General features: G+C 64.8%; 51 protein-coding genes (1 of these 51 running past the window's edge). 23 read left to right on the top strand and 28 right to left on the bottom strand.

Annotated elements, in window-relative coordinates:
* Window positions 1–1,212: the 5' portion of a hypothetical protein gene (locus EON91_RS03445; protein ID WP_292091620.1), read on the bottom strand. It extends 1,365 nt beyond the left edge of the window; 1,212 of the gene's 2,577 nt are visible here — the first part of the coding sequence; its start codon is at window positions 1,210–1,212; its stop codon lies beyond the left edge, outside the window.
* On the bottom strand, window positions 1,209–2,279 hold the full coding sequence (locus tag EON91_RS03440; protein WP_292091619.1) for a hypothetical protein: 1,071 nt from the start codon (window positions 2,277–2,279) through the stop codon (window positions 1,209–1,211). Before EON91_RS03440 ends, EON91_RS03445 begins: the two co-directional genes overlap by 4 nt.
* Here EON91_RS03440 and EON91_RS03435 point away from each other — a divergent pair.
* The 3 genes from EON91_RS03435 to EON91_RS03425 are packed head-to-tail and all read left to right on the top strand — an operon-like array spanning window position 2,170 to window position 6,514.
* Window positions 2,170–4,026, top strand: a complete 1,857-nt coding sequence (locus EON91_RS03435; protein ID WP_366250160.1) for an AMP-binding protein — start codon at window positions 2,170–2,172, stop codon at window positions 4,024–4,026. The genes EON91_RS03440 and EON91_RS03435 overlap by 110 nt on opposite strands.
* Window positions 4,023–4,271 (top strand): acyl carrier protein, encoded by a 249-nt coding sequence (locus tag EON91_RS03430; RefSeq protein ID WP_292091617.1) that lies wholly within the window; start codon window positions 4,023–4,025, stop codon window positions 4,269–4,271. Before EON91_RS03435 ends, EON91_RS03430 begins: the two co-directional genes overlap by 4 nt.
* Window positions 4,268–6,514 (top strand): SDR family oxidoreductase, encoded by a 2,247-nt coding sequence (locus EON91_RS03425; RefSeq protein ID WP_292091616.1) that lies wholly within the window; start codon window positions 4,268–4,270, stop codon window positions 6,512–6,514. Before EON91_RS03430 ends, EON91_RS03425 begins: the two co-directional genes overlap by 4 nt.
* A 12-nt stretch (window positions 6,515–6,526) precedes the next feature.
* Here the strand turns inward: EON91_RS03425 and EON91_RS03420 are convergent, their stop codons facing one another.
* From EON91_RS03420 to EON91_RS03405, 4 genes are all read right to left on the bottom strand, one after another.
* Window positions 6,527–7,579, bottom strand: a complete 1,053-nt coding sequence (locus EON91_RS03420) for a class I SAM-dependent methyltransferase (protein ID WP_292091615.1) — start codon at window positions 7,577–7,579, stop codon at window positions 6,527–6,529.
* Between the two features lie 105 nt (window positions 7,580–7,684).
* The gene (locus EON91_RS03415; RefSeq protein ID WP_292091614.1) at window positions 7,685–8,599 is read right to left on the bottom strand and encodes a Gfo/Idh/MocA family oxidoreductase; all 915 of its coding nucleotides are present in this window, start codon (window positions 8,597–8,599) and stop codon (window positions 7,685–7,687) included.
* The gene (locus EON91_RS03410; protein ID WP_292091612.1) at window positions 8,596–9,309 is read right to left on the bottom strand and encodes an acylneuraminate cytidylyltransferase family protein; all 714 of its coding nucleotides are present in this window, start codon (window positions 9,307–9,309) and stop codon (window positions 8,596–8,598) included. Before EON91_RS03410 ends, EON91_RS03415 begins: the two co-directional genes overlap by 4 nt.
* Window positions 9,310–9,355: 46 nt before the next feature.
* Window positions 9,356–11,326, bottom strand: a complete 1,971-nt coding sequence (locus EON91_RS03405) for a hypothetical protein (RefSeq protein WP_292091611.1) — start codon at window positions 11,324–11,326, stop codon at window positions 9,356–9,358.
* A gap of 67 nt (window positions 11,327–11,393) precedes the next feature.
* Here EON91_RS03405 and EON91_RS03400 point away from each other — a divergent pair, with 67 nt between their 5' ends.
* The 3 genes from EON91_RS03400 (at window position 11,394) to EON91_RS03390 (ending at window position 16,638) form a co-directional block, all read left to right on the top strand.
* On the top strand, window positions 11,394–13,574 hold the full coding sequence (locus EON91_RS03400; protein WP_292091609.1) for a hypothetical protein: 2,181 nt from the start codon (window positions 11,394–11,396) through the stop codon (window positions 13,572–13,574).
* A gap of 212 nt (window positions 13,575–13,786) precedes the next feature.
* Window positions 13,787–15,598: a hypothetical protein gene (locus EON91_RS03395; protein ID WP_292091608.1), complete on the top strand. Its 1,812-nt coding sequence runs from the start codon at window positions 13,787–13,789 to the stop codon at window positions 15,596–15,598.
* The gene (locus EON91_RS03390; RefSeq protein WP_292091607.1) at window positions 15,595–16,638 is read left to right on the top strand and encodes an ABC transporter permease; all 1,044 of its coding nucleotides are present in this window, start codon (window positions 15,595–15,597) and stop codon (window positions 16,636–16,638) included. The genes EON91_RS03395 and EON91_RS03390 overlap by 4 nt, the downstream gene beginning before the upstream one ends.
* Before the next feature lie 5 nt (window positions 16,639–16,643).
* Here the strand turns inward: EON91_RS03390 and EON91_RS03385 are convergent, their stop codons facing one another.
* On the bottom strand, window positions 16,644–17,609 hold the full coding sequence (locus EON91_RS03385) for a hypothetical protein (RefSeq protein ID WP_292091606.1): 966 nt from the start codon (window positions 17,607–17,609) through the stop codon (window positions 16,644–16,646).
* Between the two features lie 119 nt (window positions 17,610–17,728).
* Here EON91_RS03385 and EON91_RS03380 point away from each other — a divergent pair, with 119 nt between their 5' ends.
* Window positions 17,729–18,766 carry an SDR family NAD(P)-dependent oxidoreductase gene (locus EON91_RS03380; protein ID WP_292091605.1) on the top strand — a complete coding sequence of 346 codons (1,038 nt, stop codon included), beginning with the start codon at window positions 17,729–17,731 and terminating at the stop codon, window positions 18,764–18,766.
* A 1-nt stretch (window position 18,767) separates the two neighbouring features.
* Complete coding sequence (locus EON91_RS03375) at window positions 18,768–19,946, top strand: LegC family aminotransferase (RefSeq protein WP_292091604.1); 1,179 nt, start codon at window positions 18,768–18,770, stop codon at window positions 19,944–19,946.
* 79 nt (window positions 19,947–20,025) lie between these two features.
* Here EON91_RS03375 and EON91_RS03370 read toward each other — a convergent pair whose 3' ends face one another.
* The 3 genes from EON91_RS03370 to EON91_RS03360 are packed head-to-tail and all read right to left on the bottom strand — an operon-like array spanning window position 20,026 to window position 22,973.
* Window positions 20,026–21,165 (bottom strand): hypothetical protein, encoded by a 1,140-nt coding sequence (locus EON91_RS03370; protein WP_292091603.1) that lies wholly within the window; start codon window positions 21,163–21,165, stop codon window positions 20,026–20,028.
* Window positions 21,149–21,850: a hypothetical protein gene (locus EON91_RS03365; protein WP_292091602.1), complete on the bottom strand. Its 702-nt coding sequence runs from the start codon at window positions 21,848–21,850 to the stop codon at window positions 21,149–21,151. Before EON91_RS03365 ends, EON91_RS03370 begins: the two co-directional genes overlap by 17 nt.
* Before the next feature lie 28 nt (window positions 21,851–21,878).
* Complete coding sequence (locus EON91_RS03360) at window positions 21,879–22,973, bottom strand: polysaccharide biosynthesis/export family protein (protein ID WP_292091600.1); 1,095 nt, start codon at window positions 22,971–22,973, stop codon at window positions 21,879–21,881.
* A 302-nt stretch (window positions 22,974–23,275) separates the two neighbouring features.
* Between EON91_RS03360 and EON91_RS03355 the strand changes: the two genes are divergently transcribed.
* A complete protein-coding gene (locus EON91_RS03355; protein ID WP_292091599.1) occupies window positions 23,276–24,232 on the top strand; it encodes a Gfo/Idh/MocA family oxidoreductase in 957 nt (318 codons plus the stop codon).
* Here EON91_RS03355 and neuC read toward each other — a convergent pair.
* The 5 genes from neuC to EON91_RS03330 form a co-directional block, all read right to left on the bottom strand.
* Complete coding sequence (neuC, locus tag EON91_RS03350; RefSeq protein ID WP_292091598.1) at window positions 24,229–25,395, bottom strand: UDP-N-acetylglucosamine 2-epimerase; 1,167 nt, start codon at window positions 25,393–25,395, stop codon at window positions 24,229–24,231. The two genes, EON91_RS03355 and neuC, sit on opposite strands and share 4 nt — an antisense overlap.
* Complete coding sequence (locus EON91_RS03345) at window positions 25,392–26,012, bottom strand: NeuD/PglB/VioB family sugar acetyltransferase (RefSeq protein ID WP_292091596.1); 621 nt, start codon at window positions 26,010–26,012, stop codon at window positions 25,392–25,394. The genes neuC and EON91_RS03345 overlap by 4 nt, the downstream gene beginning before the upstream one ends.
* Window positions 26,009–27,091 carry an N-acetylneuraminate synthase gene (gene neuB, locus EON91_RS03340; protein ID WP_292091594.1) on the bottom strand — a complete coding sequence of 361 codons (1,083 nt, stop codon included), beginning with the start codon at window positions 27,089–27,091 and terminating at the stop codon, window positions 26,009–26,011. Before neuB ends, EON91_RS03345 begins: the two co-directional genes overlap by 4 nt.
* Window positions 27,092–27,096: 5 nt before the next feature.
* A complete protein-coding gene (locus tag EON91_RS03335) occupies window positions 27,097–27,900 on the bottom strand; it encodes an SDR family oxidoreductase (RefSeq protein ID WP_292091592.1) in 804 nt (267 codons plus the stop codon).
* 171 nt (window positions 27,901–28,071) lie between these two features.
* Window positions 28,072–29,256 (bottom strand): acetyl-CoA C-acetyltransferase, encoded by a 1,185-nt coding sequence (locus tag EON91_RS03330; protein ID WP_292091591.1) that lies wholly within the window; start codon window positions 29,254–29,256, stop codon window positions 28,072–28,074.
* A 147-nt stretch (window positions 29,257–29,403) separates the two neighbouring features.
* On the opposite strand from EON91_RS03330, the gene EON91_RS03325 reads away from it, so the two are divergent.
* The 3 genes from EON91_RS03325 to EON91_RS03315 all read left to right on the top strand — a co-directional run bounded on the left by EON91_RS03325 (window position 29,404) and on the right by EON91_RS03315 (window position 31,121).
* Window positions 29,404–30,114 carry a hemolysin III family protein gene (locus EON91_RS03325; protein WP_292091590.1) on the top strand — a complete coding sequence of 237 codons (711 nt, stop codon included), beginning with the start codon at window positions 29,404–29,406 and terminating at the stop codon, window positions 30,112–30,114.
* A gap of 69 nt (window positions 30,115–30,183) precedes the next feature.
* Window positions 30,184–30,807, top strand: coding sequence for a polyhydroxyalkanoate synthesis repressor PhaR (gene phaR / locus EON91_RS03320; protein ID WP_292091589.1), 624 nt, complete (start codon window positions 30,184–30,186; stop codon window positions 30,805–30,807).
* Complete coding sequence (locus EON91_RS03315) at window positions 30,804–31,121, top strand: hypothetical protein (protein ID WP_292091588.1); 318 nt, start codon at window positions 30,804–30,806, stop codon at window positions 31,119–31,121. The genes phaR and EON91_RS03315 overlap by 4 nt, the downstream gene beginning before the upstream one ends.
* A 161-nt stretch (window positions 31,122–31,282) precedes the next feature.
* On the opposite strand, the gene EON91_RS03310 is transcribed toward EON91_RS03315, so the two are convergent.
* Window positions 31,283–31,714: a hypothetical protein gene (locus tag EON91_RS03310; protein WP_292091586.1), complete on the bottom strand. Its 432-nt coding sequence runs from the start codon at window positions 31,712–31,714 to the stop codon at window positions 31,283–31,285.
* A 108-nt stretch (window positions 31,715–31,822) separates the two neighbouring features.
* Window positions 31,823–32,554 carry a glycosyltransferase family 2 protein gene (locus EON91_RS03305; protein ID WP_292091585.1) on the bottom strand — a complete coding sequence of 244 codons (732 nt, stop codon included), beginning with the start codon at window positions 32,552–32,554 and terminating at the stop codon, window positions 31,823–31,825.
* A 77-nt stretch (window positions 32,555–32,631) separates the two neighbouring features.
* Here EON91_RS03305 and EON91_RS03300 point away from each other — a divergent pair, with 77 nt between their 5' ends.
* Window positions 32,632–34,308, top strand: coding sequence for a glycosyltransferase family 39 protein (locus EON91_RS03300; RefSeq protein WP_292091584.1), 1,677 nt, complete (start codon window positions 32,632–32,634; stop codon window positions 34,306–34,308).
* A complete protein-coding gene (locus EON91_RS03295; RefSeq protein ID WP_292091583.1) occupies window positions 34,305–35,219 on the top strand; it encodes a hydroxymethylglutaryl-CoA lyase in 915 nt (304 codons plus the stop codon). Before EON91_RS03300 ends, EON91_RS03295 begins: the two co-directional genes overlap by 4 nt.
* 29 nt (window positions 35,220–35,248) lie before the next feature.
* Here EON91_RS03295 and putA read toward each other — a convergent pair whose 3' ends face one another.
* Window positions 35,249–38,398, bottom strand: a complete 3,150-nt coding sequence (gene putA, locus EON91_RS03290; protein ID WP_292091581.1) for a bifunctional proline dehydrogenase/L-glutamate gamma-semialdehyde dehydrogenase PutA — start codon at window positions 38,396–38,398, stop codon at window positions 35,249–35,251.
* Window positions 38,399–38,507: 109 nt separating this feature from the next.
* Between putA and EON91_RS03285 the strand changes: the two genes are divergently transcribed.
* Together EON91_RS03285 and EON91_RS03280 are read left to right on the top strand one after the other, a co-directional pair.
* Entirely contained in the window at window positions 38,508–38,969 is a 462-nt protein-coding gene (locus EON91_RS03285; RefSeq protein WP_292091580.1) for an Lrp/AsnC ligand binding domain-containing protein, read from the top strand.
* A gap of 75 nt (window positions 38,970–39,044) precedes the next feature.
* Window positions 39,045–40,130: a glycosyltransferase family 1 protein gene (locus EON91_RS03280; RefSeq protein WP_292091578.1), complete on the top strand. Its 1,086-nt coding sequence runs from the start codon at window positions 39,045–39,047 to the stop codon at window positions 40,128–40,130.
* 59 nt (window positions 40,131–40,189) lie between these two features.
* On the opposite strand, the gene EON91_RS03275 is transcribed toward EON91_RS03280, so the two are convergent.
* The 4 genes from EON91_RS03275 to phnC form a co-directional block, all read right to left on the bottom strand.
* Window positions 40,190–41,248, bottom strand: a complete 1,059-nt coding sequence (locus EON91_RS03275) for a substrate-binding domain-containing protein (protein WP_292091576.1) — start codon at window positions 41,246–41,248, stop codon at window positions 40,190–40,192.
* Window positions 41,249–41,588: 340 nt separating this feature from the next.
* A complete protein-coding gene (gene phnE / locus EON91_RS03270; protein WP_292091627.1) occupies window positions 41,589–42,347 on the bottom strand; it encodes a phosphonate ABC transporter, permease protein PhnE in 759 nt (252 codons plus the stop codon).
* Window positions 42,348–42,412: 65 nt separating this feature from the next.
* Window positions 42,413–43,417: a phosphate/phosphite/phosphonate ABC transporter substrate-binding protein gene (gene phnD, locus EON91_RS03265; RefSeq protein WP_292091575.1), complete on the bottom strand. Its 1,005-nt coding sequence runs from the start codon at window positions 43,415–43,417 to the stop codon at window positions 42,413–42,415.
* Window positions 43,414–44,211: a phosphonate ABC transporter ATP-binding protein gene (phnC, locus tag EON91_RS03260; RefSeq protein WP_292091573.1), complete on the bottom strand. Its 798-nt coding sequence runs from the start codon at window positions 44,209–44,211 to the stop codon at window positions 43,414–43,416. Before phnC ends, phnD begins: the two co-directional genes overlap by 4 nt.
* Window positions 44,212–44,472: 261 nt before the next feature.
* Between phnC and EON91_RS03255 the strand changes: the two genes are divergently transcribed.
* The 7 genes from EON91_RS03255 to EON91_RS03225 all read left to right on the top strand — a co-directional run bounded on the left by EON91_RS03255 (window position 44,473) and on the right by EON91_RS03225 (window position 49,918).
* Window positions 44,473–45,735, top strand: a complete 1,263-nt coding sequence (locus EON91_RS03255) for a type III PLP-dependent enzyme (RefSeq protein ID WP_292091572.1) — start codon at window positions 44,473–44,475, stop codon at window positions 45,733–45,735.
* 101 nt (window positions 45,736–45,836) lie between these two features.
* Window positions 45,837–46,889, top strand: coding sequence for a deoxyhypusine synthase (locus EON91_RS03250; protein ID WP_292091570.1), 1,053 nt, complete (start codon window positions 45,837–45,839; stop codon window positions 46,887–46,889).
* Window positions 46,890–47,011: 122 nt separating this feature from the next.
* Window positions 47,012–47,194: a hypothetical protein gene (locus tag EON91_RS03245; RefSeq protein ID WP_292091568.1), complete on the top strand. Its 183-nt coding sequence runs from the start codon at window positions 47,012–47,014 to the stop codon at window positions 47,192–47,194.
* Window positions 47,195–47,253: 59 nt separating this feature from the next.
* Entirely contained in the window at window positions 47,254–47,562 is a 309-nt protein-coding gene (locus EON91_RS03240; RefSeq protein WP_292091567.1) for a ribonuclease, read from the top strand.
* Between the two features lie 83 nt (window positions 47,563–47,645).
* Window positions 47,646–48,128, top strand: coding sequence for a hypothetical protein (locus EON91_RS03235; RefSeq protein WP_292091566.1), 483 nt, complete (start codon window positions 47,646–47,648; stop codon window positions 48,126–48,128).
* Window positions 48,125–48,949, top strand: coding sequence for a phosphatase PAP2 family protein (locus EON91_RS03230; protein WP_292091565.1), 825 nt, complete (start codon window positions 48,125–48,127; stop codon window positions 48,947–48,949). The genes EON91_RS03235 and EON91_RS03230 overlap by 4 nt, the downstream gene beginning before the upstream one ends.
* Window positions 48,950–48,955: 6 nt before the next feature.
* The gene (locus tag EON91_RS03225) at window positions 48,956–49,918 is read left to right on the top strand and encodes a right-handed parallel beta-helix repeat-containing protein (protein WP_292091564.1); all 963 of its coding nucleotides are present in this window, start codon (window positions 48,956–48,958) and stop codon (window positions 49,916–49,918) included.
* A gap of 141 nt (window positions 49,919–50,059) precedes the next feature.
* On the opposite strand, the gene aguB is transcribed toward EON91_RS03225, so the two are convergent.
* From aguB to EON91_RS03195, 6 genes are all read right to left on the bottom strand, one after another.
* The gene (gene aguB / locus EON91_RS03220) at window positions 50,060–50,929 is read right to left on the bottom strand and encodes an N-carbamoylputrescine amidase (protein ID WP_292091563.1); all 870 of its coding nucleotides are present in this window, start codon (window positions 50,927–50,929) and stop codon (window positions 50,060–50,062) included.
* 46 nt (window positions 50,930–50,975) lie between these two features.
* On the bottom strand, window positions 50,976–51,350 hold the full coding sequence (locus EON91_RS03215; protein ID WP_292091562.1) for a four helix bundle protein: 375 nt from the start codon (window positions 51,348–51,350) through the stop codon (window positions 50,976–50,978).
* Between the two features lie 30 nt (window positions 51,351–51,380).
* On the bottom strand, window positions 51,381–52,385 hold the full coding sequence (locus tag EON91_RS03210; protein ID WP_292091560.1) for an agmatine deiminase family protein: 1,005 nt from the start codon (window positions 52,383–52,385) through the stop codon (window positions 51,381–51,383).
* A 157-nt stretch (window positions 52,386–52,542) separates the two neighbouring features.
* On the bottom strand, window positions 52,543–55,923 hold the full coding sequence (locus EON91_RS03205) for a TonB-dependent receptor (RefSeq protein ID WP_292091559.1): 3,381 nt from the start codon (window positions 55,921–55,923) through the stop codon (window positions 52,543–52,545).
* 181 nt (window positions 55,924–56,104) lie between these two features.
* Window positions 56,105–57,265 carry a capsular biosynthesis protein gene (locus EON91_RS03200; RefSeq protein WP_292091557.1) on the bottom strand — a complete coding sequence of 387 codons (1,161 nt, stop codon included), beginning with the start codon at window positions 57,263–57,265 and terminating at the stop codon, window positions 56,105–56,107.
* Between the two features lie 298 nt (window positions 57,266–57,563).
* Window positions 57,564–57,671, bottom strand: a 108-nt coding sequence (locus EON91_RS03195; protein WP_292091626.1) for a hypothetical protein, incomplete at its 5' end; no start/stop codon positions are given.

Here is a 57,671-nt window from a genome sequence, read left to right as displayed (position 1 = left end):
CCTGGACTGTGATTCCAGGACAACCGGCTGGTCCTGATGCTCCAGCAACTGTGTCGCTTGGCGCAGCCGCAGCGCCTGTCCCTCTTCGCTGATCAGCCCATTTCGGTTGATCTGGGCGACCAGTGTTTCCGCTCCCTCCGCTTCGACAAGATAGGCGTCGCCAAAGGGCAACACAGCCAAGGCGGCGCGGCAACTGCGCAGTGCCTCGACCTGCTCGGTCCATTCCCTGAGCAAGCCGGCGAAGAAGACTGCTCTCTCAGAGTCGGGGTTTTCGTACCGCTGCAACATCGGCGACAGGACCAACAGAGTGTTTTCGGCCTGGGCCTCGGCGGCGGTCAGGATCTTGAGTATGGCTTTCGTCTGGACGGCGATCTTCACCGCGTCGGTAGCGGCGTCAGCCGAAAGCGGCCGCAGCTTCTTGACGGCGAGGTGCATCTGCGTCGCGGGGTTGTTAAGGCCCGCGCTGGTGCGTTTGCCGAGGATAGGCTTGCCTGTCGATCCAGCGCCGAATTCGGGGCGATCATGGGCTTCGACCAACCGCTCGATCTGACGCAGAAGGGCCATCTGTCCCACGTCGTTGAGCACGCCCTGATCGAATAAACGCGTGACCGCCGGCTGGGACATGATCAACGCTTCAAGACGGGAGTTGGTTAGAGCCGATCCAGGAACCCGCAGGCGCCGAAGTTGATCCAGATCTGAACGCCACCCTTCTACGAGCGATACGAGGAAGCGTCCGCGCTCATCGTCCATGTCCGCGAACCGGTCGCTGAAGTGTTCGATCTTGGCGAGCAGAAGTTCGATACGGACATTGACCATATCGAGCATGCGTTCCGCACGAGCGACCACGGCGTTCGCCGCCTGAGAGGTCGCCGGATCACCTTCGTTTTTCAGGAGGATGGCGGCTTCGCCGATCTCGGCGGACAGCATGGCCACCAAGGACAAGTCCTGGCGAGGCCCGTGCTCCATTCGAGACGCAGCCAAAGCTTCACCCGCTTGGGACAGGGTGGAGATATCCACTGTCGGCAAACCGAGGGATGCCCCCATAGCACTGAGACGATCCGCTTCAGCTGTGCGTCCGCTCATGCGCAGGGCGTGGTCCAGCACAGCGCGGTTGCCCGACAGCGTGACCTCGACCCCAGCAGCGGCCACACTGGCGGCCTGAGATTGAAGGAAAGCAAGCCATTCTGGCATCGAAAGCGTTTGGGACGTCACTTCGCCGGCTCCGCATCTACCCCGGATACAGCCGAAATAAGAGAACCCGACCGAAGGAACCGTCCGTAGAGCACCAGAACGCCGGCAGTCAGCGCGCTGAGACCCAAGGAACGCTGACGCCGCGGAACGGGACGCCTGTCGTCGGTCAGTCCCCAGCCGGCGTAAAACGGTCCGCCTAGCGTGGTGACGGGCACCCCCCTCAGCAAGGCGTGAAAACCCAGATTGGCGGACGCGACATAGACGCGGCTAGCGCCCGTCAAAAGCGTCGGCACGGCGTCGGGTGACGCCACATTCCCTAGCTTTGCCAATTCCTCGCGATGCTTGGCCTGGGCCCTGCCAGAGGGGCACACTTGGACGAGCACGATTTCACTGCGGGGGTTTTCGTCGCTGGCCATCTCGATCAGCGCCTCGGCCTCAGGATGAGTAGCGCCGGCGAACAGAGCGGGCGGATCGGATCGATGTTGGCAGACGACCACGACCGGCCCGCTAAGACTGCTTTTGGAAAACCGCGTGCGGATCATGGTCGTCGTGGCGGCCAGAAGTTCAGGGTGATCGATGAAGGGAAACCCGTTCAAAATCGTCTCAAGATCGCTCGTCCGACGCGAGTTGCAGTACAGCCCTGTCCAATCCAGAACATAGCCATGCAGGTGCTCCGTCTCGTTGACGATGTCGATCGGCCCACGGTCTAAATAAAGGACCGGATGGCCGCTGATCCCACGAGATTGCAGCTTGGCCAGTTGCGGTCCGGCCGCGACGCCCCAGGCCAGGATCGCCGTCCCAGGATGCCGGATCAGTTCGTCATATATCCGTCCGGTCTTGACCCGCTTGGCAACAAAGAGCTTCCTGAACTCGGGGAAGGCGCGATCGATGGCGTCATGTTCTTCGCGCGGCGCACCGAGAACCAGCGCGCGCCACGGAGCTACGGTGGCGGCGGCGCTGAAGCGCATGCCCCCGTCCATGAGGGAAAGCAAATGTGTCCGCCGCCCGACCGCGCGCAACGCGGGATTGCGCGCCAGAAAATCACCAATTGCGACGATCTTCTTCCGTGCCGCCAACAATCGCGCCATACCAGTTCTTTGCCCAGACCAACTCGAAACCACTAGTTATGATGCACCGGCAAGCGCAAGCCACATTTTCAGAATCTCTGTTTGGCCAAATACCTATCGCCACGCCGTTCCGCCGGACTCGCGCCTAATGTTTCTGGAGCAAGTTGAACGACACGCACTTGAGAGAGCTGATCACGTCGCCCTGCGCTGGAGCCAGACGAGCGTAGAACTAACGTACAGTGAACTGTGGTCGAGAACGGGCGAGCGGGCGATGCGCCTCGCCGCCCTTGGCCTGGAGGGCGCGCCGCTTCTGATATTCGGCGCGAATAATCCTGATGCAGTGATCAGCTTCATAGCGGCTATGCGCGCCGGATTGGCGCCCTCCTTCATGCCGCTGCCCGCAGCGCGCTTCGACGATCAGGCGTTCTGGAGCGGTCACGCAGCCCTGTTCGATCACCTGGGCCAGGGTGCGGTTCTAGCCCCCCAGACCGCCGTGGACGCCATTCGTCAGGAATGCCCGGCCATCAGCTTGACGCTTCTGGCGAGCGAGCAAATTGACAGCCTGGCCGCATCGCCCTTGCCGGCGCGCCCTGCTGGGACGGCCGTCGCTCTTCTGCAGCACAGTTCAGGCACGACGGGTCTGAAGAAGGGCGTGCCGCTCAGCTATCGCGCGATTGACGTTCAACTGCGCGCCTATGCGGAAGCCGTCGAATTCGACGGCGACAGCATCATCGCATCTTGGCTGCCCCTCTACCACGACATGGGCTTGATCGCTTGCCTGATGCTGCCGCTGACATTCGGCGCAGAGGTGAACTTCATCGATCCGTTTTACTGGACGGCCAATCCGCAGTCGCTGTTCGAGGTGATCGAACAGCGCCGCGCCACCCATGTCTGGCTACCCAATTTCGCCTTCCGACACCTGGAACGCGCCGTTCGACGCACTAATCGCATCTGGGCGCTCGGTAGTGTCAAGGCGTGGGTCAACTGTTCCGAGCCCTGTAAAGCTGATGCCTTCGCCGCTTTCCTGACACGCTATGCTGAACACGGTGTGACGGCCGGAAGCCTGACGTGCTGCTACGCCATGGCCGAAACCGTCTTCGCGGTGACGCAAAGCCCTCCTGGAACGCCCGTCACGATTCGGCACGTCGCGGCCATCGGGCTCGGCGAAATCGGTGAAACCGTCGCGCCGTGCTCGCCCGGCGAAGCGGCCGCCTCCGTTCTCGGCTGCGGCCGCGCCATCCCTGGCTGCCAGATCCGCATTCGCGACGCCGATGGCCAAGATGGAGTCTATGGCGAAATCGAAGTTGCGGCCGAGTTCCTGTTCGACGGCTATTTTCGTGCGCCTGAACGAACAAGCTTGGCGCTGCAGAACGGCTGGTATCGGACAGCCGACATCGGCTTCATCGATTCCGGCGAACTCTTCGTCTGCGGACGGCTGGACGACCGGATCATCGTCGGAGGCCGCAATCTGTACGCCCACCAGATCGAGCAACTGACCGCAGACGTGCCCGGCGTAACGCCGGGGCGGGTCGTCGCCATGGGCGTTCATCACCCCGAATCCGGTAGCGAGCGACTTGTCATCGCAGCCGAAATTTCGGGCGAGTCCGACGCCATTGCAAAGATGATCATCCAGACTCTGGACGCCAGCCTGGGTCTGCGTCCCGCCGACGTTCGACTTTTCTCCGATCGTCGAATAATCAAGACCACCAGCGGAAAGGTCGACCGCAAGCGAAACCGAGAACGCTATCTGTCAGGAGGTTTCGCATGACCACGAACGACGACATTTTAGGTCAACTGGCGACTGTCATCACCGACCATTTCAGTTGCCCTGACAAGACCATCGACCGCACCACTAACGCGAACGACATCGTCGGCTGGGATTCCCTGGCCCACACCATGGTGCTGATGCGGGTCGAAGACGTATTCGCCATCGAACTGCCGATGGAACAGGCTTTCACCGTCCAGAACGTGGGCGAACTGGCCGATCTGGTCCAGGCACAATTGTCGGCATGATCGCGGGCGTCGTCGAAGACAGCAAACGCCCCATCATTGCGTGCGTGGGGAACTGCCAAAGCGGGGCCATACGCGCTTTCCTGATGACGGTGCCTGAGATCAGCCGCGACTATGACGTGGTCCTGATCTATCAACCGACTAAGAATTTCGAAGCCCTGCGTCCGCGGGTGCGGGCCGTGATCCAGCAGGTCACTCACGGCTGGGACGATTTTCGTCTGACCGAGGACGACTTGCCGGCGGACGCGGTCATGATCCGCTATCCCGCGATGCTGCAGAACTATCTTTGGCCGCAGATCCCTTTTCAGAAGCGGCGCATCGCCGGAGATTCGGCGACGAAGACGAAGCTGTTTCCCTACACGATATGCGACGATCTGGTGCTTCGCCTGGTGGGAGACGGCGTTTCCAAGGACCAGTTGCTCGACAGCTATTTCGCCATCGATATTGGCAAGAAATACCCGCTGGATCGCCTCCACGCGATCAACGCCGCTAAGGCGCAGCAGCTCGACGACAAGTCGGATTTCGGTCTGTGGGACCAGATCGAGAGCGGCGTCCACACGATGCGCACCGCCAATCATCCAGGCGGCGGCCTAATGGCCTATGTGCTGGAGCAGATCGTCGAGCGCCTGCCGCTTCAAGATCGCGATTACGCCCTGAAGCTGGCGCGCGCGAGGGCCCGTGGAGTCGGCATCCAAAATCTGGACGCCCCCATTCATCCGGCCGTCGCGAACCATTTCGGACTGAATTGGGCCAAGGACCGGCGCTGGTCCTTCTGGCATGAAGGCGACTTCACCTTCGAGCAACATTTGCTGCGTCTCTACGATTATGGCCACAACGCCACCTACTGGGCGGCCCGTGAAGCGCTCAAGCGCAAGGAAGATGCGACGGCCCTTCTGGCGCAGGCCGTCAAAGAACTGCCTGAAAGCACCCAAGTGTTGAAAGCCTATATCGCAGAGCTCGCGCGAACCAAAAGGTTAGCCGAGATCCTGCAGGCTACGAGGCGCCTGCACAGCCTGTCTCCCACACCGAGCCACGCCGTCAAACTTGCCAGCGCCCTGCGGCGGGCTGGTGAGTACGAGGAAGCCAATCGCCTTTTGAACGCGCTCGATTCGACCGATCCCAATATCCTCATGGCTCTGGCGCAAGGCCTGACCGAAGGCACGCCCGAGCGCATCGAGATCGAGCACAAGGCCGCCGAAGCGGATCCGGACAATCTTCAGGTGCTTCTGGGGCAGGCTAAGGCCCACGAAGATCAGGGCGAGTTGGCGCAGGCCTTGGCCACTCTCGAGCGCGCCGCCTATGTCAGCAACTGGGCCACAAGCGTGAGAAAACGCCAGGACGCCCTGAAGGCGCTCATTGCTGCGCCCGCCGAGAAAGAGCTTCCAACCAAGTCCAAGTCCCCAGCCAAACATGAGACCCCCGTGATGACGTCCGCACCCGGCCCGGCGATGAAGACCATTCAGCAACTCGGAGATTTGACTGGCCGCGTTTGCGTCGTTACGGGCGGCGCCGGCCATATCGGACGCGCCATCGCCGAAGCCTATCTGGAAAGCGGCGCTGCGGTTGTGCTGCTCGACCGCGCATTCGACGGCTCCGCCCACATGCTGGCCGATAGCGCTTGGGACGGACGCCTGTCGAGCCAGTCTTGCGACCTGTCTGACGAAGACAGCATCTACGCGGCGGCCCAGGACATCCTAATGCGGCACCCGACCATTGATGTGCTGGTTCACAATGCAGGATTCGTCGGCACCTCGGCTTCGGACGGGTGGGTGACGCCGTTCGAGACTCAATCACCGGCCCTCTTCCGAGCGGCGACCGAGATCAATCTCGTGGCCCCGTTCATCCTGACCCAGGCGCTGCTGTCGGGCCTACAGCGGTCGGCGGCAGCCTCGGTCATCAACGTGGGCTCGATCTACGGTCTGGTGGGTCCAGACTGGGGGCTCTACGAAGGCACCGCTTCGGGCAACCCGGCCGGCTACGCCGCCTCGAAAGGCGGACTGATGCAGTTGACCCGCTGGATGGCGACTAGTCTTGGGCCGCATATTCGGGTCAATGCCCTGTGCCCCGGCGGCCTGGAGCGCGGCCAGGACGAACGATTCCAGTCACGCTATGTCGCCAAAACCCCCTTGGCTCGCATGGCCACGCCCGAGGATTTCAAAGGCGTGGCCCTGTTTCTGGGATCGGATCTGTCCGCCTATGTCACCGGCCAGGTGCTTGCAGTCGACGGAGGCTGGACCGCTTGGTGATCGCGGCGGGGGTCAGGCTTTCGGTTTGCGGAAGATGAACTCGCCGTCAGGATTGAACGTTGTGCCTTCCGGGATGGGCAGACGCTCGAACTCGGCGAACATTTCATCGACCCACGAACGTGGGATGGGCGCGAAAACGCGACGCAGCCCCGGGTCCTTGATCATCACCCCGAGCCGGCGCGGCGACAGGAGTTCAGCCGTCAGCAAATTGAAATAGACCAGACCTCCAGGTCTGCAGACTCGGATCATCTCGTTGAAATAGCTGACCAATTTTATTGGTGGCACGAAGTAGAACACCCCGCTCGAGAAGACCAAATCCATGCTCGCGTCAGCGACCCCCGTCAGGGTTTCCCCATCACAGGGGAGCGATTTGAGGCCGAGTTCGATCTCCATCTGATGAGCAAGATCGGGGTCGATCTCGAAATTGTAGAACTCGTCTGGCGCGAAGCGGTCCGTGATCGACAACGTAGAGCCGCCCCAGGCGGCTCCGATCTCACAAACCTTCTTGGGCGGGCCGTCAACAAAGATCGAATCCGGCAGGACAGCGTCCATATGAGTTCGCGCTTCGCGATAGCGAGGCGAGTCAGCATCGATCATCGGCTTGCCGGACCGGGCGGCCCGCAGAACGTCCGTCTTACCCCTCAAGAAGAAGGTCGCTGTGTTCTTGGTCGGAAGATGGAAGAAGGTGCCCCGAGACATTTCAAATGCGAACAGGGTCTTTAGGATGGCGAGCTGAACGGACTGTTCCTGCAGATCGACCTTGTCACCCAGACTGGCCTGCGTGCTCGCCGGCAGGCGAATGTGGCCCGAGTGATAGAGCCGAAGCAAGGACAGCTCGTCCAGATTTCCGGGAATGCCCAACTTCTGAAGCGCGGTCACAAAGACTTCCATGCCAGCCAGAGAGTCAGGCGCGTCCAGAGCCAGAAGCGGAAGCACGTCCCGCCAGCGGTTCCTGCTTTTCAACGCGACGATATGACACTCATAGGCTTCGCGGTTCGTTTCTCGGAGTGCGATCAGCACCGCCAGCGTCTCGGCGGACAGAGGCCCTCGACCGAGGTCGATCACGGGAGTCTCAGCATTGTTGTCAGCGGCCGACCTTGATGGCGCGGCGCTCTCTTTTTTGGTCTTGGACAAAATGCCCCCTGCATTGCGATAAACAAAAGACACGGCTTACGGACGCACGAGAACTTCTGCCCCCCCAGGCTCGGCCTCCACACCTGCGATCAACGTCCTGATCACCAGCAAGGTGTCCTCAGGAGCGATCACCGGTTTGCCCGTTCGTACCAACTCTACGAAGTTGATGATCGTACGACGAAATGCCGTAAAGTTATCGCGTATCTGCACCTCGGCATTGCCAAGTGCTCCGAATACTTGGAGGGAAAAAGGCGTCGGCGTCGCGCCCAAGGCGTCGATCAGCAGAAGACTGTGATCTTCCAATCGAACGGCGACACTACCATGTGCGACGGCGTGTCGTTGCACGGCGACCGGCCGGACGCCTAGAGCGCCCATGGCGCATTCCAGCATGTGAATTCCGTACCGGGGCCAGTCGATGGGAACGGAGGCGCGGATCAGTCGCAGTTCGCCAAATTGGTCCGGCGCCCGCCTCCAGCCATCCGTTTCGCCAGCGTATCGGAGCCCCGAACAGGACATCAGTTGTCCCGATCTCAGATAGGGTTCGAACAGGTCAAGCTCGTCCCGGCGGACGCACAGCGGTTTGTCGATGAAGACCGGCAGTCCAGCCTTGAGAAAGGGTTCAGCGAGCGACCAATGGCTGTCGGCGTCGTCCCGCAGAATCATGACGGCATCGACAGCGCCGATCATTTCCTCGGGCGCTTGGCAAATCGTGTCGATCCGACAGGCTGCGGCCAGGGCCTGGGCCATCTTGAGGTCCGGCATCCAGCACTGGGTGATGCGTACGTCACCGACGCCGAACTCGTCCGCCTTTCGCGCGCGCAGATAGGCGTGAATACCGTCCCAGCCAACGCGAGCGAATGCCGTATCGTCATAGCCGTTGACGATCGCACTGAACGAAAAAGGGTGACCATTGCCCTCGGAGAAGCCGAGGATACCGACCCGCAACGTCATCCCAACGGCACCTTGCCCGCGGCGAGCAGGGCATTGGCGACGGCGAAGTCCTGGGCGTCATCGATATCGAAGGACCGTTCACGATTCATCATGACAGCGCCGGCCCGACCGAACAGGATCGACGGCGTATGGGGTTTCAGCGCATCAATGACGAAGGCGTACACCGCCCCATTCAACTGATAGGCGCGCGGCAGAGCCTGACGCGGAAGCCAAGGAATGGCGCCGTCGATAAACGGCGTCGGCGCGCCGTTGTCATCCAAGCGCCAGGCTCGATGCGGATTCAGATGCGCATCCGTGAAGGTCGCGACGGAATCGAGCCCTTCAGCGTGAAGACGCTGGAGGCATTCAGTCACATCACGCGGCAATCTAAACGGGGCCGTGCATTCGAGCAGGGTCAAGTAGCGCGCCGTCTCTCCCTTCGCGCGCAGATCCCCGATCAGGTGCCGCAAGACGTCGGCCACGATGGCTGTGTCGGACGCCAGCTCTTCAGGCCGCCAAGACACTTCCGCTCCCAGCTTCTCCGCCACTTCAGCGATCATCTCATGATCGGTGGACACGATCACGCGGTCGATCTCCGGAGTGGCGAGCGCCACCTCGATAGGCCATTGCAGCAAAGGTTTGCCGCCCAGGTCATGCAGGTTTTTGAGCTTGACGCTCTTGGATCCCCCGCGCGCGGGGATAACGGCGATGCACCGTTCAGAACCGATCATTTTCTCGATCTCAGATTTCCAGGCATAGGAAGAGCCGGCAGCAAACCTACTCTATGACTTCATAATCTAGGGTGGCAGCCAGGGTGTTGTCGTACAAATCCCGGGCCCGGACCCAAGCGATATTTTCCGGCTCGCCACCATTGCCCCGAACCTCAGGGTTCACAATCGCTCGCCTCACGACCTCAGCCGCGCGCTCGGCGGATTTGCCGTCTTGCAGGTAGTATTTCTCGTTGTTGTGCGGTTCCACCAACCCGATGGCCACCTCGCGGGCCAAGGTCTCGGCATCCCGGCATTCGATGGCGACGCCCAGCTTGACAAGGTCGTAGGGCAGCGGCTCGGTCAGGGGATTGATGGCGAAAACCGGCTTGCCAAGCGCAAACCCTTCCAGGCCCGCAGTGCTGCAATAGGTCACGACGGCGTCCGAAACCTTGAGCAGGGGATAGGTGTTCGACGACCTATCGATCCGAACGTTTGGCGCATCCATTTCGTCGATGACGCTCTGGTAGAGATCGTAGAAAGCCTGATGTTCACGCGGGTGAGGCTTGATCAGCCACAGCGCGTCTCCTCCCATTATCTTGGCGGCTTGCACCAACGTGCGAATGATGGGCTCCAGCATTGCCAGGGCGATCGGCTGGGACATGAAGGAGACGATCTTGCGGTCCGCCGGCAAGTCCATCTCCTTGCGCATCAGCTTTTCCGACTTGACCTTCAACGGCGCGAGATGGTGGTCCAGTCGCGGCGAGCCGACCACATAGGTCTGCTCGGGCGGATAGCCGTGATACCCGTTCAGGACCTCGGCGCTGAACTCGTCGATCGCGATCAGATTGTCGGCGGTGGGCGCAAAGAACTTCTTGGTCGGACTTATAGTGCCTGACTGAAGATCGAATGTCGGACGCCCCAACATCTTCAAAGTTTCGCAGGCGACGAGGGATTCCAGAATGCGCCCTGGGCAGAATATCCCGCCGGCGAAATAGTCCCCATTCTCTTCGATGAAAGCGCTCATTTCGAATGCCGACATATATGTAAGAATGAAGCTATTCATCATCATCTCGAGAACGGCTTCTCGAGATGCCACCTTCAGCGGCGTCAAATCCGTACTAAACAATTCTTCAGTGTACGCCATCGTGTGTTCGTACGCCTGAACCAAATCGTGATCTGGCGGAAGACGGAACTTGGTGATACCACGATTGATCTTTCTCCAGGCCCAGAAGATCTTGGAGTTTGCATCGTCGATGCCGTAACTCTCGAAGCTCCACCAGGGATCATCGACGTAAATCTGTTGATCGTAGAGGAAGACGCTGAAATCTTTTGTCAGTTCGCGCACGACGGGCATAACCGCCGAAACGAACATGTCGTCACGCAGTCGGCTTGAGATGAAGATCGTCTGCTCCCCGATCCAGAGGTCCTTATGGGCCTGAATCTGACTGGAAGGATAGCGCCCCGCCAGTCGAGGCACGCGCACCAGTTTCTCCATGGCCGCGATCACTTCGGTCTCGGCGACCTTGTGGTCCTCAAGGTGACCGGTCGCAATCGTGGCCGATAGACCTCGTGCCAGAAAGCCCGCGCGAATCACCCATGCTCGGCGCGGCGACCGCTCGGCGATGAAAATCTCTTCTACCGAGTCATCGATGAAATGGTCGGAATAGGTCAGGGCCCGACAAGCCGAGTACAGGTGATCGCCGACGTTGATGGCGATCGCCTTCTGCAGATGCGGCCGCCAGACTGATCGGTCGTCTCCGACAAGGGCGGTCATCTTCCCGGCAAAGGTGTCCACCATTTTGGCCGCTAGCCGACGCGTCTCGTCATAGATGGGCGGATCGTTGACGGAATCCAGGCTGGTATAATTGGTGACCTCCACATCCGGACAACGCTCCTTGGCGATGTCCAGGAATTCGCCGCGCTCCAATGTGTTGACGACGTAGAAGCGAGCCCTCCGCATCTGATCGTCTGTCAGCGAATCAATCAGCCGACGAAAATCAATGTTCGGCCCAACCCAAAAGAACAACGAAGCTTTCATTCGGTCTCGCACCGCCACTGACGACAATCTCTAGACCATTTTGCGGGCGCCATGTAAGTGACTTCACATGGGCGACAACAAGCACGGGCCGGATAAAAAATTGCGGGTCAACGCTTCGATTTCCTCAAGAAAATCTATAGCTTTGGGATTGCTTTTCTCGGCAGACGAGGCAGCCGCCAAGTCCTTCCTCGACCGGTGCGCGGCTGAAGGGCTAACCGGAATTCTGGTCAGAACCAGCTACGAAGTCCACATGCCCGCCAAACTGGCTGGCGTGACTGTCCGCCAGCCCATGGACTATCTCTCGCCGGAGGCCTGCGACGCACTTCACGAGGAGGTCTTGGCCTGGCAGGAGAAGCTGCCGTCCGTTCGATTAGCGTCCGGCGCACGTCTTGCGGACTGGAGCGCCGGCGACAGTCACCCCGCGTCTCTGTGGGCGTGGATCGCCACCCTTGCCCCCTATGTGCAGGTCACGATGAGGGCTGTGCGGCTGTTTTCCGCGATTGCAGATCAGGAGAAGCCGGCGGCGTTCGACTGCTTGGGCGTTTCGGGCGACTTAGCCTGGCTCGCTCCACTAGCCGTCAAGGTCTTCGGGCGGGCGAGCGTCGAGCCCCGTTTCTGGGGACAGCCGCCTGTCCGCCCGGCCCGCATATTGCCTTGGCCGCGGCTTCGCACCCCCAAGATAGATTATCGCCCCGTCCGCCGCCGCGCCTCATACCTGCGGGTCATCGCGGCCTTGGAGGCCCACGACAGGAAGACGCGCAGCCTCGGCCTCGACGGCTTCAAGGGCCACGCCGTCCTGATCATGCGAGGCGCCAAGGGCGTCGAATGGATGGTCAGCCCTCAAACGGGACGCCTCGCCTTCCTCGACGAATACAGCGAAGGCATGCCCGAGGCCCTGGCCCGAGCCTGCCGGGATCGCCGTTGGCGGTTGACGATCATTTACGAGGGACCCAAGCCCATCGCGGTTGGCTATCGCTCTCTGGCTGAGACCTATCCGTCGTTCATTTCCGAGCTTGCGGGGCCGACCTTTAGCGGATTGGCCGCTCAACTTCGCGTCCCGGCCCGTGAACAATATGAACCGGCGGTCGCCCGACTTGTCGCTGATCGCGCTTTCCGCAAAGCGTTCGTCTTTGACGGCGTCGATATGTTCGATCAGTTTTCTGACTACCTGGCGCGTTCCATTCTGAATCTGTCGGTGCTTATGACCACGCAATCGGAAACTTGGGAGAAGACATTCGGGATCCTCAAGCCGAACCTGGTGCTCGGCGGACGTTTGGAGGCGAAACCCTGGATCAATGTGGCTGCGTCGCGAACTGGGGCTCGGACGGTCTCGATCAAGCTGGGCATCGGGGACGAGATGACGCCATCCATATTGGCGCGCCGCCCTGACGGATCGCACGAAACGGAATCCCAGCCCGACGCCTTGGCTGTATGGGGCGAGCATCAGGTCGAACACCTTCGCCGGCGGGCGCCGGCCTATGGCGGCGTCATCAAGGCCTTGGGCCGGACCCGGTCCGACACCTTCGTTCGGGCGGCGAACGCTCTGGATCAGGCGCGCATTCGCGAGAAACTGGGCCTGGCGCCGAGCGGTCCCGTGATCGTCTGGGCGGCGACCTGCAGAACACGATGGGGCCTGTGGCCCAATCAGACCGCCGGCAGCGCGGTGCTGTCTCCGGACTCATGGGAGACGGCCTTCAAGGCCTTGATTAAGCTCGCTGTACGCCGAGACGCCCAGATCGTGGTGCGCCCGCACCCCGTCGACGACATGGCTTTCATCACCGACCAGATCAAACGACACGGGAAGGGCCGGGCAGTCTTCTCGGCGGGGCGTCAGGGCACACCCAACGTCGAACTCCTGGCGGTTTCGGACATCCTGGTTTCTGGCGTATCGTCGATGTTCGCCGAGGCGGTCCTATCGAACTGCGTCGCCGTCAACCTATGGTCACCTGAAATCAGCCTCATCTACGAAACGGCTCGGTTTGATCATTATTCGGAAATTTCGGAGCCGGTTCGATCTGCCCGCGAAATGGAGCAGCGAATTGGCGCATTGCTGGACAGTCCCGATCAGTACGCGGCAGCGCTTGAGCGCGCGCGCGCCAACCTGCCGAGATTCTTCGGCGGGACTGAGGGTAACAACGCCACGAACACAGCCATCTGGGCCCTGGAAACCACGCCGATCACAGCCAGCCAGCCTGAGGAGGTCGAGACTGTCTCAACCGGGACCGCCATCGCCAAGGCCCTCGCATGACGCAAGCGGAAGCTTCCGCCGGCAGTGAGGAAGGCGCTGACGCCTGTATAAGACGGATCATAGATTGTCCCGTCGCTTCCACTCTGCGGGCCCGACGCCGTCGACTGTCCGATGTCCTGTTCGCCTCGCGACTGCCGTCCGGTTCGCGAAAGCTCCGATCGGCCCGCCAAGCGGTTGATACCTTCCTCGCAGCCGCCGGCCCGCGCCTTTGCGTGATCGGCCCGAACGTCGATGCTGACGTGGCGGACTGGTTTTCAGATGACCAGGCGAGCGATCTGCTTGATTTCTCGGGCCTTGGCCTGGGCATGTGTCGGGACCCGCGCCGCCGGTCGCTCAATGAGACCTGGTACACAACCGCCAAGGCCGGCGCCGAACTGGCGCTGGACGTCATGCAGACAGCAGCGCCGCCACCGTGGAACGCTCTGATCCGCACTCACCGCAACGCCCTGATGCTCAGGCTAAAGCCTGAACTCGCTCTGAGACTGCGCCGACTGGAGATCGCGGATGACGCCGCTCGGACCATGGGCGCACGCGTCGTTCATCTGATCGAAGGCGACGATCCCGTGGATGACCTAGAGGCGCACTTCCGCGCTGCCGGGATTGCGGTCACGCACGATCTAGGCCCGACTGGTCGGCGGGGGGCCGCCCGTTTCGTCGCCCGAAGAGACAGTTCGGCTGATGTTCGCGCCGAGGACGCATGGGCCGCATTTGCCACGGCGGCGGAAAAGTGGAAACCCGGGCGGCTCGATGTCGAGGACAAGGCTGTGATCGTGGGCGACCTGCGCCGGAAGATTGAATTCCGACACAGTCAGACGGTGCGGGCGCTACTGGCGGCCGCTACCTCTCAAGGATCAGTTCTGATCCAACCCTTCACCCGGCGCACCAGCAACGTCGTCCGGGCGACCGGCGCGGCCGCCGCGCTGGGCGCCAAGACGCTCCTTGTCCGGCAACCGCAATCCTCGCAGTCCCGCACCCCGCTAGCCGGGGTCCGCACACTCTTGCTGAAGCAAATCGATCAAGCCCTGGAATTCAGGTTCACGACTGGCCAACGGGCCGCGATCCTTGAGGGGTGCGGCGCGTTCATAGTGTCGAGCCTGGGACCGAGCCTGGTCCTGGCCTCAGAAATCAGTCGCCAGTTTGCGCGGCAACGTCCCCGCTTCGTCGCCTCCGTGCCCCTTGGCTCCCCTTTCGGAGGACTGATCGTATCGGCCGCACGCGCGGCCGAGGCGCCCACCGTCGAGTTGCAAACCCTGATGATCGGCACCTCGGACCGCGACCCTATGCCCGTGGCCGAACGTGTCGGCGTTCTGGACGATTCGCAGCGCGACATCTTCCAGACGCGCTTCGGCGTTGCGTCCGAGCAATTCATCTTCGCCGGTCACGTCGATATCGGTCAGAACAATGACCGCGACCACCATGCAACGCCCCCCCGCAGCGTAATATTCGCCTCGCAGCCGTTAGATGACGTCTCGGCCGCCGCCCTCGATATGGTGGCCGCCGCCTGCAGCGCCCTCGGTGATGTCGTTCTGTCAGTGTCGCCTCATCCTGACGAAACGGCCTCCGACATTGCACGGTCTCGTGCGATCCTCGAGCGTTGGCCAGGTGTCGCCAGCAAGATTCTTCCTGCCGGCGGCACGCATTCGGCATTGATGGATCATGCGGTGCTGTGCACAGTCGTCAGCAACGTCGCCATGCGGGCGGCCCAGCACGGGATGCCGGTCCTGATCATAAATCCGGGGGTCGATGTACCGGTCGATTTTACCCGCTTGGGCGTCGCGCTCACAGCCGAAACGGCGGAAGACGCCAAGAGAATTCTTAGCGACTTTTTCGTATGCGGGCCTGAACGGCAGAGTCTGGAGATGACCCGAGAGGTCTATTTCCAGCAGAATCCCCATTTGCTGGACCATGGGGCGGCGGATCGGATCATCACCGCCATGGCTCCGGAGGACCCCTATTGGCGCGGAAAGGCGCTCGAACAGGTGTCGCGGAACGAAACGCGGGTCTGGATGGGCGTGTCGGCATGAGCGAGTACGACACCGTTCGGCGCGCCGTTGAGGCGTCGCTTGCCAAAACCGGCAAGGAACGCGCCGCCATCTATCAAAGCCTGCGGGCGCAGCGACGCGACAGCTTACGCAAGCTGCCGTCTCGCGTTGCCGCCGGCGCCAAGAACACGGTCCGCAGCCTCAATGCCGCGATCCGTTCCTATGAGCTGGATCTTGTAGGGGGCAGGGTCCGCGATTGGTCCGAAGACCTTCCCGCGGCGCAGATCGACCCCTCGCTCGACACGGTGATGGTGGCCGCTCCGCCCGCGCCCCCGCTGAGTCGACTGCAGACCCTGGCGCCCCTGACGCTACGGACGCTTTTGCTGCTACGCCGCGCAGGCCCCGCCGCATCCGTGTGGATCGTGATCGAGCCTCTGATGCAGATCGGCATCATCTTGGCCATCTATCTCGCGCTTGGGTACACCAACATCGTCGACATGGACCCCCTGCCGTTCGCCGTCGTCGGAACCTCGGCATGGTTCATGTTCCGCATGACTTATATCCGCTGCGCCGTCGGCCCTGTCGACGAGTCGCTGATCCTGATACCGCGCATCCGAGCCGTCGATATTCTGGCGTGCCGCGCCCTCGCCTATGGAGTGATCTACACCCTGGCCGGCATTGCAGTCCTGATGTTCCTGGGCCTGTTTGGCCTGGGCGCCCCCGTCGAGCGGCCCGTGGACGTGCTGCTCACGTGGTGCGTCATCCTGGTAATGGCGTTCTCGCTCGGGATCATCCTGCGCACCCTGTGCGCCTATGTTCCTGTGCTACAACGCGGCGTGCCTTGGACAGCCCGCCTTCTGATCTACTCATCCGGCGTCCTGTTCGTCACCGAACAGCTGCCCGATTTTATCGCCAAACCCCTGTTGCTGAATCCGCTCCTAAACGCCCTGCAGCATCTCCGCTCGGCCTATTTCACGACCTATGAGAGCCACGATGTTTCCCTGGCCTACGCGACCGTCAGCAGCATGGCCATGTTGACCCTGGGCCTAATCCTCTACGCCGCCAATCGCCGCAAGGTCTGAGCCTGTCACGTGATAGGCAGCCTGCCCTGCGCCATCAGGCCGGCGCGATCAAAGGCCGGTTCCAAGGCGACGAACAGCGCATTGTGGGCGATGGCGCTGACAGTCAGATCCGGCAAGCCGCAATCCTGACCCGACAACAGCTTTGCAACCACCTCGGCTGTCAACTCGCTCTGATAGACCGCCCGAACCACGTCGATAATCTCGTCGCGTTCATCCGACATGACCCCGGTTGCCTCGACGATTGTCAGAGTCGTGTCGCCGAATTCGAGCTGAATTTCGGTTTGTTTGGGCGCATCCGCCTCCACGACAAGAGTTAGGCTCGAACCGGACGGCGTGCCGTATGACGAGGATCCAAAAACCTCATAGTATCCTTCGCGCTTGGCCGGGAACGGATCGGAAATACGTGAATCCGTTGGCCGGACCTCTGCCTCGCCAGCCAGCATCTGAAGCAGATCGATGAAGTGAACCCCATTGCAAGCCAGCCCGATGTTGCTGCCACGAACGGTCATCCGCACCGGTGTGCCGGTCAATCGAATCCTTTCGGCCAGCGCACGGTAACGTGGCCACAACCGCCGAGGACAGTTGACCACCCCCAGCACCCCATCCGCTTCCAGACGGGAAGCCATGCGGGTAAAGGACCCGCGCGCGTTGAAGGCGACCTTCTCAATAACCATCGTCCCAACCTTACGGTCAGTTAGGATCGTCTCGATCAAGCTTTCACGCCCGTCCGCCGGCGTGGCCAAGATCACGACCTGGGCGTCACCGTCCAATCCGGACAAATTCTCAGCGAAGCGCCCCGTCGAGCCTGCATAACTGGCCCATTGGCTCCTGGCCCTATCCAGCGCGGCGCCCGACGGGTCCATACCATCCAAGGCGATCTGCTTCGACAACGGCTCCAGTCCCTGCAGATGTCTGAATCCGATATTGCCCAGGCCGATCAGAAGCACCGCCGGTTTGAACTTGTTTTGCATTCAAAGGCCTACTGGAAAAAGATACTAGGCAACTAAGTTTTTGGTCTCCCGAACGCAACGCAGTTTTCAATCTAATGTGGATGGGATTTTGCGACGCGAATGTTAAATGACATCGAGCTATGAAGGTCGGCGTCACAGCCGGCAAATTCCTGGAGATCTTAATGGGTAAGAAAATCGCCGTTACCGGTGGTGACGGCTTCATCGGTTCGCATTTGACGGAGGCGCTTGTCCGCGCCGGACACGAAGTGCGCGCCATGACCCTTTACAACTCGTTCAACTCCGACGGCTGGCTGGACAATTGCGCACCCGACGTCGCCGGCCAGTTCGAGACGATTTCCGGTGACGTGCGTGACCTGTCGACTTGCATGCAGGCGATCAAGGGCTGCGACATGGTCTTCCACTTGGCCGCCTTGATCGCCATTCCCTACTCCTACGCAGCGCCGCGCTCTTACGTGGAGACTAACGTCATCGGCACCCTGAACGTGCTTGAAGCTGCACGCGCCAATGGTTCGCGCATGCTCCACACCTCGACATCCGAGGTTTACGGCACAGCCCAGTCCGTTCCGATCCACGAGAGCCACCCGTTGGAAGCCCAATCGCCGTATGCGGCGTCCAAGATCGGTGCGGACCAGATGGCGCTTTCCTTCCATCGGTCTTTCGACATGGACTTGTTCGTCTGCCGGCCGTTCAACACCTATGGCCCGCGCCAGTCGGCCCGCGCCGTCATCCCCACCATCATCAGCCAGGCCATCGCCAACAATGGCCACATCCAGTTGGGCGCCCTGACCCCAACGCGGGACTTCAACTTCGTGAAGGACACCGTCGCCGGCATGATCGCCGGCATCGAGCGCGCGCCCGCCGGATCGACCATCAACCTGGGATCGGATTTCGAAATTTCGATCGGCGATCTGGCGACCGAGATCTGCAAGCTGGTCGGAGTCGAGCCCGATGTTCAACTCGACCCTGCCCGCGTCCGACCCAGCGCCAGCGAGGTCGAACGTCTGTGGGCTGACAATTCCCGCGCTCGGGAACTGCTCGACTGGACCCCCGGCTACGGCGGCGTTGAAGGGCTGCGCCGCGGTCTGTCGGAGACCATCGAATGGTTCACCAACCCGGAGAACCTCAAACTGTACAAGACGGGGCGCTACAACGTCTGACATGACCGCTTACTCGTCCTCCGCCGTCAAGCGGCTCGCCTCCTTCCTGCGCGAAGATCTTGGCCAACAAGGTCGCGTCCCTCTCCACGCCCCGACTTTCGGGGGACGGGAAAAAGACTATGTCGCCGACTGCATCGACAGCACCTACGTCTCTTCGGTCGGCGATTATGTCGTGCAGTTCGAAAACGAAGTGGCTCGCCGGTCGGGCTGCGCCTTCGGCGTGGCGACGATGAACGGCACAGCTGCGATCCACGCCCTGCTTCACACGCTGGGCGTCGGACACGGCGACCTGGTGATTTGCCCGGCGCTCACCTTCGTCGCCACCGTGAACGCGGTCCTCTACACGGGCGCGCAACCAGTGTTCCTGGATTCGGATCTGGATACCCTGGGGCTATCCCTGGCCGAGGTCGAACGCTTTCTTCAGGCTTGCGAGAGACGGGTCGACGGGGTCTGGTACGAAGGACAGCGCGTTCGGGCGGCCTTGCCCGTGCACATTTTCGGGCAGGTCATAGATGTCGTTCGACTGTCCGAAATCTGCGCAGCGTACGGCGTCGTCGTGGTCGAGGACGCGGCCGAGAGCCTCGGCGCGTCCCGCGACGGACGCCAAGCGGGCTCGCTATCCGTCGCCGCGGCGCTCAGCTTCAACGGCAACAAGGTGGTCACCACCGGCGGCGGCGGCGCGATCGTCACCAATGACGAGGCTCTGGCCGTCCGATTGAAGCACCTGACAACTACAGCTCGGGCCAAGCGTGGCTGGACCTTCTTCCATGACGAAATGGGCTTCAACTACCGAATGCCCAATCTGAACGCCGCCCTAGGGTTGGCGCAGATGGAGCAGTTGGACGGTTTCATTCGCGCCAAACGCGAGTTGGCCGACCGGTACGAGGCTCTGTTCCAAGGCTGCGCTGACGCGCAATTCGTCAAGGAGGCCGCCGGCATCCGTTCTAACTACTGGCTTCAGGCGATCATGCTGCCGGACCTGACCGCCCGTAACGATGCCCTGGAAGCCCTTCATGCCGAGGGGATCGAAGCGCGTCCGTGCTGGACCCTGATGGTCGACCTGCCCTACCTGAAGGACTCTCTGCGGTACGGCGATCTGACCGTCGCACGTGACATCGAGAACCGCTTGCTCAACATCCCGTCCAGCCCATCCTTGATGACGTCGACCGCCATCGCCTGATATCGCCGCAGGAATAAGGACGGCTGGTGGATGGAACCGCACAGGGTTCCGTCCACATTCCGTGGCGGCCCCGCCAGCCTTATCGAACCGGGAAGGCCCGCAACAGCAGCATGCTGATCGCGCCCAGGAACAATCCGACCAGAGCGCCGACCAGGATAGCGGACGGCAGGCGCGGCCAGCTTCGACGGGTGGGCTCGCTGGGCGAAGCAACGGTCAAAAGATATTTGTGCTGGCGTGCGTAGTTCGCCTTGGCCGACGAGACTTCTTTGCGCGCCTCTTCGACGCTCTGCGCCGCGAACTCATGCTCAGCGGACGCCGTCTCGAAGGAGGCCAAAGCCCCCGACACGGCGCCTGCGCTACCGACCAGACGCGCGCGCTGCGCCTCGATCGATCGATCCAGTTGACTAAGTTCGGCGCTCAATCGCTGCAGGCGGGGGCTGTCGGGGCCACCCAGGTTCTGCATGGCCTGCACCTCGGCCGCGACGCCAACCCTCTGAATCTCCAACTGCTGAATGATCGACCCGATCATCGTGGCTTCGGCTGCTGGGTCCAGTCGACCGGTGGCGTTGCGCAGGGTCGCCATATTGGCCTGCGCAGCCGCCAGCTTCTGAGCCGCCGCCGCGAGTTCCTGTTCGGCCGTCGTAACGAAGTCCTGCCGGACGCGGGCATTGTATCGGTTGATGAACTCTTCCGAGACCTGCACGACCCCTCGCGCCAGGCGCTGAGCCTGGGCCGGGGTCCTTCCGGACGCCTCGATGTCCACCACTTGGCGGGTCAGACTGAAGCGCGCGGATACGACCGAGCGATAGAATTTCAGCCTGGCCTCATTCGAAGGATTTCTCGGCAAGGGATGAGCCGGGTCCAGGCTGCCGTTCGGGAACGCACGGAAGAGACCTACCCGCTTGTCGAGCGCCTCCATGGCATCCGGCGTACGCAGATAGTCTTGCACCAGAGTGCCGTCCAGCATTCCCAATGCATCCGCAGCCCCAGCTCCGCGTCGAAGCGGGTTGAAGCCTGACCCACCGCCCTGCGATTCCGTCGCGCCGCCCCGCACGACAACCGTCGCCTGCGAGGTAAAGAGCGGCAGGGCGAGAATGATCGCATAAAGCAGACCGACTACCGCCCCGGCCGCCCCTGCGCCCAAGAGGATAAACCAGACCCTGCCGTCCCGGGTTTTCTGGAAACGCGAGGCGAAATCGAAACTAGAGGAGAATGTCATCTTCAGCCTGTTCCTCGCGTCGGCTAGGCGCTCTGTCCAGGAGATCACCGGTCTCAACCGCTGTCGCCGCCGTCAGAGCATCCGCGACTGTCTCGTAGCATACAACCTCGTCGCTCCTTAACAGGACGACGATATCGCACCAGTTAGCCCAAGGCTCAAACGGAGGCGCGATGGCGATCATGCCGCGCCCCTGGAGGCGAGCGTCGAAACGTTCCGTCCATTCCTGATCGAAAACCGGATCTCCGGTGCCGCCTGCGCCGTAGGTCAGGTAGACGTCGAAGTCCGGCCACAGAACACAGAGACGTTCCAGCCGTGCTCGCTCTTTGGAGGACCAAAGATTGGTGGTGGTCGCCAGCAGGTCCGCGCTGAACCAGCGCTCGGCATCCGCCAGGCAGGCCGAACTGTCCAGATTGTAGATCGACGCCAGGAAACGGATGAACTCGCGGCCTGTGACCAAGCCGCGGACTATGCCGCTCTGGCCGATCGGCCACGACGGACGACCGTCAAGAACCACGGACCCACCAGCCGGACGATGTCCGATGACCAGTCGGAGGAAGGCCGCCGTCAGCCTCTCGTCCTCGGAGAAGACCAAAGCGCGTCGTCGACCCAGTTTGAAGGATAGGTTCTCGAAGACGGGTTCTCGGGTTTCGCCGTCCCACACCTCGACATTGTCTAGGATCAGCATCGCAAAAGCCCGCAGTCGCAGATGGTCATCAATTGCGAACCAGCCTGTCGACCGTGGCCGCTGACGCCCCGACACTGATTGTCCCCTGGATAGCAGCCAGAATCTTGGTCCACTGAGCGACCGGCGCCTCGGTTACGTAGATCGTGTCGTTCGGCAGCACGGGGAAGGCCGTCGCGATGGCGAAGGCCCCCGCGTCGCCCATATTGAGCTGATAGACCAAAGGACGTTGGTCAGCATCATCCGGCGCAGCTTTGCGGAACACGAAGACGCCCCGGGGGTTGGCCCGCGCACCGTCGAGACCTCCTACGGAGCTTAGCGCGTCCAGAAGATTCAAGCCCGCCGTCGTTATGTCCTTCGAACCGGGCATACGCACGGAGCCCAGGGCTTGGAAGCGCGCCGGGGTCGCAGCTACGACAATTTCCGTGTCGCCGGTCAGGCGCGTGGAAGGGCCGAACGCGATCTGGGCCAGGCTGGTAGTCGTCGTTCCGTTCGCCGTCCTGACGATAACAGTCGAGCCGTGTGGGGCCTCCAACGGGGCTCCGGCCATAGAAATGGCATCCAGGACCGTGACAACGTCCTGACCGACGATCCAGCGGCCGGGGGTGCGCACCGCACCGCCCACCGACACGCTGCCCATGTTGCGGCTGGCCACCATCACAGTCGCATCAGGCCGAACGGTGAAGCGGCGGACGTTGTTGATGATGGCCTGCCGAACCTCATCTGCGGACCGCCCCGCGGCGGGAATGGCGCCGGCGTAAGGCAGGCGGATCGCGCCGTCGGGCTCGACAAGAACGTCAGTGAATTGAGAGCCTCTCTGGCCCGATGTGGCGAACACGCCCTCGTCGAGCGCTTCGTAGACGGCGACGTTCAGACGGTCCCCGACCTCAATGCGATTGGCCAAGGGACGAGAGCTGACGCCGCCCGCGCCGATTTCTGGCCGCGCAAAGGGGTGCGTCCATGTCGCCGCCGCCGCCATGGTCAACGGCTCGATCCGAACCGAGCCTTCGTTCGCTGCCGAGGCTATTGCGCCGGTGGACGGTCCATCGGCGGGAACATTCGCACAGGCCGTTGCAAACAACAGGCTGCCCGAAGAGGCGACCAGCGCCATCTTCGAAAATCTCATCGCGCCATCCCTGCTGCGGTAGACGGCGAACTGTCGGCGTTTCCGGGGAAACTGTCCAGCGGCCACCGCGCTAAATGTGACCTTGCCGTGCCATGGCTGAAATGGGCGTTCAAGAGGGGCGGTTCATTCTTCGAGTCTGAACGTCAATGAACCGATGACCTACGCTTCACAGTCGCCCAAACGCTGGTTTTACTGTCTTCTTCGCCTCTCGCTGGCTAGGACGTCAGCCAACGGCCTGGGTCCATCCGGACGACGAGGGCTTACGCGGCGCGTGATGGCAAGCGACTGATGGAGGGATGAACATGCGGGAACGGGTTTGGCTGGTCGGCGCCGGACGCATGGGTCTGTCATATGCGAAAGTCCTGACGACCCTGGGCACGCCCTTTATCGTCATCGGTCGTGGCGATGCTTCCGCTCGCGCGTTTAAACAGGAAACCGGGGTCGAGTGCCGCCCCGGCGGCGTCGCTGCCGCCTTGAAAGCTGCCGATGCGCCGTCCAGCGCCATCGTCGCAATTGATATTCCCGAGCTGGAAGCTGTCGCTGAACAACTAATGCACGCCAACTGCCGTCATATACTTCTGGAAAAGCCGGGCGGGACTGACGAGGCGACCCTCGCCAGAATCTCCGCCATGGCCCTGGAGACCGGCACGGACATCCGGGTGGCCTACAATCGCCGTTTCTACGAATCCGTCCGCCAGGCCCGCGCTGGCCTGCAGGAAGATGGCGGCGCAGTGTCGATGACCTTCAGCTTCACCGAGTCCGCCGACGCCATCGTCAAGATCGGCTATCCACAGGAAGTGCTGGACAACTGGCTTCTGGCCAACTCCACGCACGTCATCGACACCGCCTTTCACCTCGCCGGAGAGCCCCGCGAATGGACGCCGCGCGTCTACGGTTCGCTTTCCTGGCACCCCAGCGCAGCGCGGTTTCAGGGCGGCGGCATGACGCGCGACGGGGTAATGTTCTCCTATTCCGCCGACTGGGACGCACCAGGCGGATGGGCGGTTGAAATCGCCAGCAGAACGCGCCGCTTCATTCTGAAACCGATGGAGCGGCTGGCGGTCCAGCAGCGCGGGTCCTTCGCCATGGAGTTCCCAGAGAGCGCTGACGCCACAGACGGCCACAAGCCCGGCCTGCTGCGCATGACTCGCGCCTTCCTCACCGGCGAAGATGCGGCCGATCTGCCCGACATTCACGACCATCTGTCGCGAACGCGCGCCATCTATGGGCCTATGGCGGGCAAGCCGCCTGCCGCCTAGAGGTCGCGGAAGCGCTTTCGGCCCAGCGTTTCAAAGGTCGCGGTCTCCAGGATCTCGACGATCCGACGGCCCGCCACGCCATCCCCCATGGGATTGATCTGATTGCGGATCAGGTGGCGAAACTCAGGGCTGACCCCCTGGCGTATAGCCTCGCTGATGGCGTCGGCCTCGGCAGGCACATCCAGGACGCTGGTCGCGCGCAATCGCCCCCGCTGACGATCGCCGATGTTGATCGTCGCCACGCGATGCGCCGGGGCCTCGATAACGCCGCTGGAGGAATTTCCGACCACCGCGGCCGCTGCGGAAAGGGCCCATGCGTACCGCCGCCGGCCCAAGGATTCGACAGCGAAGACGCGGTCAGACGCGGCAGCGACATGGTGTGCGATCGCCCGACGGATCGCCTTGTTGCCCTCATCCGCGTTCGGCAGGGTGTACAGCACCTTGAAGTCGGACAAGCTGTCCAGCGCCTGCCGCAGGGCCGCCATCTGAACCTCGGGCGCTTGGGTCCCCAGGGTCTCAGGATGAAAGGTGACCAACAGGAAGGCCGGCGACAGGTCCAGGCCGATCTCGGCGCCGATTTCGTCGACCGAACGCACGCCTTCGGCCATCAGATTGTCAAGCCCGGTGGAGCCGACGGTGAACACCCGCTCGGGATCCTCGCCCATTTGAATGATCCGCTGACGGTAGGGCTCGGCCGCTGTGAAATGCAGGGCCGCCAGCTTGGTGATCGCGTGGCGAACGGCGTCGTCCACCGCCCCCTCGGTCACATGACCACCCTCAAGGTGCAGGATCGGCAACTGCAGGGCCGTAGCCGCAGCGGCCGCGCTCAATAGTTCGGTCCGGTCGCCCAATAGCAGGACGGCGTCGAGATCCAGAGTGTCGAACGCCTCGGCGCAGCCCTTGAGCGCTGCAGCCATCGCCAGCCCAACGGAGAGGCCGTCGTCGCCTGGTTGCTGGATAGGAATGCGCGCAGCGATGGTCTGTCCGTCGTTTTCAATCTCGGCAATCGTCATGCCATGATCAGGCGACAGATGGGTCCCGCTGACGATCAGAACCGCCTCCAACCGTTCAGACTCACGCATCGCCGAGAGAACTGGATACAGCAACCCATACTCGGCCCGCGTGGCGGTAAACACACCGATACGGATCTTGCGTCCGCTCATCGCCGGCTCACATATCCACCGTCCGGCAGGTCGGCGGTGGCGACCGCTCCGGCCGCCACGACGGCGTCAGCGCCGATGCGAACTCCCTGCAAAACGGTTGCGCCCGCGCCGATATAGGCCCCGACGCCGATCTCCACGCCGCCGCAGAGGATCGCGCCCGGCGCGACCATGGCGTGGCTGCCCACCACCGTATCGTGATCCACGCGCGCGCCGGTATTGATCATGGCGTTGCGTCCAATGCGCACGTTGGGCTGCAGGATCGCGCCGGCGATCACCTGAGCGCCGTCTTCCAGCACAACATCGGGCGCCATGATGACGCCGCGCCCGACCACCGGGGGAAAGTGAAATCCACGCTCGACATACTGGTCATAGACCCGCCGACGCAGCGCCGTCCCCGAAGCGCCCTGACGCGGCGTGCCGCCCAGACCCAGTGCCGCCTCGGTTCCATGAGGAAAGCGCCGGAAGGCCGCCTCGTCGTCGCCGATATAGGCCAGGTCGGTTAGATCCGGCGCCTCACGCGCGGTTACGCCGAGGCAGAAGCGGCCCATGGCCAGAAGGCCGTCGAGCACGACGCGTGCATGCCCGCCGCCACCGATCAACAGGACAGACCGGTTCATGGCAGGATCACTTCATCAACGGCATAGGCGCGCGCGGCCGGTCGGCCCAGCAGGTCGAACATGGCGATCGGAGCCATGCCTCCGCCAGCGCGTTTTACAGTCAGGTTCGTCTCGGTCAGCACCTCGCCCACCGCAATATCGCAAGCAGCGACCAGGCATTTGCGCGCGACGGCGATATTGGGAATTTCGGACGGCTGCGGACGCTTGACGCCGTCGCCCATGGCTCGACCGATACGGTCCACCCCCTGCACCAGCGCGCGCAGTTCGGACGGCTCCAGAGAAGCCTTGTGATCGGGCCCCTCCATGTCCCGGGACAGGGTGAAGTGTTTCTCGATCGCCGTCGCACCCAAGGCGGCTGCGGCCAAGGAGATGTCGATACCCGGCGTGTGGTCCGAATAGGCCGGTAACACGCCGAAGGCGCGGGCATAGACGTCCATGACCTTGAGGTTCACCTCGTCATACGGCGCCGGGTATTCGGTCGTGCACTGCATGACGGTGACGCGACTGAGGGCGGCACGTGCCTGGACCGACGCATAGGCCTCGGCGAAGGCCGCGACCGACGGACGCGCGGTCGGTTCCGCGATCATGCCGAAGGCGACTACCGACAGGGCTTCCTCAACCTCCGCCAAACGGGCCATGCCGGTCGACAGGATCATGGGCAGGCCCAGCCGCGTCAGGGCCAGCAACATGGGAGCGTTGGTCAGTTCGCCCGAGCCGACCTTGATTCGCTTGACGCCCAGGCTGTTCACCAGAAAGCGCGCGGATTCGATGTCGAACGGCGTCGACAGGAATTCGATGCCCCGAGCGTCGCAGCGGTCGGACAGGACGCGGTGATCAGCCTCCGACAGCTCCAGCGCCTGCAGCATCTTCAACTGGGTGTCGCCGGCGTCGAAATTACGCTTTTGATAGGCGGCCGTCGGCGCCCGACGCGTAACCAGCTTGGTCGCATCAAAGGTCTGGAACTTGACGATGTCGGCGCCGGCGTCGGCCGCCGCTTCGACCAGGGCTACAGCGAGATCCAGGTCACCATTGTGGTTGACCCCCGCCTCGGCGATGATCGTGCAGCGCTTCGCACTCATTTCCGTCACCAGGCGGCCCATCCACCGTCGACGCAGATGTTCTGCCCCGTCATGTAGCTGGAGGCATCCGAGCACAGCAGAGCGGCGGCGCCCTTGATTTCATGCGGCGTGCCGATGCGGTTCAGCGGATTCTTGGCGGCCAGGCGGCCGATGAATTCCGGCGCCGCAGCGATGGTCGAGGGATAGGGGAAGGGTCCAGGGCTGAGGCAGTTGGCGCGAATGCCGTCAGCCGACAGGAAGCTGGCCAGATAGCGGGTGAACTGCAGCACGCCCGCCTTGGCCGCGCCATAGCTGGGCGGATTGGCGTAGGTTTTGCCGTCATAGAGGCGATAATCCGGAGCCACGTGTCCGTACATCGAGGCGATATTGAGGATGACACCCTTGCTTTCCTTCAGCGCGGGAATGGACGCCTTGACGACCCGGAACACGCCGTTCAGCGACATGTCGATGTCGTAGGTCCAGTCCGCCTCGTCGATGGTCTCCAGACTGTTCTTTGCGCCCGACCAAGCGCAGTTCACCAGAATATTCATCGGCCCTTCGTCGGCGAACGACTGGATGCAGGCCTTTACGGAATCGGCGTCCAGCATGTTGATCTGCAGAGCCCCGTGCTCAGCCGGATAGCGCGCCTTCAATCCGTCGACGAAAGTCTGGCATTTCTGCACGTCGCGGCTGGCCACGACGACCGTCGCGCCCAGTTCGGCCAGGACTTCGCTGATCTGGGATCCCAGCAGCCCCGCCCCACCGACAACGAGGGCGCGACGCCCCTTGAGCGAGAGCAGATCCGACAGGGCGGGAGATTGAGAATCCATCTGGTTTCCAATTGACGTCGGGGTAGACAAAGGTGGGAGGTTGCTAAGCCATTCTGGCCCCTTGGCACAAGCTGGGCGCTCACTGATCCGCTCAGCGCGCGCTGAACCGACCATGAAAAAAGCCGGCGGAGCGATCCGCCGGCCTTTTGCTTTCAACCTGCTGTTGGCGGCCTATCGCTCGACGCACATGGCGACGCCCATGCCGCCGCCGATGCACAGGGTGGCCAGACCCTTCCTGGCGCCCGAGCGCTTCATCTCGTGAAGCAAGGTCGTCAGGATACGGGCGCCCGAGGCGCCGATCGGGTGGCCGATGGCGATGGCGCCGCCGTTGACGTTCACCCTGGCCGTGTCGAGGCCCAATTCCTTGACCACGCACAGCGACTGGGCGGCGAAGGCTTCGTTGGATTCGATCAGATCCAGATCGGCGACAGTCCAGCCGGCCTTCTCCAAAGCCTTCTTCGAGGCCGGGATCGGTCCGGTTCCCATGATCGACGGATCGACGCCCGCCGTGGCCCAGGACGCGATGCGGGCCAGCGGCTCCAGCCCGCGCGCCTTGGCTTCGTCGGCGGACATGAGCACCAGGGCGGCGGCGCCGTCGTTCAGACCAGAGGCGTTGGCGGCGGTCACCGAGCCGTCCTTGAGGAAGGCGGGGCGCAGCTTCTCCATGGCCTCGATGGTCGCGCCGTGACGGATGTATTCGTCCTGATCCACGACCACGTCCCCCTTGCGGGTCGAGATCGTCACCGCGGCGATCTCATCGACAAATTTGCCGGCCTTCTGGGCGGCCTCGGCCTTGTTCTGGCTGGCGACGGCGAAGGCGTCCTGGGCGGCGCGATCAATCGACCATTTGGCGGCGATGTTCTCGGCCGTCTGACCCATGTGATAGCCGTGGAAGGCGTCGGTCAGGCCGTCCTTGATCATGGTGTCGACCAGGGCCAGATCGCCCATCTTCTGACCGGCGCGCAACTGTTGGGCGTGCGGCGCTTGGCTCATGCTTTCCTGACCGCCGGCGACGACGATCCGGGCGTCGCCCTGCACGATCTGCTGATAGGCCAGGGCGACCGCGCGCAGGCCCGAGCCGCACAGCTGGTTCAGGCTCCAGGCAGCCGCCTCGATCGGTACGCCGGCGCCCAGCGACGCCTGACGCGCCGGGCCCTGGCCCGCGCCCGCCTGCAGCACCTGGCCCAGGATGACCTCGTCCACGTCTGACGGGGCGACGCCTGCGCGGTCCAGCGCCGCCTTGATGGCGACCTCGCCCAGCTTGGACGCCGACAGGGTCGACAGGGCGCCCAGGAATGATCCGACGGGGGTGCGGGCGGCGGAGACGATGACCACTTCGGTGCGGGCGTCGGACATGAATTTCACTCTCTGACGAATATCTGTGCGGCGCTTTTGCCGCATTCGGCGGGCTTCGTCACCTGTAGCGGCGCGATTCAACGTCTGGTGATCAAGACTGTGCATCATGTTAGGGAACGAAGCCGGTTCCGGAGGCTTGAGAAGGCCATGCTGAGCACGCTGAAACGCCTCGCCCGCCACGTCTGCACGCCGGACGAACTGGATATGGTCGAGCACTACCAGACGCGCGGCGAACGGCTGGCTGACCTCTGGGTTCACGTCTCGGGCCTGACGCTGGCGGCGATCGGCGGGCTGGTGCTGGCCGTGCTGGCGGCGATCTATGCGGGGGTCGGTGCGGCGGTGGCCACGGCGATCTATGCGCTGTGCCTGACCGCCATGCTGACAGCCTCGACCGTCTATAACCTGACCCATCCGTGCGCGGCGCGGCCGGTGCTGCGGCGGCTGGATGAAGCGGCGATCTTCCTGATGATCGCCGGCAGCTACACCCCTTTTACGACGGTGCGGTTCGAGGGCTGGTGGGCCATCGGCTTCACGGCTCTGGTCTGGACCATGGCCTTTGCCGGGGTGGGCGCCAAACTGCTGGCGCCGCGGATTTCCGACGCCTTCTGGAGCGGCGTGTACATCCTGTTCGGCTGGATTGCGGTGATCGCGCTGAAGCCGATGATGGACACCGTCCACCCCATCGCGCTGGGCCTGCTGGTGCTGGGCGGATTGATCTATACGGCCGGGGTATTCGTCTTTATCCGCCCGACAGTGAAATTTCGGCGCGCCATCTGGCATGGCTTTGTCGTGGCGGGCGCAGGCGTCCATTGGGCGGCGGTGCTGATCGGCGTGGTGCTGGCGCCCACGGCGGGCTGATCGCGACGCGGGCTGGCTTAATCACCGCACCTGCACAATAGTGGCCGCTTCAACAACGCGAGAACAAGCGTGGCGAACAAGACATCCCAGGGCGGAAAGACCAAGGACGGCCAGCCCGTCATCATCAAGAAATACGCCAACCGGCGGCTCTATAACACCGCCACCAGCGCCTATGTGACGCTGGAGGACCTGGCGGCCATGGTGCGCGAGGGCGTCGACTTTCTGGTCTATGACGCCAAGACCAATGACGACCTGACGCGGCAGATTCTGACCCAGATCATCTTCGAGGAAGAGAGCCGGGGCGAGGCCCTGTTGCCGGTGCAGTTCCTGCGCCAGCTGATCGGCTTCTACGGCGGTCAGATGCAGGGCGTGCTGCCCAGCTATCTGGAGATGTCGCTGGACAATTTCACCCGCCAGCAGGAGCAGCTTCGCGACCAGTTCAGCCGCGCGTTCGGCGGGGCGGCAGGCGCCGGGCTGATGGAGGACGCGGTGCGGCGCAACATGGCGATGTTCGAGAACGCCGTGCGCATGTGGCCGGGCTTTTCGGCCCCCGCAGCCCGGACGGCTGAGCCGGCGTCGGACGAGGCGCGCCCCGCATCCTCGACCGACCCGCTGGCCGAGATGCGTCGCCAGATGGACGAGATGCGGGCCCAGATCGACCGACTGGCGGGCGGCGGCAAGGGCGGCGCTTGAGCCAGGACCCGCCGCGCGAGCGTCGCAGGACGGATCGGCGCGTCGCAGGGCGCGCCGAAGTCGGACGCGATCTGGTCCCGGTGACCCTGGTCGAGACGGTCGAGGCCGGCGACCCGGCAAGTCCTGCCCCGGACCCGGCTCAACCCGACCCGGCCTTCGCGGCCCAGATGATGGGGCAGTCGGACCAGAAGCGCGGCCTCAAGGGCGGCCAGCCGGTACTGGAAGCCGCCCGAACCGCCTATCTGGAAACGGAACATTCGGGCGAGCGGGACCGCCGCCCCCCGATCGGGCAAAAGAGCCGGACCGAAATCTGACATCCCCGGAGCGGGAAATCCCGGCTGGCCCGTTGCTTGCTAGGCCACGGGTGCAAGCCCGTCTGGATGTCCCGCCATGTCTTCGATCCTCGCCCTCGCCGTCCGCGCCTTTGACGTGACGGTCGTGGCCCTGATCTTCACCGCCTTCAGCTGAGCCTGGTCTAGGCCGCTCCGCCGCCGAAATCGAAGTCCTTGCGGGCGGCGATGATGGTGACGATGAAGCCCGCCAGCACGTCCAGCATGACCATGGTCGAGATCAGGAAGAAGGTCGACGTGGCGAAGCCCCGGATCAGCAGGAACTCGACCAGGCAGCCGACGAACAGGATCATCGACAGGGCGTGATTGATGATCGCGACCTTGCGGCTGGAGGTCGATTTCAGAAGTTCGACGAACAGCAGGGCCAGCGACAAAAACAGGATCATGTCGCCGACGCCGACGTTCCAGCTGGCGCCCGAGGTCATCGGCACCGAGAACAGCGGGTCGCGCAGGATGGCGTCGGCCTGGGCCATCCCGCCGTCGCCGCCCCCGCCGAACAGGATGACGATATTGTAGATCAGAACCGGAATGACCAGCAGCGGCAGGGCGACCAGCATGGGCTGAATCCTCTGTTCCCGGCCACGAACGGCCAAGCCTGTTAACGATAAATACCCGCGTTCGATCCGAAGCGCCACGACGGTTCGCGCATCAGGCGAATTCAGGGCCTAGAGTTCGCTGATGGCGCCCGGACGACGCGAGCGCGTCTTGAGCCACATCACCCCCAGCAGGTCGGCCAGAGACGCCTTCAGCCGCCCCCAGTTGGTGTATTTCGACCGGCCCGTCTCGCGGTGGCGATGATCGACGTCGAGGTAGCGGTTCTCATACCCCTCACGGATCACCAGGGCCGGCAGGTAGCGGTGGATGTGATCGAAATAGGGAAGCCGCAGGAAGACGTCGCGGCGAAACGCCTTGAGTCCGCAGCCGGTGTCGTCGGCGTCATCGCGCAGCAGTTTCTTGCGGATGCGGTTGGCCCAGCGCGAGGCCCAGCGCTTGGCCTCGGAATCCTGACGTTTGGCCCGGCGACCGCCCACCAGGGCGACATTGGCGGGCGCGGCGATCAGGGCGTCGGCCAGTTTCGGCGCGTCGGCGGGCGGGTTCTGGCCGTCGCCATCCAGCGTCACCACGACCGGCGCACGCGCAGCCAGCACGCCCGTACGCACGGCGCGGCTCTGCCCCGCATTGGTCGCATGGGCCAGCACCCGCAGGGTCGGCAGCTCGGCCATCAGGGCCTTCAACTCGGCCAGGGTCGTGTCCCTGCTGGCGTCATCGACGAAAATCATCTCGTAAGACCGCCCGGCGAAGGCGGCCGCGATCTCGCGCGCCAGGGCGCCGGCGGCGCCGGCTTCGTCATGCACGGGCACGACGACAGAGATGTCGGGGGCGTCTGTCGAGGTCATGGCTGCTGTCTAGCCGAGAAATGCCGACAGCGGGAGACGGCTGACGCGCCGCGAAGCGCCGTGTTAGGACTGCGCCCATGAAGCGTCCCGATCTGGATCGTTATATCGCCGGCTGGCGCGGCCCCGTGGTGGCCGCCCTGCTGACCCTGTTCATCGGCCTGCCGTCGTTGATGTTGTTGCCGCCGCTGGACCGGGACGAAAGCCGGTTCGCCCAGGCCACGGCCCAGATGCTGGAGAGCGGCGACTATGTCGACATCCGCTTCCAGGACGAGCCGCGCTGGAAAAAACCGGTCGGCATCTACTGGCTGCAGGCCGCCGCCGTGGCGGTGACCTCGAAGGTCGAGGCGCGGGATATCCGCCCCTATCGCCTGCCGTCGCTGGCGGGCGCCATGCTGGCGGCCTGGGCCGTGGCCTGGGCGGGCGCGGCCCTGTTCGGCCAGAGGGCCGGTTTCCTGGCCGGCGCCATGATGGGGGCGACCTTCCTGCTGTCGTCCGAGGCGGGCATCGCCAAGACCGACGCCATGCTGTGCGGCCTGACCACCCTGGCCATGGCGGCGCTGGCGCGGATCTATATGGCCGCGCGGGCGGGCGAGCAGCCGGTGCGATTGCACAAGCTGCTGTTCTGGCTGGGGTTGGGGCTGTCGATCCTGATCAAGGGGCCGATCGGCCTGCTGGTCATCGCCTTGTCGATCATCGCCCTGTCGATCTGGGACCGGGACTTGAAATGGCTGGGCCGGCTGGGCTGGGGCTGGGGTCTGCCGCTGGTCGCGTTGCTGGTCGGGCCGTGGGCGATCGCCATCACCATCGCCACCGACGGCGGTTTCTGGCGCGAGGCCATCGGCGGCGACCTGGCGCCCAAGATCGCGGGCGCCCACGAAAGCCACGGTGGCTTCCCCGGCATGTATGTGGCCCTGTCGCCGCTGCTGCTGTTCCCGATGACGCTGATGCTGCCCGCCGCCCTGTCGACCGGCTGGAGCCGCCGCGCCGAGCCGGCGATCCGCTTCCTTGTCTGCTGGCTGGTCCCGGCCTGGCTGATGTTCGAGATCGCGCCGACCAAGCTGTTTCACTACACTCTGCCGACCTTCGGCGCGATCGCCCTGCTGGCGGCCGCCGCCCTGACCCAGCCGATCGGCACGGCTTCGCGCCGGATCGGCGCCCTGCTGGGCCTGTTCGCGGCGGGGGTGATCAGCCTGATCACCGTCTATGGCCTGACCGAGTTCGGCACCTCGACGGCCCAGACCTGGGCCACCCTGACCATCGTCAGCGCGGTCATGGCCGGCGCGGTCGGCGGCTTCCTGCTGCTGAACCGGGTGGCGGTCAGCGCCGTGCTGGCGGCCATGGTCTTCGGCGTCATCGCCCATGCCGGGCTGGCGGGGACAATCCGTCAGTTGCGCCCCCTGTCCATCGCTCCGCGACTGGAGCGCGCACTGGAGCAGGCGGATCTGCATCCACGTCAGGGCCGCACCCCCGGGCCGGTCGCCATCACCAGCTTCCATGAGCCCAGCTTCGTCTTCCTGACGGGGCGGGACACCGAACTGACCGACGCCGACGGCGCGGCGCGCGCGCTGGCCGAGGGACGTCCCGCCATCGTCGAGGCGCGGGACACCGACGCCTTCCTGAGGCGGGTGGCGGAACTGGGTCTGTCCGCCCGGCCCGCCGACGTGGTGCGTGGTCACAATTATTCCAGCGGCGACGATGTGGAACTGACCCTGTATGCGCCCCCCGGCGCCGCGATCCGGGCCGCTGCGCGATGAGCCGCTTTATCCAGATCGTCGAGGTCGGCCCACGCGACGGCCTGCAGAACGAGAAGGCAGTGCTGGAGCCCGCCGTCCGCGCCGACTTCGTCCAGCGGCTGGAAGCCGCAGGCGCCAGGCGGATCGAGGCCGTCAGCTTCGTCCATCCCAAATACGTGCCCCAGATGGCGGGCGCCGAAGAGGTCATGGCGGCCCTGTCCCCCGCCGCGAACCACAGCCGTATCGGCCTGGTCCTGAACGGCAAGGGTTACGACCGCGCACTGGGAACAGCGGTGGACGAGGTCAATGTCGCCATGTCCGCCACCAACGGCTTTGGCCTGAAAAATCAGGGACTGGATGTCGATCAGCAGGTCCGGATGCTGTCGGATATCGTCGCGGGCCGCGCTAATGCCGCGGGCGCGCCCGGCGCGACACCCAGGCTGTCGGCGACCCTGTCCTGCGTCTGGGGCTGCCCCTTCGACGGTGAGGTTTCGGTGGATCAGGTCGCCGACCTGGTCGCCCGCGTCGCCGGCCTAGGGGTGGAGGAGATCGCCCTGGCCGACACTATCGGCGTCGGCGACCCGTGGAGCGTGACGAAAAAGGTCGAGGCCGCCCGCAAGGTCGCCCCCGACGCCACCCTGCGCCTGCATTTCCACGACACCCGCAACACCGGCCTGGCCAACGCCTATGCCGGGGTCGAGGCCGGGATCGATGTGCTGGACGCCTCGGTCGGCGGCATCGGCGGCTGCCCCTTCGCGCCGGGGGCCACGGGCAATATCGCCACCGAGGATCTGGTCTATATGCTGGAACGGGCCGGTTTCTCGACCGGCTACGACCTGGACCAGCTGATCGCCACCGCTCGCTGGATCGGCGACCAGATCGGCAAGCCCCGCCCCAGCGCGCTGAGCCGCGCCGGGGGATGGCCAAACTAGAACATCACCGTTCCAAGGAAGACGCTTCGTTAAAGGTTCAGCAGCGCCGGATCACCGCCCTGGGCGGCGATGTTGACGCTGATGGCCTTCTCCGCCGCGTAGCGGATCAGGCTGTTGGGGCCGCCGGCCTTGGGGCCGGTGCCAGACAGGCCTTCGCCGCCGAAGGGCTGGACGCCGACGACAGCGCCGGTGATCGAGCGGTTCACATAGACGTTGCCCGCCGGGACCAGGCGCGTGACCTCTTCGGCGAAGGCCTCGATCCGGCTGTGGACGCCCAGCGTCAGGCCGTAACCACGCGCGGCCAGCTTGCCAGCGACCGTGGACAGGTCCTTGGGATCGTAGCGATAGACGTGGAGGATCGGGCCGAAGACCTCGCGTTCCAGGAAGTCGGGCGTGGGGATCTCGGCGATGGTCGGGGCGAACAGGTCGCCCTTTTCGGCGCCGGCGGGCAGATCGGCGCGGGCGACGATCTTCGCCTCCCTGGCCAGACGTTCGACATGCGCTTCCAACGCTTGGCGGCTTTCGGCGTCGATGACCGGACCGATGTCGGTGCGCGGGTCGGACGGGTCGCCCAGCACCTGGGTCGCCAGGGCGCCCTTCAGACCCTCGATCAGGCCGTCCGCCGAGTCCCTGGGCGCATAGAGGATGCGCAGGGCCGAGCAGCGCTGGCCGGCCGAGCCGAAGGCCGACAGGATGACGTCGTCGATGACCTGTTCCTTCAGCGCGGTCGTGTCCACGAACATGCCGTTCAGGCCGCCTGTCTCGGCGATGAAGGGTATGATGGCGCCCGGGCGCGCGGCCAGACTGCGGTTAATGGCGTTGGCGGTGTCGGTGCCGCCGGTGAAGGCGACGCCGTCGACGCCGGGGTGGCTGGTCAGGGCCGCGCCAACCGTCTCGCCCCGACCGGGGACCAGGGCCAGCAGATCCGGGTTCAGACCGGCCTTGTGATACAGGCGCACGGCTTCGGCGGCGATCAGCGGGGTCTGTTCGGCCGGCTTGGCGACCACGGCGTTGCCGGCGGCCAGGGCGGCGGCGATCTGGCCGGTGAAGATGGCCAGCGGGAAGTTCCACGGGCTGATGCAGGCGAAGACGCCCCGGCCGTGAAGGATCAACTGGTTCGTCTCGCCGGTTGGGCCCTTCAGGGTTTGCGGCCCGCCAAAGTCACGCTCGGCCAGCAGGGCGTAATAGCGACAGAAGTCGGCGGCCTCGCGCACCTCGGCGACGCCATCGTTCAGCGTCTTGCCCGCCTCGCGCGACAACAGGGCGACCAGCCGGTCCATGTCGTGTTCCAGCGCGTCGGCCATGGCGCGCAGCACCGGCGCGCGGCCCGCACCGCCCAGACGGTCCCAGGTCAGTTGCGCGCTCGCGGCGGCGGTCACGGCGGCGTCCACGTCGGCGATCGAGGCCTCGGACACGTGGCCCAGCACCTGTGAACGGTCGACCGGATTGGTCACATCCTGCGGATTGATCCCGGCCTTCAGCTTGCCGCCGATAATCGGGCCGGCGGTCAGTTTTTCACTGTCCACCCGCTCCAGCGCCAGAGCATGACGGTCGCGGTCGGCCGCCTGCGAATAGTCGCGGCCGCGGGAGTTCTGACGATCGCCGTAGATGTTCATGGGAACCGGAATCCTGGGGTGACGGTCAGGCTGCGCCTCGACCAGGGCGATGGGATCGGCCGCAACGGCCGAGGACGACACGCGCTCGTCCAGCAGGGCGTGGACGAAGGAGGAGTTGGCGCCGTTCTCCAGCAGGCGGCGCACCAGATAGGGTAGCAGTTCCTCGTGCCCGCCCACCGGGGCATAGGCGCGAACGATGACCTTTTCATCCTTCCAGACGTCGAAGGCGGCGTCGTACAGGGCCTCGCCCATACCGTGCAGGCGCTGGTGCTCGATGACCACGCCGCGCTCGCGCGCCATGCGCCGGACGGCGGCCAGCGAATGGGCGTTGTGGGTGGCGAATTGCGAATAGATGTGGGGCGAGGCGTCGATCATCTGGCGCGCGCAGACGAGGTAGTTAAGATCGGTCGCGGCCTTGGTCGTGAAGACCGGATAATCGGTGCGGCCCATGACCTGGGCGCGCTTGATCTCCGTGTCCCAATAGGCGCCCTTGACCAGCCGCACCATCAGGCGACGACGTGAGGATTTGGCCAGGTCGATCAGGCGGGCGACCGTCTCGGGTGTGCGCTTCTGATAGGCCTGGACCGCCAGGCCCAGCCCCTGCCAGTCGCCCAGCGCCGGTTCGCGCGCCAGCCGGTCCAGCAGCTTCAGCGACAGGGCCAGACGGTCGGCTTCCTCGGCGTCGATAGTGTAGTTGATGTCGTAGCGGGCGGCGATCAGGGCCAGACGCAGGATACGGGGATACAGCTCGTCCCAGACCCGATCCTCCTGCGTCGCCTCGTAACGCGGCGACAGGGCCGACAGCTTGACCGAGACGCCATGGCCGGCCTCGGGTCCTTGGCCGTTGGCGGTCTTGCCCACGGCTTCGATGGCGTCGGCGTAGATCTTTTCATAGCGCTCGGCGTCGGCGACGGTGCGGGCGCCCTCGCCCAGCATGTCGAAGCTGCACAGCCAGCCTTCGCGGTCCGAGCGTTTCAACGCGCCCTGGATGGTGCGGCCGACCACGAACTGCTCGCCCATGATCTTGACCGCCGTGGCGACGGCCTGACGGATCACCGGCTCGCCCAGGCGGCCGGCCACCCGCTTCAGGAAGCCGGGCAGGTCCGAGCGCGCCTCGTCGTCCACGTCCACCAGCTTGCCTGTCAGCATGAGGCCCCAAGTCGAGGCGTTGACGAACAGACTGTCGGACTGGCCCAGATGGCTGGCCCAGTCGGCCGAGCCGATCTTTTCCGCGATCAGTCGGTCGCGCGTCTCGCTGTCGGGTGTGCGCAACAGGGCCTCGGCCAGGCACATCAGGGCCAGGCCTTCGCGCGTGCCAAGCGAAAACTCCTGCAGGAAGCTTTCGACCACGCCCTGCTTCTTCTGGCTGGCCCGGGCGCGCTCGACCAGTTCGACGGCGTCGGCGACGACGGCGGCGCGCTTGTCCGCGTTCAGCGGCGAATGCGCCAGCAGTTCGGCCACGGCCTCGCGCTCATCGCGGAATTTGTGGTGGTCCAGCACGTCCCACTGTTTCAGGGCGGGCGCCAGGCCGGGGGTCAGATCAGTTCGAACGTCTGAAGGCATCGGGGGGCTCCACCTTGCGATTTGCGGCATATATGGCGCAAGCGACCGAATGTGCATTTTATGATAGGCGAGTTTCCCGAAGATCATTCGACCCCAGAGCCGCCACGCCATGCAAATTCTTGACGACACCGACCGTCGCCTGCTGCGGGTGCTGCAGACGGACGGCCGTATCTCCAACGCGGAGCTGGCCCGGCGGTGCAATCTGTCGCCCGCCGCGTGTTTCGAGCGGGTCAAGCGGCTGCGGGACCGCAAGGTCATCACCGGCTATGCGGCGCTGATCGATCCGGCCAGCGCGGGACGGGGCCTGCTGATCTTCGTCGAGGTGCTGCTGGACCGGACCACGGGCGATGTCTTCGACGCCTTCGCCGAGGCGGTGCGCCGCCAGCCCGAGGTGCTGGAGTGCCACATGGTGGCCGGCGGCTTCGACTATCTGATCAAGGCCCGCGTCGGTGACATGGACGCCTACCGCGTCTTCCTGGGTGATGTGCTGGTGAAGATGCCGGGCGTGCGCGAAACCCGCACCTACGCCGTGCTGGAAGAGGTCAAGTCGACGACGGTGCTGCCGATCTGAGCTACTGTCTCGCGTTCGTCGCGGTTAACCGCTAGAGATTCCCGCCCTTGCAACGGCGGGAGCCATTCGCCCCACATGCGTATCGTTCTGGCCACCGACGCCTGGGAGCCCCAGGTCAATGGCGTCGTCCGCACCCTGACCCGAACCGTGGCCGAATGCCGCGCGATGGGACATGAGGTCGAGGTCATCGAGCCGAGCCAATTCAAGACCATCCCCTGCCCCACCTATCCGGAGATCCGGCTGGCGCTGGGGGCGGAGGAAGAGATCCGGGAACGGCTGCGCGCGTTTGAGCCCGAGGCGGTTCACATCGCCACCGAAGGCCCTATCGGCATCGCCACGCGGCGTATCTGCGTGGAATGGAAGCTGCCCTTCACGACCAGCTATCACACGAAATTCCCCGAGTATGTCTCGGCCCGGTTCCCGATCCCGGTGCAGGTCGGTTACGCCTATATGAAGTGGTTCCACAAGCCGTCGGGACGGCTGATGGTCGCCACGCCGACGCTGCGGGACGAGCTGGTCGAGCATGGGTTCCGCAACGTCTCGCCGTGGTCGCGGGGCGTGGACACCGAGCTGTTCCGGCCGGATCTGGAGCCGATCTACCACGAGATGGGCGGCAAGGACTGGCCGAGGCCCTTCTTCCTGAACGTGGGCCGGGTGGCGGTCGAGAAGAACATCGAATCGTTTCTGGAACAGGACCTGCCGGGCACCAAGATCATCGTCGGTGACGGCCCGGCCAAGGCCGAGTTGCAGGAGAAATACCCCGAGGCGAAATTCCTGGGCGCCCGGTTCGGCGAGGAGCTGGCGCGCTGTTTCGCCGACGCCGACGTCTTTGTCTTCCCCAGCTGGACCGACACCTTCGGCCTGGTGATCCTGGAGGCCATGGGCACAGGCACGCCGGTGGCGGCCTATCCGGCGCACGGGCCGATCGACATCATCCCCGGCTCGAACGCCGGGGCGATCGACAAGGACCTGAGGACCGCCTGCCTGAAATGCCTGGAGCTGGATCGCAAGGATGTGCGCGCCTATGCGGAGAAGTTCAGCTGGCGCGCCTCGGCCGAGCAGTTCGTCGAGAACCTGCAGCCCTATCCGGACCCGGAACGCGGCCGCTTCTGGCGGCGGCTGAGGCGCATCGCCCGGCTGCGCCGCAAGGCGGCGGCCTGATCAAAAAGAAAGGCCCCGGACGCTGCGTCCGGGGCCTTTTTCGTTTGTGAGACCGGGGCCTATTTGGCCGGACGGGTCATCGGCGTCATGGCCGTGGCCCGGGCGCGTTCGGCGGCCAGCTGGTCGGCGGGCAGCGGCACCAGACCGCGGTCCTGAAGGTAGCCGCCGCGACCGGCGGACCCTTCGGAGATGAACTCCTGGACAAACTGCTCCAGCCCCGGCGTCACGCCGACGTGGGCCTTCTTCACATAGATGTAGAGGCTGCGGGCCAGCGGATAGGAGCCGTCGGCGATGGTGTCGGCCGAGGGGACGACGCCGTCGATGGTCTCAGCCTTCACCGTGTCGAGGTTCTGCTCAAGGAAGGAGAAGCCGAACACGCCCAGCGAACCCGGCGTGCGGGTCAGGGTCTGGACGATGGCGTTGTCGTTTTCACCCGAGTCGATCCAGGCGCCGTCTTCACGCAGGGTGTGCGACAGGGTCTCGAAGCGGGTCTTGTCCTGGGCCTCGACCGCGGCGACGGCCGGGATCAGCTTGGCGCCCGGCGTCATGCCCAGCTCCAGGAACGCGTCGCGGGTGCCCGAGGTGGGCGGCGGGCCATAGACCTGGATGCGCTGGTTCGGCAGGGCCTTGTTGACGTCGCTCCAGACCTTGGTCGGGTTGGCGACGAACTGGCCGTCAGCGCCCGGAACGTCCTTGGCCAGGCCCTCGAACACGTCGTTCAGTTCGAAGTTGAAGCTGTTGCCGGTGCGGGCCGTGGCGATGACGATGCCGTCGAAGCCGATCTTGATCTCGACGATGTCGGTGACGCCGTTCTTCTGGCACAGCTCGAACTCGCTGGCCTTCATCTGGCGCGAGGCGTTGGCGATGTCCGGGGTCGAGGGGCCGACGCCCTGGCAGAAGGCCTGGATGCCGCCGCCGGTGCCCAGCGATTCCACGCGCGGCGCAGCGCCGCCCGAGGTGCGGGCGAAATTCTCGGCCACGCGGGTGGCGAAGGGGAAGAGGGTCGACGAGCCCGCGGCCCAGACGCCGTTGCGGGCCTGGCCGCCGGTGTCGCCGCAGGCCGCGAGCGCCACAGCGCAGACGCCGACCAGGGCGGTGATCTTCAGGGGACGGATCATGTGCGATCTCCGTGTCATGACGAAGCGCTTAGACCAGAGCTTTGTGACGCGGCCGCTGAAGGTTTGTGACGCTTTCACGCAGCGTCCGGCGTTGCACGGCGCCCCGCCGAAAAAATCAGTGCATGCAGTGCAACAGTGCAATGCGCGCATTGTCGGTCGGGAATGAAAGCGGTCACGGCGAGCAGCGGGGCGGCGCATGGCGCGCAGTATGGGCCCGCCGCCACCTCAGGCGAGGAAAGGCCGAAAACCTTAGCGATTTCAGAGAGGGCGCGCGTTCCGGACGACATCGGCGCGCGGGTGGAGCGGCGGACGGAGCCGAGGCTCCGTCCGCGATCCGGTATTACAGCAGGCGCTTGCGCATCGCCTGGGACAGCATGTCGATGGCCGTGACGGCGATGACGATGATGATGACGATGGCCGAGACGGCGTTGAAGTCGAAGGCGTTCATCCGGTCGAACAGCACCTGGCCGATGCCGCCGGCGCCGATCAGGCCCAGCACAGTGGCTGAGCGGCTGTTGGATTCGAAGCGATAGAGGGCGAACGAGGTCCACAGCGGCGCGACCTGGGGGATCACGCCCCAGACGATCTCGTGCAGCTTGGAGGCGCCGGTGGCGCGGACGCCCTCGACCGGGCCCTTGTCGATCGACTCGACCGCTTCGGAGAACAGCTTGGCCAGCACGCCGGCGGTGTTCAGGGCGATGGCCAGGACGCCGGGCAAGGGGCCCAGGCCCACGGCGACCACGAACAGCAGGCCGATGACCAGATCCGGGATCGAGCGCAGCAGGTTCATGACCCAGCGGACCGGCGTCACCACCCACACCGGGGCGATATTGCGGGCGGCGGCCAGACCCATGGGCACGCCCAGGAAGACGGCGATGAAGGTGCCCCACAGGGCGATCTGGACCGTCTCCCACATCTTTTCGACGAACAGGCGCCAGTCGGTGAAGTCTGGACGCAGCAGTTCGCGGGCGAAGACCTGGGTGTGTTCGGCGTTGTTGAACAGGCGCGGGAAATTGCCCAGGTCCACAGGGCCGAAGCTGAAGATCAGCAGGGCCGCGACGCCGCCCCAGATCAGCAGGTCCAGCGCCCAGGCGCCCATCGATTTGGACGGCGCCTTCGGAACCGGGGTCGCGGCTACAGACGCAGCGGTGGAAGCGGTCGGGTTCAAGGCTGGACCTCACGCAGGGCGCGAAGGCGTTGCAGTTCGCGCTCGGCGGCGGCCTCGGCGGTCTTGTCGCCCTTGGCGCGGGCTTCGCCCCGCTTCTGGTCGGCGACCATTTCGCGGATCGGGTTCAGGTAGCTGTCGTCGGCGGCGCGGAACATCGAATAGTTCAGACCGGCCAGCACCTGACGCTGGCGCTCGGCCTCGGCGCCTTCGCCCTGGCCGTAGGTCAGGAAGAAGCTGCGGATCTTTTCCTTCAGCGCCGGGTCCAGATCCTCGCGCACGACGATGCCCGACTCGGGGATCGGCGGCGATGTCCAGATGTCCTCAAGCTGGGCGGCGATCTGGGGGTTCTCGCGGGTCATAAAGACGGTGTTGACCGTGTTCGAAGTGGCCACGTCGACCACGCCGGTGGCGACCGCGAAGGCGTTGGCCTGGTGGTTGGCCGCGCGCACCGTCTTGAAGCACTGGGCCGGAGCGATGTTCTTGGGATTGAACAGGAAGGTCATCGGGGCCAGCGTGCCCGAGGTCGACTGGGCGTCGCCGATACCGAAGTCCAGCGTCTTGCCGCAGGCCAGGACCTGATCCAGCGTGACGCCGGAGCCCTTCTTGGCGATCAGGGTCGATTGATAGCTGTCACGGCCTTCCGGATCGACGATACGGGCGATGACCTCGGCGTCGGCGCGGTCGATGGCTTCCAGCATCGGCTTGGCCGAGAACCAGCCCACCTGGGTCTGGTCGCCGCGCATGGCCTCGACCAGCACGGTGTAGTTCGAGCCGAAATAGGGCTTCACCTTGACGCCCGTGGCCTTGGCCATGTCGTCCAGCAGCGGTTGCCACAGCGGGCCCGACGAGGCCTGCCCCTCGGCCGACAGGATGGAGAAGACGATCTCGGTCGGCGCGCCGCCGGTCTTTTGTTCGCTCTGGCCGCACGAGCCCAGGCCGACGGCCAGGGCCGCGACGCCGGCGACGGCGACCAGACGGCGGGTGAAGGAAATGCGGGTCATGCCTTGGCTTCCCAGAACGCGTCCTCGAACTCGGGACCGTAGATGTCGATCAGACGCTTGGTGTCGAGACCGGTCGAGGGGCCGTCATAGACCACCTTGCCCTGCTGCAGGGCGATGACCCGGTCACAATAGCGGATGGCGTAATCGACCTGGTGCAGGGTGACGATCACCCCCAGACCGTCGCGCTTGTTCAGTTCGACCAGCAGTTCCATCACCTTGCGGGCGGAGACGGGGTCGAGGGAGGCCACGGGCTCGTCCGCCAGGATCGCCTGGGCGCCCTGGACGATGGCGCGGGCGATGGCGCCGCGCTGCTGCTGGCCGCCGGACAGGGTGTTGGCGCGCTGGGCCGCATAGTCGGACACGCCGACGCGATGCAGGGCGGCCATGGCCCGGTCCTTGTCACCCTTTGGCCAGACGCCGAAGGCGCCGCGCCAGCCGGGCAAACGCCCGAGCGCGCCCAGCATGACGTTGGAAAAGAGTGACAGGCGACCGACCAGATTGAACTGCTGGAAGATCATGCCCAGCTTGCCACGCGCCTGGCGCACGGCGCCGGTGACCCGGCCGTTCTTCTGGACCGTCTGGCCGAACACCTGGATCTCGCCCTTGCCGGGGTCGATCGGGTGAAGACCGGTGATGGAGCGCAGAAGCGTGGACTTGCCCGAACCGGACGGACCGATCAGGGCGACCATTTCGCCGGCGGCCACATCGACGGACACGCCGTCGAGCGCCTTTCTGGCTCCGTAGGTCTTCGAGACGTCGCGTACGGACGCGACGGCGGCTGTTGAAGAACTCATGGACCCGTGGATGCGGTTGCGAGAAGGGGCGCCGCATGACGCGCCAGAGGCGGTTCGGCAAGTCTTAATGACACGTCTGCGTCGATTTCGTCCACCCTGCGCAGGACATACGCGCGACAGGCGACAGGTTTGACCATGAAAATACCGCTTTACATGACAGTCCGCGGTCCCTAAATCGCGCGTTCCGGCGGACCCCGTGGTCTAACCGTTAAGCGCTGCTAACGCCGGTCTGGGTTAACAATTAGCAGGGGGTTACGTGAATTGCGCACGTACCAGCTTCCCCTGGACCTGGTCCGTGAGCGGTCCCCTGAACGTCCCGTCGCCCTCGTGCGGCCGCGTTCGGTTTCCGTAGCGGCGCGCTGGTTCCAGGATAATTTAAAAGCCGACGTCTTCTATGCGGTGAAGGCGAACCCGTCGCGCTGGGTCATCGAGACCCTGGTCGAGCAGGGCGTCAACGCGTTTGACGTGGCGTCTCTGGCCGAGATCGAGCTGGTTCGTTCGGTCAGCCCCGACGCGCGTCTGGCCTTCATGCACCCGGTCAAGAGCCGGGGCGCGATCACCCGCGCCTATTTCGATCACGGCGTCCGCACCTTCGTTCTGGACAGCCATGACGAGCTGGCCAAGATCCTCGACGCCACCGGCGGCGCGGGCGACCTGAATCTGGTGGTGCGCATGGGCGTGTCGGCGGACGGCGCGGCCTATTCGCTATCGGGCAAGTTCGGCGTCACGCCGGACCAGGCCCCCGCCCTGCTGCTGGCCACGCGCCAGGCGGTCCAGGACGGACTGATGGGCGTCAGCTTCCACGTCGGTTCGCAGTGCATGCGCCCCTCGGCCTATGAGGCCGCGATGGCGCAGGTCGGTCGGTCGATCAAGAAGGCGGGCGTCATTGTCGATATCGTCGACGTGGGCGGCGGCTTCCCCTCGGTCTATCCGGGCATGGTCCCGCCGGACATGAGCGAATACGCCGACGCCATCCACCGCGGCTTCGCCGAGATGCCGGTCACCCACACCACCGAACTGTGGTGCGAGCCGGGCCGCGCCCTGGTGGCCGAGTCGTCGTCGGTGCTGTGCCGCGTGGACCTGCGCAAGGGCGACGCCCTGTATCTGAACGACGGGTCGTACGGCTCGCTGTTCGACGCCACCCACTCGCGCTGGCCCTTCCCGACCAAGCTGGTCCGGGACAGCGAAGCCTCGTCGGACCTGAAGCCGTTCCGCTTCTATGGCCCGACCTGCGACAGCATCGACCATATGCCGGGCCCGTTCTGGCTGCCGGCCGATGTGCAGGAAGGCGACTTCATCGAGATCGGCATGCTGGGCGCCTATGGCGTGGCCATGTCGACCGGCTTCAACGGCTATGGCGAGCACGAGCTGGCCGTGGTCGAGGACGCCCCGATGGCCTCGCTGTACGGCCTGGCGCCGCGCTCCATCCCGACCGTGCGCACCACGGCCGAGGAGACCGCCCGCAAGGTCGTTCGCCTGTCCCGCCCCAAGGGCAAGGCCGGTCAGAAGCGTCGCAAGCGCTAAAACTGTCACTCATGCGTTGATACAAGCAGCGGCCCGTCGCTCCGTCCGGGCCGCTGCATCTCTTTTACGACGGGCGCTCAAACCGAAGGGAAACCCAAGCGATGAACGCTCCCGTGAACAAAAACACCAAGGCCGAGCTGCTGCAGAACGTCGTCGAGCACGTGGACATCACGTCCTTCGACGCCCGTCCGATCATCGACAGCATGCGCAAGATGTCGTTCTCGAGCCGCGACACGGCCCGCGCGGCCGACATCTTCTCGATGGCCATCGAGGACAAGGACTGCTCGCCGTGGCTGATCCTGGCGGGTTCGACCTCGGCCGGCGGCTGCATGCACGTGTACCGCGACATGGTGAAGTTCGGCATGATCGACGCGGTGGTCGCCACCGGCGCCTCGATCGTGGACATGGATTTCTTCGAGGCCCTGGGCTTCAAGCACTACCAGGCGGCCGGCGAGGTGGACGACAACGTCCTGCGCGACAACTACATCGACCGGATCTACGACACCTACATCGACGAGGAAGAACTCCAGGCCTGCGACCACACCATCCTGGAGATCTGCAACCGTCTGGAGCCGCGCGGCTATTCCAGCCGTGAGTTCATCTGGGAGATGGGCAAGTGGCTGTCGGAAGGCAACGCCAAGAAGCCCGGCAGCCTGATCCAGACCGCCTATGAAGAAGGCGTGCCGATCTTCTGCCCGGCCTTCGTCGACTCCTCGGCCGGTTTCGGTCTGGTCAAGCACCAGAAGGAGCGGATGGCCGAGGGCAAGCCCTATCTGATGATCGACGCGGTCGCCGATTTCCGCGAACTGACCGACATCAAGATCGCCGCCGGCGTGACCGGCCTGTTTATGGTCGGCGGCGGCGTGCCCAAGAATTTCGCGCAGGACACCGTCGTCTGCGCCGAGATCCTGGGCATCGAGGCCGAGATGCACCGCTATGCGGTCCAGATCACGGTCGCCGACGTGCGCGACGGCGCCTGCTCGTCCTCGACGCTGAAGGAAGCCGCCTCGTGGGGCAAGGTGCAGACCACGCACGAGCAGATGGTCTTCGCCGAGGCCACCACCGTCGTGCCGCTGATCGGTTCGGACGCCTATCACCGCGGCGCCTGGAAGAACCGCGACAAGCGCCGCTGGGCCAAGCTGTTCGGCAAATAGGCCGCATCGGGTCGGGAGATCCCCAAGGATCGACGACCACGGTCAGCAGGAATGGAAAGGCCGGGAGCGATCCCGGCCTTTTTCTTTTGGAACGGGGGCGGGGGGCTTGCCGTTGCGGCTGGATGACCAGGACGCCCATCCCCCCCGAAGACATCATCACTGATCCCCTGACCCCGGAACCGATGGAGGGAGTCGTGGTGGTCAAGGATCCGCCGGAAGCGGCGATGAACCTGACCGCCGATGCGGCCGAGATCTCCGGCATCCGGATGCTGGACGCCGCCGACAAGGCCCGCAAGCAGCGCTGAGTCAGCCGCAGGGAACCGCAAGGGCCTATCGTCCGCTAGTTCGCGGAAGGAGACGCCCCATGACAGACCCCCGTGACGAACCCGAGGACGCCCGCGAGGCCAGAGAGGTGGGCGAGAAGCCGGACCTGGGCCATACGGCTGACGCGCTGAAGGCGGCGCTGACCGGCACGGATTCCGGGTCGGACACCCGCGCCGGGTCGCTTCAGGGCGGAGCGGCGACGGGCTCGGACGACGATCCGGATCAGGACATTATCAACGAGACCCTGGCGACCGAGGGCATGAAGGCCGCCGACATCGATCCCAAACCGCCCGGCGCGGGCAAGGATGTAGACCAGCCCGGCGACGACGTGGACGCGCCCACCGGCTAAGCCGCCTTGCTGCCGCCGCATCCATGCGCCACGGTGCGCCCGCGAAGAACACGCGAATCTGGGAAGCTGGAATGAAGCGCGGCATGGCGATTGTCGCCGTCATTGCGACGGCAGGCATGGCGGGATGCGACGACGGGTCCGATGCGGCTGAAGCGGCGCTGCGACAGCCGCCGGTCGCCGCTGCCGGCGCGGCGGCGCCCGCCCCATCACCTGCCCCGGTCGCCGCAAAAGTCGCCGCACCGCCCGCCGCGCCGGGCGCCCCCGCCTTCGCGGTCCTGTATCCCGACGCTGCGCCTACGGCCGAACCGACGCTGGCCGACGGCCCGTCCGGCCCCGGCGGTCTGACCACTTTTGTCACCGAGGCCTCGCCGGAAGAGGTGGTGGCCTTCTATCGCCAGCGCGCCGAGGCCGAGGGCCTGTCGTCGGTGATGGCGATGAATCAGGGCGACGCCCAGGCGTACGGCGCCGCCTCGCCCCAGGCGGACGGCCCCAGCCTGCAGGTCGTCGCCTCGCCTGCGCCCGAGGGCGGGGCCAATGTCCAGCTGAGCTGGAGCGCCGGCCAGTGAAGCCGACCATTCGGGCAGCCCTGTCGTGGGCGGCCCTGTCTGTGTTGATCGTGACAACAGGCTGCGCGGGCACACCGGCGGCCCTGACTGATGTCGATGGTGAGCCCGCGCGGCAAGGCTATCTGTCGGACGCCGAACTTCAGGCCCTGGTCGCCACCATCCCGGCCCCGCCAGCGCCGGGATCGATGCGCGCGCTGGAAGACATCGAGCGCTCCGACCGGTTCCGCGCGCTGGAGGACAGCGACCGCTGGCTGCTGGCCACAGCCCATGCCGAAATCCGCCCGCCGCTGGCCCTGCAGCATTTCGACTGCGCCCTGGGCGTTCGTCTGGGCAGCGCCGAGACGCCCGTGCTGAACCGGATGATGGGACGACTGTTCCACGACGTCGACACCGTGGCCGAGGCGGTCAAGGCGCTGCACAAGCGGCCCCGGCCGGTGGCCGCCGATCCGGCGCGCCGGGCCTGTCAGACGGTCAGCGACGCCAGCCGCGCCTCGTCCAGCTATCCGTCCGGGACCTCGGCGCTGGCGACGGCCTATGGCGAGACCTTCGCCGTGATGGCGCCGGATCGGGGCGCCGCCGTGCGCTCGGTCGCCCGGTCGATCGGCGAAAGCCGGCTGGTGTGCGCCATGCACTGGCCCAGCGACGTGGCCGAGGGCGAGACCGTGGGCTTCGCCGTCTTCGCCCGGATCGCCTCTTCGGTTCCCGCCTTTGACGCCGATCTGGCCGCCGCAAGAGTCGAGCTGGACCGGACGCGGACGGCGGGCCTGACCAACCCCGGCTGCGCGGCCGAACGGGCGGCGCTGGCCACGCCCCTGCCCTAGGCCGTCATGCTGGCGCTGCTGTTCGCCCTGATCGCCCCGGACTGGAGCCTGCCGGCGGCGCGTCCGTGTGCGGCGGCGGAACTGGCCGAGCTGACCACACCGTCGACCGAACCCTATCGCTTGCTGTGCCGCGCGGTGCTGGAGCCGGGCCAGACCGTGCGTCGCCGTATCCTGATCGAGGGCGCCGAGGCGTCGGGCGCGGGTCTGGATTGCCGGGGTGGCGCGGTGACGGTCGCGGGACCGGTCCCCACCACCCGCACCCCGACCATCGCCATCTGGTCCCGCCGCGTGACGGCCGAACACTGGAGCCGGCCGACCGACGTGGTCCTGCGCGATTGCCGCATCACCGGGTCGATCCGCGTCTGGGGCATGGGGGCGGACGGAAGCTACGACGACCTGCGCGCGTCATCCCGGACAACTGACCATGTGGCGCGGACGCAAGCGGCGGCGCCGTCGCATGTGACGCTGGAGGGGCTGGAGCTGACCGGCGTGGGGTCCATTCCGCTGTACGCCGGGCCCGGCGTGACGCGGCTGAGCCTGACCGGCTCGCGATTGACGGGGCGCAGCGACGCCACAGCGATCTATCTGGACGCCGAGAGCGCGGACAACCGGATCGTGGACAACGCCTTCGCCGTGCGGACACGGCGCGAGCAGATCGCAGTGGACGGCTCGGCCCGCAACACCGTCACCGGCAACCGGTTCGTCCTGAACGGGCAAGGCGGCGTCTTCCTGTATCGCAACTGCGGCGAGCGGGGCGTGATCCGGCATCAGACGCCGTCGGACAATCAGATCACGGACAATGTCTTCACCGGCGCGGCGCGCTGGCGACCGCAGACCGTGGTGGTCGGATCCCGCGAGGGGCGACGCGCCTATTGCGGCCAGGACAAGGGTTGGCCGTTCGGCAGCAGCGCCGACGACGGCGACGGCGCGACGGGGAATGTCGTCGCGCCGAACGAGATGGGGCGCTGAGCCCATCCTCCCCCATACAATGGGGGAGGGGGACCGCCGCAGGCGGTGGTGGGGGCGAGCCCGTCCACCGCGCTGAAGTCGCCCCCTCCACCATCCTTCGGATGGTCCCCCTCCCCCGCTACGCAGGGGAGGATCTGGCGATCAGGCCGGGCGGCCGTTGGCCAGAGCGCCGTACAGGTCCACCCGCCGGTCGCGGAAGAAGCCCCAGGCGGCGCGGTGGCGGTCCAGGAAGTCCAGGTCGAAGGTGTGGACCAGCACGCCCTCTTCCCCTTCGAGACTCTCGACCAGATCGCCGCGATGGTCGGCGATGAAGGAGTGGCCGTAGAAGGTCTGGCCCGCCCCGGTCACCTGTTCATGGCCGATGCGGTTGGCGCCGACGACCGGCACGACGTTGGACACGGCGTGCCCCTGCATCGCCCGGCGCCAGGGTGCGGCGGTGTCGAGCGTATCGTCATGCGGCTCGGTGCCGATGGCGGTCGGGTACATCAGGATCTCGGCGCCCTGCAGCATCATCGCGCGAGCGGTTTCGGGGTACCACTGGTCCCAGCAGATGCCGACGCCGATGCGGCCGAAGCGCGTGTCCCAGACCTTGAAGCCGGTGTCGCCGGGCCGGAAGTAATATTTCTCCTGATAGCCGGGGCCGTCGGGGATGTGGCTCTTGCGATAGACGCCCATCAGCGAACCGTCGGCGTCGATCATCACCAGGCTGTTGAAATAGTGCGGCCCCTCGCGCTCGAAGATCGAAACGGGGATGACCACGCCCAGTTCCCTGGCCACCGGCTGCAGCTGGACCACGGCCGGATGGGTGCGCCATTCATAGGCGGTTCCGAACCACTTCTCTTCCTGCGAGACGCAGAAGTACGGCCCCTGGAACAGCTCGGACGGCAGGATGACCTGCGCGCCCCTGGCCGCTGCCTCGCGGATGAAGCTGACGGTCTTGTCGATGTTCGCCTGCATGTCCTCGGCCCCATAGGAGGTCTGGATGGCGGCGACGGAGATGGTGCGGGTCATTGGGCGGCCCTTTGGTGAAGAGTGCTAGTGAGCAAGATGTGAGCGATCATCGCCGCTCCTCAAGGGACCGAAGCAACCCGGTCGCCATCCTGCCCAGTTCAAGCAGGTCGTTGAAGATGGCCCGATAGGTGGGTTCGTCCACATATTCGAGCCTGCGCGCCACGATCAGCAAGGTTTCCAGTTCCGCCAGAGAGCCGCGGGCGATCCCGACGAAGTGCATGAACTCTCCCGGCGTGCGACGCCCCGCCCCCTCGGCGATGTTCGCGGGGACGGACACCGCTGCACGTCTTACCTGGCTGACGAGCCCATACTGCTCGTGCTTCGGCCATGCGGCCGTCAGTCGATAGAGCGTTTCCGTCACGTCCAGCGATATCTGCCAAACTTTCAGGTCGCGGTGACTGCGGGGAAGTTCGTTGCTCACTCCTTGCTCACTAGCACTTTTCACCCCACCCTACGCCGGTTCCTGCTGCGAGATGCAGTGGAACGAGCCGCCGCCCGACAGGATGGCGACGGACGGCAGGGCGATGACCTGGCGGTCGGTGAAGACGGTCTCCAGCGCCTCACAGGCGAGGCGCGCGGCGGTCTGGTCGCCATAGGTCGGGACGATGACGGCGCCGTTGGCGATCAGGAAATTCATATGGCTGGCCGGGACCGGTCGCTCGTCCTCGTCCAGCACCAGGCCCGGCGACGGGATACGCAGGACGCGGATCGGACGGCCCGCCGCATCGGTCATGGCCGACAGGGCGCGGGCGGTTTCGTCATAGACCTCGTGGTTCGGATCTTTCGGCCCATAGCCGACCGGGGCGGCGACGACGCCCGGCGCGACGAAGCGGGCCAGGTTATCGACGTGTCCGTCGGTGTGATCGTTCAGCAGGCCGTCGCCCAGCCACAGAACCTTTTGCGCGTGGATGGCGTCGGTCAGCGCCCGGGTCGCCGTCGCCTCGGTCCAGCCGGGGTTGCGGTTGGGGTTCAGCAGGCACTGGCGCGTGGTCAGGACCGTGCCCGACCCGTCATGATCCAGGGCGCCGCCTTCGAGGATGAAATCGTGGCGGGTCAGGGCGACACGCGACGCCGCGCCGATCTGGTCCGCGACCTCATTGTCGTGCGGCAGGTCGTATTTTCCGCCCCAGCCGTTGAAGGTGAAGGCATGGGCGGTGGTGGAGCCCTCGCCGAAGATCGGGCCGGTGTCGCGCAGCCAGATGTCGCCGAACAGGCCGGGCACGACCGTGACGCCGTCGACACCGGCGAAGCGGGCGCGCGCCTCGTCCAGCGCCGCGTCATTGCCGACCATCAGCCGGACCTGCTCGCGGCCCGGCCCGGCCAGGGCGCGGACCAGGGCCTCGACCTCGGCCTGGGCGGGCTCCAGGTTGTCTTCCCACAGCTCGGCATGGCTCGGCCAGCCGACCCACATGGCGCGGTGCGGCGCCCATTCGGCGGGGATCGGACGATCGGTCATGCGCTGTGGTCTCCTGTCATCGCCAGATATCGGGCGAACCGCGCCAGATAGGCGGCGCCGCCCCCCGTTTCAACAGCTTGCGGCCGGACGGGGCGCAAAGAAAAAGGGCGGCCCGTCGCCGGACCGCCCCTCTCACAGTTTTGGTGACGTCGCTTCCTTAGAAGGCGAAGCGAGCGCCGACCTTCATCTGCCAGGTCGACGTCGGCAGCTGAGCGTTCGGACGGCGAGGCTGGCCGGCCAGATCGCCCGCACCGGCATTCTGCAGTTGCGAGTAATCATAAACCGTATCCGATTGACCGCACTTGTTGGTCGCCGATGCCGATTGGCAGTTCAGCACCACGGTGCCGACACCCCGATAGAAGGGATACTGCTCCAGGACACCCCAACGCGAGTTGATCATGTTACCGAAGTTCTCGATGTCCATGTACAGCTTGACCTTGCCGGTCGGCATGTAGGGAACCGAGATCTCCTGCGACAGGCGCAGGTCGAACGTGGTGACCGCCCCGGTGCGGAAGGCGTTACGCGGCGCAATAGCCCCGGCGTACTTGATCAGACCGGTGTTCTGCAGGAAGGCGTTGAAGTTCGCCAGACCGTCGGCGTTGCCCAGGTTACCCGAGTAGACCACGTTCGGGTCGCTGGTGGCGGTCACCAGACCCGAGGCTGAGTCCACTTGCGGCACGTAGAACAGCTGGTTCGAGGTGCCCAGAGCGCCCGAATAGGACTGCGGAACTGCGTTGCCGAAGTCGTTGTCCTGGTTCCGCGAGGTGTCCCGGCTGTTGTGGAAGACGTACGAGAACGGCAGGCCCGAGCGACGCTGGCCGAAGACGTTGATCGACGTCTCGTTGTCGCCGAACAGCTTGCGCGCCCAGTGAGCGTTGACCGAGAAGCGGTGACGGATCTCGTAGTCCGAGGTCGCCAGAACCGGGTTGTTATGGTCCGCCGAGGCGAAGCGCATATACGACGAGTCCGGCTGCGAGCTGGTCATCGGGTTGGCGTCTTCAGCTTCGGTGTAGGTGTACACCGCGCGGACATCGAGGCCTTCGAAGAAGCCGTCTTTCCAGTCCTTCTGGGCCGTGAAGGCGACCGAGCCGGAGAAGCCGCTTTCGTCCACGTTGGACAGCAGCAGGTCGAAGTTCAGCGGGTTGACCGACAGGACCGGACGCTGGGCGTACACCGGGCGGCCGTCAGGCGCGCGACCGATCTCGTCCGACAGCAGATCAGTGTAGTAGAGCGCGTTCTCGAACTGGTTGTACAGGAAGTCCGCTTGCAGGCGGAAGTCCTCGATCACCGGCAGGCTGAAGTCCCGGCCGACAGTCAGGTTGTACTTCCAGGCGCTCGGGATCTCGAAATCAGGATCCATCGCCACCACGCTGCTGTTGCCAGGCGTGAAGGTGCAGGCGCCGGTCGGCACTTGCGACAGGTCGGTGATGCCGGTCAGGAGAGCCGGGTTACACGCGGCGCTGACGATGCGCATGCCGTCGTTGCCGAACGGGTTGCCGACCTGAACGTTGGTGCCGATCGCCGAGAAGCGACCGATGCCCCCGGACACGGTCCAGACACCCGGCGTCCAGTTGAAGCCGAAGCGCGGCATGAACAGATCGCGGCCGTCCAGATTAGCGGTGTTGTCGAAGCCGTTGCGCGTGGCGAAGTTGGCGTTGCGCACGGGACGGTCGTCCATGCCGAACCAGTCGTAGCGCAGGCCGAACGACAGGCGCAGATCGTCGGTCGCCTGCCAGGTGTCTTCCAGGTACGCCGAGTTCAGGTCGTAACCGAACTCGGTCGCGGCGTTACGGGCCGTGCCGAAGGTGGCGGGGACGGCGCCGCCTGCGGGGTCGACCACGCCGCGGATCAGCAGTTGCGAGGCGCGACCCGCCTGGAAGTCGGCGAAGGTGTCGAAGGTCCACTGACCCAGCGACTGCTGCACGAAGACGTTCAGGAATTCACGTGTCTCGGTGCGCAGCCCGGCCAGGAAGTCATGCGAACCCAGGTTATAACGCGCGATCAGCTCGGCGTTCTGGTTCTCGCTGTACAGATAGTTGTCGTGGCGGAAGTTGTCGGCGCCGAACTGGATTTGCGGACGCAGCCCAGGAGCGGTGCCCAGCAGATCGGCGACGCCGACGGTCACCTGGCCGACGCTCATGCCGCCAGCCGGCAGCTGCGTGGTTTCGGTTTCCTTGTAACCGACGCGCAGCTCGGTCGAGAAGGCGTCCGTCCACTGCGAGTTCAGTTGGGCGTTCCAGGTCGTGAGACGCTCGTCCTTCAGATACTGCGAGGACTCCAGCGCCTGGCGGGGCGACGTCGGGCTGGTCGAACCACCGTTGACGAAGGCCGAGCTGGTCGAACCGTTGAACGAGGTACCCTGGGTTTCCTGGAAGGTGACGGCCAGACGATGGTTGTCGGTGATGTTCCAGTCGATCTTGGCGAGATACTTCTCGTCCTGAACGGGCGGAGCAAGGTTCACATACGAGCCCGGATCATAGTCATACCGAGCCTGGGTCGCGGCGCGGAAGGTCTCCACAGCGGCCGAGGTGATCAGCGGAATCGGCTCACTGAAGCCGGCGTCGGCCGGGCCGTTGTTCAGCGAGAACTCGGATTCGAAGCTCTCGTATGAGGCGAAGAAGAACAGTTTGTCGCGGATGATCGGGCCGCCCAGGGTCACGCCCCACACGGTTTCGTCAAAGACGCGCTGATAGTCGCGGTAACGACGGACGCCGTCGCCCCCGCTGTAACCCCAGTATTTGTCGCCCAGCATGCTGTCATCGCTCTTCTCGATGAAGGCCGAGCCGCTGAAGGCGTTGGTGCCGGACTTGGTCACGGCGTTGATCGAACCGCCGATGAAGCCGTTGTTGATGACGCTGAACGGCGCCGCCGAGACATTCACAGCCTCAACCGCGTCCAGCGAGATCGGGGAGCGCTGGGTCGGATAGCCGTTGCCGTTCAGGCCGAACTCGTCGTTCTGGCGAATGCCGTCGACGGTCAGCTGGTTCAGGCGGGTGTTGACGCCGGTGAACGACAGGGCGTCTTCGTTCGAGGGATCAATGGTGGCGAAGGGGTCGAGGCGAGCCGTGTCCTTCAGGTCGCGGCTGATCGACGGCAAGGACTGGATGGTGTCAGCGCCGTAGTTGGAGGCCGAACCGGCGCCGAAATCGTTGGCGAACCGACGTCCCGAGACGACGACTTCGTCAAGCGTCGTGGCGTCGGAATAGACCACGACATCCGCGTTCACCGCATCGCCCACGCCGATAGCCGACAGTTGGGCAGCGCCCTGACCGGCGGCGCTCGAGGCCGAAACGGTGTACGGACCACCGACGCGCAGGCCGCGCGCGCTGAAGAAGCCGTTGCCATCGGCGACGGTCGTCGCCGATGTGCCCGTGGGCTCGTGGCGCAGGGTGATGTTGGCGTTGGCCGCCGGCACACCGTTCATGTCCGTCACGCGGCCACGGATCGAGCCAGTGGTTTCCTGGGCGTGGACCGCCGAGGCGGTGGCCATCAGGATCGCCACGGCCGAGGCGCCGTAGCTGAGCTTCTTCATAAACATCGACGATGCATCCCCTGCCGGTCACATCGCCGTCGCAGCCGGATGCTGGACTTTTTCAAGGCGAGAGTGACCGAGTCCGGCCCCCTCTAGGCCGCGAACTGAACGCATAGGCGACACTAATGTGACAGATGCATGACGACGATCAGGGGTGGCCGGAACGCCACACCTGAGGTCGCGCGGGCTATCGTTCGGCCCGTACGAAGAAATGCGCAAGCCGGGCCGCGGTCGAACGGCGCGCCCGGGGTTCGTGGTAGTTGCCGTTGATCTGGCTGCGGGCGATCACATGACTACGGAAACGCATAAACAGGTCTGCGTCCGGCTCCTGCGGGTCCTTCCAGAAGGCGTCGAGAGGTTGCTGGTCGGTCAATCCCCCGAAGTCGAAGAAGGCCGAGCCGAGAACCTTGACCGGCGTATGGAAACCAAGAGCGGACAAGGCGGCCGAGGAATTATTCACGATCATCCCGCGGGACGCCCGGCACAACTGCGCCAGACTTCCACCGTCTATAAAATCCACTCGCCCTTCCACTCCACGTTCGACCGCCAGAAGCCGGGTTATCCTGGCGAGGTCCGTCAGGCCGGGATCGAGGGGATGGTTCTTGATCACCAGACGCGCCTCGGACGGAGCATGTTCGGCAAAGCTGGTCAGCACCTCGGCCAGGAAGGCGGTGTTATCGGCATAGGAGGAGTAACGCAGCAACTGCGCGTCCCCTTCCCGCTGAAGGCAGGCGATGAAGAAGGATCCCCGGCGCGCGATACGGATCGCGTCGCACTCTCGCTGGGGCCGGAAGCGAAGCGAGATGTAGCGGCGGATATGTCCGACGGCCTGGAGCCATGGCGACTGGGTATAGGGGTTGACGTAGCGGGGATAGAAGGCCGCTCCCAAGCCCTGCAACAGATGGTAAAGAGTGATGTTCAGCACGTGGTGCGGCAAGATGCTGCCGATGGGTCGTGCGCGCGCTGCGATGGCGATGGTGTCATAGGCATCGCGGTGACGCGGCAGGCCGCTGCTGGCGTTCACGCCATTCCGCTCGACGGTCACCCAGTCGGGTCGAAAATAACCGTTCTCCAGAACCCACACCGCGGCGCTCAATGTGGCGGCCTGGGTAAGAACACCCTGATTGTAGGGGCCATTCTCTCCGAACACGATAATGTCGGTAAAATCAGCGGCCAGTTGCGCCAATCGCGTCGGCCACAATTCAGGACTATCCCGAAAGGGAATGCCCCCACGTCGCCGCCATGTGAGCGCATCGCCGCTGTTCAGAAATATTCGTGATACGTGCCCGCCTTGCGCGGTGATCGCCTCTGCCAGGCCACGGGCGAAGGGGCCGAATGGCGCCGTCACGATAAGGAATCGCCTGCCTCCCAGCCCACCCTTTGGGGCGGCAGAGGCGTGATCCTCTATGGATCGAATGACGGGTTCCGGTGCGGCGAGCAACGCGACAACTTTTCCGAGCGAAATTAAAGTCAGACCGTTACTAGTGCGGGCACGCTGCAGGTGACAAGCACTGGCCCGCAAACTGTCTCTGAAAGCGATACCGCCGGCCCCTTTTGGAGGCCGGCGGCAAGCATGGTCATCGACGCTTCTATATGGTCCGCAGGTTGGGGGACCGGACGGATCCGGTCCCCTGGCCCGCAGGGTCTTAGAAGTTGATGTCGATGGTGGCGCGGCGGTTCAGCGGCTCGCGCACGCCGTCGCCGGTGGCCTTGGCCGGGGCGGTTTCGCCCTTGCCGTCCAGCGAGATCACGCC

Origin of the sequence: Brevundimonas sp., assembly GCF_004210735.1 — a bacterium.
In the GTDB taxonomy this organism is placed as follows: Bacteria; Pseudomonadota; Alphaproteobacteria; order Caulobacterales; family Caulobacteraceae; genus Brevundimonas.
Note: the sequence above shows the minus strand (reverse complement) of the source record. Positions and strands in the feature narration are given on the sequence as shown.

Coding starts and splice junctions, on each gene's coding strand:
- EON91_RS03285 (WP_292091580.1), top strand. CDS start 38,508: ATGCAAATTCTTGACGACACCGACCGTCGCCTGCTGCGGGTGCTGCAG.
- EON91_RS03400 (WP_292091609.1), top strand. CDS start 11,394: ATGGGCGACAACAAGCACGGGCCGGATAAAAAATTGCGGGTCAACGCT.
- EON91_RS03345 (WP_292091596.1), bottom strand. CDS start 26,012: ATGAACCGGTCTGTCCTGTTGATCGGTGGCGGCGGGCATGCACGCGTC.
- phnE (WP_292091627.1), bottom strand. CDS start 42,347: ATGGGCGCCTGGGCGCTGGACCTGCTGATCTGGGGCGGCGTCGCGGCC.
- EON91_RS03365 (WP_292091602.1), bottom strand. CDS start 21,850: ATGCTGATCCTAGACAATGTCGAGGTGTGGGACGGCGAAACCCGAGAA.
- EON91_RS03280 (WP_292091578.1), top strand. CDS start 39,045: ATGCGTATCGTTCTGGCCACCGACGCCTGGGAGCCCCAGGTCAATGGC.
- EON91_RS03310 (WP_292091586.1), bottom strand. CDS start 31,714: ATGCTGGTCGCCCTGCCGCTGCTGGTCATTCCGGTTCTGATCTACAAT.
- EON91_RS03205 (WP_292091559.1), bottom strand. CDS start 55,923: ATGTTTATGAAGAAGCTCAGCTACGGCGCCTCGGCCGTGGCGATCCTG.
- EON91_RS03225 (WP_292091564.1), top strand. CDS start 48,956: ATGCTGGCGCTGCTGTTCGCCCTGATCGCCCCGGACTGGAGCCTGCCG.
- EON91_RS03410 (WP_292091612.1), bottom strand. CDS start 9,309: ATGATCGGTTCTGAACGGTGCATCGCCGTTATCCCCGCGCGCGGGGGA.
- EON91_RS03415 (WP_292091614.1), bottom strand. CDS start 8,599: ATGACGTTGCGGGTCGGTATCCTCGGCTTCTCCGAGGGCAATGGTCAC.
- EON91_RS03245 (WP_292091568.1), top strand. CDS start 47,012: ATGACCAGGACGCCCATCCCCCCCGAAGACATCATCACTGATCCCCTG.
- EON91_RS03305 (WP_292091585.1), bottom strand. CDS start 32,554: ATGACCTCGACAGACGCCCCCGACATCTCTGTCGTCGTGCCCGTGCAT.
- EON91_RS03430 (WP_292091617.1), top strand. CDS start 4,023: ATGACCACGAACGACGACATTTTAGGTCAACTGGCGACTGTCATCACC.
- EON91_RS03385 (WP_292091606.1), bottom strand. CDS start 17,609: ATGCAAAACAAGTTCAAACCGGCGGTGCTTCTGATCGGCCTGGGCAAT.
- EON91_RS03295 (WP_292091583.1), top strand. CDS start 34,305: ATGAGCCGCTTTATCCAGATCGTCGAGGTCGGCCCACGCGACGGCCTG.
- EON91_RS03360 (WP_292091600.1), bottom strand. CDS start 22,973: ATGAGATTTTCGAAGATGGCGCTGGTCGCCTCTTCGGGCAGCCTGTTG.
- EON91_RS03375 (WP_292091604.1), top strand. CDS start 18,768: ATGACCGCTTACTCGTCCTCCGCCGTCAAGCGGCTCGCCTCCTTCCTG.
- EON91_RS03330 (WP_292091591.1), bottom strand. CDS start 29,256: ATGTCCGACGCCCGCACCGAAGTGGTCATCGTCTCCGCCGCCCGCACC.
- neuC (WP_292091598.1), bottom strand. CDS start 25,395: ATGAGCGGACGCAAGATCCGTATCGGTGTGTTTACCGCCACGCGGGCC.
- phnD (WP_292091575.1), bottom strand. CDS start 43,417: ATGACCCGCATTTCCTTCACCCGCCGTCTGGTCGCCGTCGCCGGCGTC.
- EON91_RS03250 (WP_292091570.1), top strand. CDS start 45,837: ATGAACGCTCCCGTGAACAAAAACACCAAGGCCGAGCTGCTGCAGAAC.
- EON91_RS03425 (WP_292091616.1), top strand. CDS start 4,268: ATGATCGCGGGCGTCGTCGAAGACAGCAAACGCCCCATCATTGCGTGC.
- EON91_RS03235 (WP_292091566.1), top strand. CDS start 47,646: ATGGCGATTGTCGCCGTCATTGCGACGGCAGGCATGGCGGGATGCGAC.
- neuB (WP_292091594.1), bottom strand. CDS start 27,091: ATGAGTGCGAAGCGCTGCACGATCATCGCCGAGGCGGGGGTCAACCAC.
- putA (WP_292091581.1), bottom strand. CDS start 38,398: ATGCCTTCAGACGTTCGAACTGATCTGACCCCCGGCCTGGCGCCCGCC.
- phnC (WP_292091573.1), bottom strand. CDS start 44,211: ATGAGTTCTTCAACAGCCGCCGTCGCGTCCGTACGCGACGTCTCGAAG.
- EON91_RS03355 (WP_292091599.1), top strand. CDS start 23,276: ATGCGGGAACGGGTTTGGCTGGTCGGCGCCGGACGCATGGGTCTGTCA.
- EON91_RS03240 (WP_292091567.1), top strand. CDS start 47,254: ATGACAGACCCCCGTGACGAACCCGAGGACGCCCGCGAGGCCAGAGAG.
- EON91_RS03390 (WP_292091607.1), top strand. CDS start 15,595: ATGAGCGAGTACGACACCGTTCGGCGCGCCGTTGAGGCGTCGCTTGCC.
- EON91_RS03335 (WP_292091592.1), bottom strand. CDS start 27,900: ATGGATTCTCAATCTCCCGCCCTGTCGGATCTGCTCTCGCTCAAGGGG.
- EON91_RS03440 (WP_292091619.1), bottom strand. CDS start 2,279: ATGGCGCGATTGTTGGCGGCACGGAAGAAGATCGTCGCAATTGGTGAT.
- EON91_RS03380 (WP_292091605.1), top strand. CDS start 17,729: ATGAAGGTCGGCGTCACAGCCGGCAAATTCCTGGAGATCTTAATGGGT.
- EON91_RS03300 (WP_292091584.1), top strand. CDS start 32,632: ATGAAGCGTCCCGATCTGGATCGTTATATCGCCGGCTGGCGCGGCCCC.
- EON91_RS03275 (WP_292091576.1), bottom strand. CDS start 41,248: ATGATCCGTCCCCTGAAGATCACCGCCCTGGTCGGCGTCTGCGCTGTG.
- EON91_RS03325 (WP_292091590.1), top strand. CDS start 29,404: ATGCTGAGCACGCTGAAACGCCTCGCCCGCCACGTCTGCACGCCGGAC.
- EON91_RS03435 (WP_366250160.1), top strand. CDS start 2,170: ATGAGGGAAAGCAAATGTGTCCGCCGCCCGACCGCGCGCAACGCGGGA.
- EON91_RS03210 (WP_292091560.1), bottom strand. CDS start 52,385: ATGACCGATCGTCCGATCCCCGCCGAATGGGCGCCGCACCGCGCCATG.
- aguB (WP_292091563.1), bottom strand. CDS start 50,929: ATGACCCGCACCATCTCCGTCGCCGCCATCCAGACCTCCTATGGGGCC.
- EON91_RS03405 (WP_292091611.1), bottom strand. CDS start 11,326: ATGAAAGCTTCGTTGTTCTTTTGGGTTGGGCCGAACATTGATTTTCGT.
- EON91_RS03370 (WP_292091603.1), bottom strand. CDS start 21,165: ATGACATTCTCCTCTAGTTTCGATTTCGCCTCGCGTTTCCAGAAAACC.